This is a genomic window from Bradyrhizobium rifense, from assembly GCF_008123425.1.
Taxonomy (GTDB): domain Bacteria; phylum Pseudomonadota; class Alphaproteobacteria; order Rhizobiales; family Xanthobacteraceae; genus Bradyrhizobium; species Bradyrhizobium rifense.
Window position 1 is genome coordinate 1 of sequence record NZ_VSSS01000053.1, and the last position, 55,079, is coordinate 55,079.

A 55,079-nucleotide genomic window follows, 5' to 3' on the forward strand; every position below is an offset into this window, starting at 1 on the left:
AGATGTGTATAAGAGACAGGTCATGGAGACTCTTGCGGGAGATTCCAAGCTCGCGGGCTACAGGGAGGACGCCTTCGCCCCGCTCAACCCGCTTGATCGCCTTCAATTTGTAAGCCGTCGGAAACTGACGCTTCTTTGCTCGTCCTGCCACAGGTCATCCTCGGAATGCCTGTCACTGTAATTATCGTGTCTCACTTCAGGGGTGCAGTCCAGCACTGTCACCGTAATACCGACCTGTGGCGACGTTGCAGGAGATCATTGCGGGGAAGCAGGTCTAGGTCGCACCGTCATTCCGGGGCGTCGCGAAGCGACGAGCCCGGAATCCATTCATCCACCGACGCTGTGCTTGATGGATTCCGGGCTCGCGCTACGCGCGCCCCAGAATGACGGGGAAAGAGGTCCCAGCCCCCTGAGTTCGAAAGCGCCTTCGCGCAACCCTGCGGTACCGCATCGTGACAACCTCACTGTCACCGAAAATATCGTGTCTCACTTAAGGGGTGCAGTCCAGTGCACTAATTTCCAGGGCCAGCGCAGTTGATACCATTTGGTGCACTGTCACCGTAATTCGGTGATCAGTCGGATGACGGCCGCGACTACGGAGAACGGGGTAGAGAAGCGATGGGTTTCGCAAAGGCTCAACCCATCCTACGAGCTACCAGCTAAACGTCGCTACGCGCTTTCCTGACTAGCGATAACAACGATTTCATATGGGCTCCGCAAAATCCCCCTAAGGCCAATGGGCCGATCACCCTAATATCCCAAAATTCTCGCCCACCCGACGAAGCTTGGAAAGCGAGCCAATAGAGCGCAAGCGGGAAGAGCGCACTCAAGGTCACTCGAATGACATATCTCTTTATCCAAAGGAAAAGGACCGCGGAGACAACACTGAAGCAAAAATTTTCCATTACGACGACGACGGACATATTGGTTTCCCCTTATCGAGCACTTTTAATGCACCCAGAATTCCGGTGACGCTGTCACCGCAATCCCCGGATCAGTCATTCGCGCCGACATCCGTAAAAAGGAACCCTGCCGGCGTCTTGGTGAAGACGAAGATGAGGTCGCCGCAGAAGACGAAGTAATTATCATTATTTTCTTGGTCGCGATCGTAGACGGCCTTGCCGCGCTGGATACACGCGCGATTTTTCGCCGTGAACGAGGTCGGATAGGTCTTGGCGCGGAATTGCGCGGCGTCGCGAATTGCTTTGTCGTTCATGAACGGCAATCGCGTCATGCTGGCGACGGCGGCGGAATCGTTTGTCCTCAGCACCGCGCGAAACTTCTCGATGAAGCCATCGAACTCCTTCTGCAAGGCGGGAGAAGCGACAGCTTGCTTCGGCGCCTGGGCGACGGCTGGAGCAAGGTTCACGAGAGCGGTTACGAGCATAATTCTCGGCAAAAATCTCACGGGTCGGCTCCGTCCATCGACCAATCAAGGTCTTTCGACCGAAAGGTTTCCATGGTGATCTGTTGCGTCAAGGACTTTCTGGCTCGCCGGCGCCGCGTTAACCCCAATGGTGACAGTTGCACCAAATTCCAAAGCCCAAGCATCATCGTTTAGTGCGCTGTCACCGTAATCGGTTCAAGTGGGAGCAGGACTCGCCGAGAGAACCCCTCACCCAAATGAGCCCGTGTTGGCCAGCGGAGTTGCCCTCTCCCGCAAGGGGCGAGGGCACAACAATCAGCAGCGCGATGATAGCGGAGCTACACCTGCCTCCCCGCAATAATCTCCTGCAACGTCGCCACGTGCCGCGCGAAAGCGCCGCGGCCCGCCGCTGTTGCGGTTACCGTGGTCTGCGGCTTCTTGCCGACGAAGGCCTTGTCGACCGAGACGTAGCCGGCCTTGGCCAGGGTCTCGATATGCGCGCCGAGATTGCCGTCGGTGGCGCCGGTCAATTTCTTCAGCCTGGAGAATTCCAGGCCTGCGGCCCCCGGCAGCGAATTCAGCGCGGCCATGATCTTGAGCCGCAGCGGCTGGTGGATGATGTCGTCGAGCTCCGCCATCGACTAGCTCCGCCGCATCCAGAGGCCGCCGACGATCAGGCCGCCGCCGTTGACGACCGCCATCCACGGCAGAAAGGTGTCGCCGGTCACGAAGAAATAGCCGACCAGCGTGAGCACGGTGATCGCCGCCGCGATCACGATGAAGGCGCGGCCGAACCACAGGCCCGCAAGCGCGTAGAACAGCATGAAATAGATCGTCCAGAACGCGCCCTGCTGGCGCGGCGTGAAATGGCCGAGCACCAGCGAACAGAAGAACCCGAACGCGATGAACATCAGGAAGGCGATCAGCATGCGGGCGTCGAAGCTGCGAACGCCGCTCGAGGATCGATTGGACCCGCTGATCGCGAAGGAGCCGGCGATGCCGAGGATGTAAACCGCGATCCAGAAATAGTAGCCCTGGTGCGGCCAGAGCCAGGTGGCGAAGTTGGCGGCGAACACCAGTCCACCCCACAGGATCATCATCTGGCTGGCAAGGTCGTAGACCCGCGATTGCCGGACGCGATGGACCATGTCGTCGATATCGGCGAGCGCCTCGGCTGCCTGCTTGCTGTCGATCATGTCGGCCTCCATCAACCCGGCATCGGCGCAGCATCGCGCGGGCGGTCGCCGGCAAGACGTCGCTTACGCGCAACACCAATGGTGCGCATGGCCGTGTAGCCGATCAGGAACATCAAGACCTTGCTGACGATGCCATAGACCGACATGGTCATCGACCAGGTCCCGACGTCGACATTGAGCGCCACGATCACGTTCAGTGCCGCGGAGAAGAACATCAGGCCCGACCAGGCATAGCCGACAATGACGGCGATATCCGGCACCAGCTCGATCGCAATCGGCGGCAGATAGCGATTCATCCACCCCCGCTTCAGCATCACAACGCCGACGATGATGTAGATGACGCTCGGCTTGATCATCATGAATCGCGGATCGTTGGTGAGCAGCGTGACGGTGCCGGCGCCGAGCACCAGAAACAGGCTCATCCATTGCATGGTGTCGATTGGCTTGCGGCGCGCGAATTGCCAGCCGATCTGGGCCATGCCCAACACCATGCCGAGCACGACCGACAGGGTCACGTTGTGGGTCAGCAGGTAAAGTACAAGAAAGAACAGCGTCGCCGCCATGTCGAGAAGCAGCAGTTTTCCGGCTTCGAACAGGTTCTTCATGGCTGTCTCCACGGCTTGCCAGCAACAGCAGGGCAATCGCACATGACGACATGGCTACGCCCGAGCAAGCGCCTCGTCCTTCGAGACGACCGCTTCGCGGTCTCCTCAGGATGAGGCTCAGCTATAGCAGCACCCGGTGAAGCGACTGCCGCAAACTCCGCCCTCATCCTGAGGGCCCGCCGCAGGCGGGCGTCTCGAAGGATGGCCGCGGGTAAGCCGCTCCCATATGCGATTGCCCTGCCACCAACGGGTTGCATCATGATTGCCCGCTCCCGCGCGTGGCCACGTCCTCGGCGATTGCGTTGACCGCCTTCGGATTGGTAACCATGCCCATGTGGTTGACGCCCTCGATCACCTTGACGTCGACGGACGGTTTGATGGCCTGCACGGTCTCGGCGTATTTGTCGGAGATCATCATCTCGTCCTCGGCACCGCCGAAGATCGTCATCGGATGCGTCACCGCCGGCAGATCGAGGCGATAGCCGTGCGTGGCGAAGTTGCGCATCAGGCGGTCGGAATAGGTCGGGGTCAGAATCCGTTCCGAATTCGCAGGCACCGCGAAGGCGAGCACCGGCAGCTGCGCGCAGCAGTCGATGCCGAGCTTGCGAAGTGCTGCGAGCCCAAGGAAGCGCGGAATGTCGGCATTGGCCCAGCCGCCGGAGTGCGGCTTGTTGGTCGGCGCGTCATAGCCGAGATAGGGCGCGACCAGCACGGTACGGACGAACAGATCCTGCATGATCGGCGTGGCGGCGACGCGGAGCGAGAAGCCGCCGCCCGCGGAATGGCCGACCAGAGTGAGCGGCAGGTCCGGTGCGCTCTTGCGGACATGGGCGACGAAGTCGACCAGATCATCCTCGAGCTGGCCGACATAGCCGATGTCGCCGCGGGTGCCTGAAGCCCCGTGGCCACGCGCGTCCAACGCCCAGGTCTCGACGCCGTGTGCGGCAATCGCCGCGGTCAGGGCGTGATTGACCGTGCCGGAGGAGCCGGACGAGCCGTGGATGAAGATCGCACCGCGATCAGTGGCTGTCCCTTTCGGCGCGTAGTGCCGGAAGCCGAGCCAGGTGCCGTCGCGGGCCTGAAAACGCTCCAGCGGCGGCAAATTGGACCAGTCGATGCCCCTGGCGGACTCCGAGACAGAGCGCATCTCCGCGGGCCGCTCCAACGGCGTCGCGATCAAGGCGGTGAAGATCAGCGCCACTGCGCCGAGCGCGCAGAGACCCCATTTCAGCAAGCCCAGGGCACCTCGCAGCAACCGGATCGCCATGGCCGAACTCCCTGACTAGAACATCAATAGAGAACTCTATATAACAGAGTACTCTTGCGATCAAGAGCCGGATTCGCGCTTGCCGGCGAAAATCCTTAACGTCGAGATCGACCCCAAAATGCCGAATCGTTTGCCGATGCCGCCTGCGGAACCCCTGCTCAATACGCCCGAATTCACCGTTTCCGAGCTCTCGCAGTCCCTGAAGCGGACCGTAGAGGACACCTATGGCCATGTCCGGGTCCGGGGCGAGATCTCCGGGTTCCGCGGCGCTCATTCGTCCGGCCATTGCTATTTCGCGCTCAAGGACGAGAGCGCCAAGATCGAGGCGGTGATCTGGAAGGGCGTGCACGGCCGGATGCGCTTCAAGCCGCAGGAGGGGCTCGAGGTCATCGCCACCGGCAAGCTCACGACCTATCCGGGCTCCTCCAAATATCAGATCGTCATCGAGGCGCTGGAGCCGGCCGGCATCGGCGCGCTGATGGCGCTGATGGAAGAGCGCAAGAAGAAGCTCGCCGCCGAGGGCCTGTTCGACGAATCGCGAAAACAACTGCTGCCGTGGCTGCCGGAGGTGATCGGCGTGGTGACCTCGCCGACCGGCGCGGTGATCCGCGACATCCTGCACCGGCTCGAGGACCGCTTCCCCCGTCACGTGCTGGTATGGCCGGTGAAAGTTCAGGGCGAAGGCTCGGCCGAGCAGGTCGCAGCCGCGATCCGCGGCTTCAACGCGCTGCCGGAGGGCGGCAAGATTCCGCGGCCCGATGTTCTCATCGTCGCGCGCGGCGGTGGCTCGCTGGAGGATCTCTGGTCGTTCAACGAGGAGATCGTGGTTCGCGCAGCGGCCGAGAGCATGATCCCGCTGATCTCCGCGGTCGGCCACGAGACCGACATCACGCTGATCGATTTCGTCGCCGACAAGCGCGCGCCGACGCCGACGGCCGCGGCCGAAATGGCCGTGCCGGTGCGCAGCGACTTGTTCGTCGAGGTCGCCGATCTCGCGCGGCGCACGCGCGCCTATTGGCAGCGTGCCCATGAGAGCCGGCGCAACGAATTGCGTGCCGCTGCGCGCGCGCTGCCTGCTGCGGGCGATCTGCTCGCGATTCCGCGGCAGCGGCTGGATTCAGCCGGCGCATCGCTGCCGCGCGGATTGAAGGCCAACACGCATGCGCATTTCCGCAGGTTTACGGCGGCGAGCGCAAAGCTGACGCTGCGGGTGCTGCACGGCCAGATTTCGCAGGCCGATCACCGGCTCACCGTGTGCGGCGAACGGCTCGGCCTGTCCGCGCGCTCGCTGCTGCGGCGGCGGCGCGATCGCTTTGCCGGACTCGAAGTGCGCCTGCGCGCCTCAAAACTCTCCAACGCGCAGGCCCAGCGCAACGCGATTGCCCGCCAGCGCGAGCGCACGCACCGCCTCGCCGAGCGCGCCAACCGCGCGCTTGTCACCTTGCTGCAGCGGTTCGATGCCCGCGTCGAGAACAGCGGCAAGCTGCTCTCCGCCCTGTCCTATCGCGGCGTGCTCGCCCGCGGCTTTGCGCTGGTGCGTGATGAGGCCGGGCACCCGCTGCATTCGGCCGACAGCGTCGGGCCGAATGCGCGGATCGCGATCGAGTTCGCGGATGGACGCGTGGGCGCGACGGCGGATACCGATCGGCCGGCGCCTGTGGCCAAACGCGCGCCTGCGCAGCCGAGGGCGGCCGCGCAAGACGCCAAGCCTGCGCCGAAGCGCGTGGGCAAGCCGGTGGATCAGGGCAGTTTGTTCTAGAGGCAGCCGAGCTCTCTCATCCCGTCATTTCGAGCGCAGCGAAGCAATCCAGAGTCCCTCCGCGGAAAGATTCTGGATTGCTTCGCTGCGCTCGCAATGACGGCGTGGAGGCGGTGCGTAGTCCCACCCACCTACTGGCAGGATAATCCCGCGTCCATCGTGGTCCAGAAGCCGCAATGGTCCGGCGAGAGCTGCGGTGCGCCGGCGTGGGCTTCGAACAGCAAGACCGCGACGGTGAAGACGACCAGTGCGAACGAGAAGATGACGAAGCGATTGCGCATGAGAGATGCGTTTAGCCGACATCATGGTCGAACTATGGCACCGACATCGGCTGAAACCGGTGTGATGCGCGAGCCGTAGTTTTTCGGTCGGCCATTATCCGTGCAGGGCGGTGGTCGATGCGGGGCTGTCCGCCTCACCTTGTTCCTCGGGCGGCCCCGCTTTGAGACGTGTAGCCCGGATGGAGCGAAGCGTAATCCGGGATCGTGCCACGCGTTGAGACCTTCCCGGATTTCGCTGCGCTCCATCCGGGCTACGACACCGTCATTATCGCGCCAGCCACTCCGCGACTTCCTTCTGCGACGCCGCGCGCGCTTCCGAATCGGTGCCGAGATGGCCGTGCTCGGGCACGGCGGCATCGGTGCTGCTGGCAGCCGCGTGCAGCGGCGTGTTGGCGCGGTCGAAATCGTGATAGGCGCCGGGATAGACCACGATGCGCGCGAGCGCGCTGCGGCCGTGCGCGCCATCCACCATCTGGCGGCAGGCCGGCGGCGACGAGACGTCGTCATTGGCACCGATCAGCACCAGCGTCGGCACCCGCGTGCTCCAGCCGAGACCGGCGGAGATGCGGCAATCCGGATAGAACGCGATCGCGGCGCGGAAATCCGGTCCCGCATCGCGCGCCACGCTCTGCGGACGCACCGCCCAGAGCAGCGCGCTGGCGCCGTTGGCCCAGCCGATCAGGCTGACACGGTCGCGCGCGACCCAGCTCTGCTTCATCAGCCAGGCGCGCGATGCTGCGATGTCGGTGACGCGCTCGCGCCGCGCCTTGACGTGCATCTCCTTGACGCGGCATTGCGGCCCGAGCTCGCGCGAGCCGTAGCTGTCCGGCAGCAGCACCGCATTGCCGGCCTTGAGCAGACGCTCGGCCCAGTCGCGATAGCGCGGCTGCACGGAATCGGAATGGCTGCCGAGGCCGCCGCAGCCGTGCAGCGCGATCACGGTCGGAAACGGCCCCTCGCCCTCGGGCTTGAACAGTTGCGCATGCAGGACGCCGGAGGACAGCGGAATCTCGACCTGCGCAGGTGCAGGCGCCGGCGCGGCATGCGCGGCCGACATCAACAGCGTCAGGAACAGGGCGGTCAGTCGAAGGCGCATCGAACTCTGTCGCAGGAGGTGCCGCACGGGCTCAAGCACTATCATGCGCAAACGGCGGCAAAACATCACAAACCGGTGGGTTTAACGGGCGGACAAGCCACCCTATCTATGCTAAATCCAGTCCAACACATCGTGCCCTGCAAGGTTCTCCAAACAGGGCCCTTCCACGGAGACTTTCGACCGTGCTGAACAAGTTCGGCCCCTCGGGCCATGGCGAAGCGCAGGTGCAATATCTCGACGGCGATTTCCGCGTGATCTCGCCGGGGACTTTCGTGCGCTGCGCCATCACCGACACGCGGATCCCGCTCGACGAACTGAAATACTGGAGCGTGGATCTGCAGGAAGCCTACGCCACGCCCACGGCCGTGCTGCAGCGGCATTTTCCCAACGCGCCGAAGCCGCAACCGTGAGGCCTCGCCCGCGCGGCTATTCCTGCTCGGGACCATCCGTGCCCACGCAAGTCTTGATCGCACTCTTGCGCGCTTCGCCGACCACCTTCTGATCGATCGCCTGCTTAAGGCAATCGAGCCGCGCCTGCGCCATGCAGAGCTGCATCTGGTCGCGCTTGTCCTGCCCCTTCAGATTCTGCGTCGTGCCGAGACACGTCACGCGCTTGGTCGCGGGAACCGGCACCGTGGCGGTCGGAGCCGGCGTCGTTTGTGCAAACACAGGCGCAACAATCAGACACACAAGGGTGGTGGCTAGGGCCGCGAAGGGCAGTTTCATCGCATTCTCCAGGATCGTCTGAGATCGATAGAGGTATTGCGATGAATGTCGGCTGAATGGCGAGATGCAGGTGGGCAAAGCGCAGCGTGCCCACCACCTCACTCCGGACGCGAACATGGATGGTGGGCACGCTGCGCTTTGCCCACCCTACGAGATCGTCGTTTGCGGAGATTTCAGCGGCTTGAAAAACGCCGCTCGCGGGCCTTGTAGAGATGATCGCTGATCAGTTGCTTGAGCTTAACCGGATCGCCGAACTCGAGCTGCACCGCGAACGGCACGATGCCGTCGGGCACGCCGTCGCGGCCGCGCAGGCGTGCGAGATCTTTTTCCGTCGTTACCAGGATGAGCTGCTCGCGCCGGGCATCGGCTGCGAGCGCCAAGAGCTCGTCTCGCGAAAACATGTGGTGATCGGCGAAGGGGCGCGTGCGCGCGACCTCGATGCCGCAGGCTGCCAAGCTGCGGAAGAAGCGCTCGGGATCGCCGATGCCGGCGAAGGCGAAAACGGGCTTGCCGAAGAGTTGCGCGACCGCGGCCGCGTCCGGCTTCAGGCGCGCGCGCAGCACCGGCTTGCCGCGCGCGGAAATCTCCGCCGCGACATCGTCCGCGGCATGGCCGTCGCCGATCAGCACCAGTGCGTCGGTGCGCGAAAGCTGCCCCTTCAGCGGCGCGCGCAGGGGACCTGCCGGAAACACCTTGCCGTTGCCGAGGCCACGCTCGCTGTCGATCACGATCAGCGAGGCGTCCTTCAACAGAACCGGGTTCTGGAAACCGTCGTCCATCAGGATCACGGTGGCGCCTTGCGACTTCGCCAGCGCCACGCCGTCGAGGCGGTCGCGTGCGACGGCGACGGGGACGTCGCGTACCATCATCAGCGGCTCGTCGCCGATATCGGCGGCGGTGTGACGTTCGCGATCGACCATGACCGGGCCGTGCAAGCGTCCGCCATAGCCGCGGCTGAGCACCACCGGTGTCTCGCCGAGCTCGCGCAGCAGCTTCGTCAGCGCCAATACGGTCGGCGTCTTGCCGGCGCCGCCGACATGGTAATTGCCGACGCAGAGCACGGGGATGCCGGCGTCAAACCCCTTGCGCGCCATGCGGCGTGCGGTGATGGCGCCATAGAGCGCGCCCAATGGGCTGAGGAGATGCGACTTCGGGGAACGCGGCCGGTACCAGAAGGCCGGCTCACGCATTGGCGGCTCCCATCTCGATCCGCAACTGCATCAGATACGGCTCGAGCGCCGTCATGGTGCGATCGAGCGCGCCGCCGAGTTCCTCGACCACGCCTGTGCCTGCGCGATGCATCCTGTCGCGCACGGTCGGCTCAGCCAGCAACAGGCCGAGCTGCTTGACCAGCGCCTCCTGTGTGTCGGCCTGGCGTGCACCGCCGCGTTCGTCGAGCGCCGCATAGACGTCGGCGAAATTGAAGACGTTCGGGCCATGGACGATCGCAGCGCCGAGCTTGATCGCCTCGATCGGATTCTGGCCGCCATGGCGGATCAGCGATCCGCCCATGAACACGATTGGCGAAAGACGATAGAACAGGCCGAGCTCACCCATGGTGTCGGCGACATAAACGTCGGTGGTGGCCGAGAGCTGCTCGTCGCGCGAGCGCAAGGCCGGCTTCAGGCCCGACGCCGTGATCAGGCCTGCGATCGACGAGCCGCGATCGGGATGCCGCGGCACGATCACGGTCAGAAGCTGCGGGAAGAAGCCGACGAGGTTGCGATGCGCAGCGACCAGCATTTCGTCCTCGCCCGGATGGGTCGAGGCCGCGACGATGATCGGCCGCCCGCGCGTCATCGCCATCAGCCGTTCGAGCTTTGCGGGATCGGCCGGCGGCGCCGGCACGTCGAGCTTGAGATTGCCCGTGGTGACGACGTCGCGGCTGCCGAGCGCGGAGAAGCGTTCGGCGTCGGTCTTCGATTGCGCCAGGCAGATGTCGAAGCGCGACAGCAGCGCCGAGATAGTGCCGTGCATCCGCCGCCAGCGCGGGAACGAGCGCGGCGACATCCGCCCGTTGATCAGCACCATCGGCACCCGGCGCGCAGCGCCGGCCAGAATCAGGTTGGGCCAGAGATCTGATTCGATGAACAGCGCCAGCGACGGCTTCCAATGGTCGAGGAAGCGCGCGACATAGCGTGGGGAATCATACGGCACGTATTGATGGATGACGTCGGGCGGAAAGCGCTTTGCGACGACCGCGGCCGAGGTGACCGTGCCCGAGGTGAGCAGGATGCGCAAATTGAGGTCGCGCAAGCGCTCGATCAGGGCGGCCGCGGCCAACACCTCGCCGACGCTGGCGCCGTGGATCCAGACCAGCGGGCCGTGCGGGCGGACGTCCTGGGACAGCCCCCGCCGTTCGCCGACGCGCTCCGGGTCTTCCTTGCCCTGCTTCAGCCGCCGCTTGATCAGCGCAGGCGCCAGCGGCAGCAGGCCCGTGGCCAGGCGCTGATACATCCGCAGTGTCATCGGCAGGGACTTGGGCAGCGCATGGGGCAGCGAACTAGCCATCTGCAGGCCCCGGGCGGCCGAGTTGCGCATAGGCGCGACGGGTGGCTTCGTTCAGCGTGTCTTCCAGTTCCTGCCGCAGCGTTTCCATGGTGGCGGCATCGGCATCCGGCGGCACGTGGATTTCCTTGATGCCGACCAGAGCGCCCCGCCCGAACGGCAGGTTGATGGTGGTGCGGTCCCAGTTCTTGAGCCGGATGAAGCGGCTGGTCGCCATTGCGAAAGGCATGATCGGCCGCCCCGATTCCCGTGCCAGCATGATGATGCCGAGGCCGGCCACGCGCGAGCGCTTGGGGACATCGGCGGTCAGCGCGACATTACAGCCGTCCTGCAGCGTGTACACCATTTCCCTGAAGGCGCCGACGCCGCCTTTGCGGTGGAACGCGCCGCCGTGATCCCCGGAACCCCGGATCAGGCCGATGCCGAGCCGCTCGACGGCGATCGCATTGAACTCGCCGTCGCGATGCCGGGAGATCAGGACCTTGGCCCGGTAGGACTCCTTGGTCTTGATGAACGGGGTGAGGAAATGCTGGCCGTGCCAGAATGCGAAGATCGCCGGGATCTGCGGCTCGACGATGTCATAGACGTCGGCCGGATCGAACGTGAATGTGTTGGTCCGCCAGACCAGACGCAGATATTCGGCCGCCAGGACCCCGACGGCACGCTGAAACCAGCTGCTTCGCAGCGTATTGCGAAGCAGTTTTTTCAACGCGCCTTCGTTTCTTGGGTAGGGTCGAGCAGCCGGTGGAGATGGACGATGAAATAGCGCATCTGCGCATTGTCGACCGTGCTCTGCGCCTTGGCGCGCCAGGCGACGTGGGCGGATGCGTAGTTCGGATAGAGGCCGACGACCTCGACGTCATCCAGGTTCTTGAAGGTGTTGTGCTCGAGATCGAGCAGCTCACCACCGATGACGAGATGGAGCAGTTGTTGCGGGGCACTATCTGACATGGGTTCTCCTAACGGGCTGCCCGGCAAAGCAGTGTTCGAAAAGCATAACGGACGTGCTCAGGGCAAGGGACGATTTCGAAAATGCGCGACAATGCTCGCATGACGATCGCGTCCCGCTGCCACCAGCACCCCGTGCGTCACTTCCCGACGATTATAGAGGATGGGATCTCCGGAGAGGTCGCTCATCCTACCATCCGCTTCCTGCACGATCAAATCGGCCGCCGCAAGGTCCCAATCATGACTATTGCCGCCCGCAAAAGCCGCATCCAGCCCGCCATTGGCGACCCGGCAGAGCCGAAGCGCCAGCGAACCGATTCGCGGATGCAGCTTGATGTCGCCGCCGCCTGTCTTGAGTCGCTCGACCATCGGCTTCGGGCCGGCGACCCGGGCGAAGTCGAGCGCGGTCCCGCCCGTCGCCCGGACCGGCTTGCCGTTGAGCGTTGTGCCCTGGCCGCGGACGGCGAAAAAGAACTCGTCGCTAACAGGCGCGAACACCGCGGCCAGCACCGGTGACGCGCCCTCGACCAGCGCGACGCTGACGCACCATTCGTCATGGCCGTTGAGGTAATTGCGGGTGCCGTCGATGGGATCGACGATCCAGGTCAGACGCCGCGACAGCCGCGTGGCATCGTCGGCGCTCTCCTCCGACAGCCAGCCATAGTCCGGCGTGGCGCCGCGCAGGCGCGCTTCCAAGAGGTCGTTGACGGCGATGTCGGCTTCCGAGACCGGCGAGGATGCGCCCTTGGTCCACTTCTTCAGTTCGGTGCGGAACATCGACTGCGCGAGGCTCCCCGCTTCCCGCACCGTGTCTTGCAGCAGCGCCGCGTCGCGCGTCAGAAAGTTTGCGTCGAGACTGTCAGCGTCCGCCAAGCGTCAGTCCTTCGATGCGCACCGTCGGCGCATTGATGCCGTAGCGGAACTCGAGATTGTTGGCCGGCTGCATCGACTTGAATATCTCGAACAGATGGCCCGCGATCGTCACCTCGCTGACGGGATAGGTGAGCTCGCCGTTCTCGATCCAGAAGCCGGAGGCACCGCGGCTGTAGTCGCCGGTGACGCCGTTGACGCCGGAGCCGATCAGGTCGGTGATGTAGAAGCCCTGCTTGATGTCGGCGATCAGCTCAGCGGGCGTCGGCGTGCCGGGTTCAAGATGCAGATTGTAAGGCCCAGGCGACGGCGAGGACGACACGCCGCGATGGGCGTGGCCGGTGGTGGTGAGCCCGAGCTCGCGCGCGGTGGCGCAGTCGAGCAGCCAGGTCGTCAGCACGCCCTCGTCGATCAGCGCGGTCTTCTTCACAGCGACGCCCTCGGCGTCAAACGTCTGCGAGCGCAGGCCGCGCTTGCGCAGGGGATCGTCGATGATGCGGATGTTTTTCGAGAACAGCTGCTGGCCGAGCTTGTCCTTGAGGAAGCTGGTCTTGCGCGCGATCGAGGCGCCGTTGATAGCGCCGACGACGTGACCCACCAGCGAGCCCGCGACGCGCGGATCGAACACGACCGGCACCTTGCAGGTCTCGACCTTGCGCGGATTGTAGCGCGCCACGGTGCGCTCGCCGGCGGAGCGGCCGACCACCTCAGGCGACAACAGATCGGCACCATGCGGCGCCGAGGTGAAGTCGTAGTCGCGCTCCATGGAGGTCCCTTCGCCGACGATCGCGGTCGCCGAGATGCCCTGGCTCGAGCGCAGGTAAGAGCCGTGGAAGCCGGTCGAGGTGACGAGCACCATGCCGCCCATGCCGGCAGAGGCCGAGGCGCCGCCGGATTTAGACACGCCCTTCACGGCAAGCGCGGCGGCTTCGGCCTCCAACGCTCGGCGTTCGAGCTCTGATGTCGCAGGCACATCGGGATCGAGCAGGTCGAGATCGGGAAAGTCGCGCGCGAGCAGCGCGGGATCGGCGAGCCCGACATATTTGTCTGACGGCGCGACCCTGGCCATCGCGACCGCGCGTTCCGCAAGCTTGGTCACGGCATCGCCGCTGGCGTCATTGGTCGAAACGACGGCCTGGCGCTGGCCGACCAGAACGCGCAAGCCGACATCGTCGCCCTCGGACCGCTCGGATTCCTCGACGCGGCCGTCGCGCACCTCGACGCCTTGCGAGATGCCGCGCACCGCGACCGCATCGGCCGCATCCGCGCCGGCGCGCTTCGCCGCCTCGACCAGACGCTGCGCGAGATCGGACAGCGCGGACTGATCGAACAGGTCGCGATTGGACTTTGAAGAGCCCTGGGGCGAAAGCGTCGAGCTTGGTGAAGGGTTCACAAACGAAATCCTGTTGGGGCGCGGGAGGTTTCGGGGCGATCGGGGGCCCTGAACACCAGATGTGCCCAAATGGTGCGGACTTCAAGCATTATCAGCCTGCAAAAGGCTCAGATTCGCGAGGCTTGCGCAACGTCTCGTCAATCATCCGCGCCAAGGTCTTGTCAATCATGGCGGGTGGTGACGCTGGATTAACCAGCCTTTTTAAGCGGTTTCGGAAAGCCCCGCGCTAAGGTCCTCGCATCGACCGGGAACATAATCCTGGCGGGGAGAACTAAAGCCGTGAGGCGTCAAACAGCAATCAGCGGGGCCGCTCCCGCAGGGTCGAGCCGTAATCTGCGGCTCGACCCTCTTTCCCTTCCGGTCCGCTTCGATGCGCATGATCCGCGCGCCGACGGCTACACCAGGCAAATCGAGCTTCATCGCGAACGTGTCGTGCTGCGCCGTGCCGTCCGCGGCATGCAGATGGCGATCAACGTCCGTGTCAGTGACTTCACCGGCGTCGCACTGCGCGGCAATGACGAGGCGCAGACCCTCGTCCTGGTGCATCGCGATCCCTCACTCTCCGTTCCGCTGCTGATCAGTGCCGATGGCGACGATCTCGCCGAGGCCTGGGCCGTGTGGAGCGAAATCTTTGCGCTGCCGCAGCTCGACGAAGGTGTCCGCAAGCCCGCACCGCGCCGCCGTCGCCGCAACGCGATCCGCGACCGCCGTCCGAAATTTCTGATGCGCCGCCGCACCGCCATGACGCGCGAGTTGCCGATTCATCGCGAAGAACGCGAGATCATCGCAAGGAACTAAGCGGCACTCACGGTGCCGTAGGGTGCGTTAGCCGCAGGCGTAACCCACCTCTTTGCTTTCCAAGCGGATAGAAGTTGGTGGATTACGCTTCGCTAATCCACCCTACGCATGCGCGTCAGGCCGCGCGCAGCGCCGCGTCAGCCAGCAATCCCGCAAACAGCAGCGCCCCCGCGTACTTGTTCGAGTAGAACAGCCGCTTGCACAAGTCCGGATCCTCGATCCGGAGCCGCATGATCTGCGAAGCCAAATGCGCGGCGAAGGCCGCAAGCCCGATCCAGGCCGGCCAGCGCGCATCGCCTGACGCCAGCGCGACACCGATCAGCATGACCGCAAGACCGTAGAACAGGATCAGCGCCTGGTGCGTATGCGCGCCGAACAGGCGCGCGGTGGACTTGATGCCGATCAGCGCGTCATCCTCGGCGTCCTGATGCGCATAGATGGTGTCATAGCCGATCACCCAGGAAATCGCGCCGGCGTAGAGCACCAGTGCGGTGATGTCGATGCGCCCGAAGGTGACGGCGAAGCCCATCAGCGCGCCCCAGGAGAAGGCGAGCCCGAGCACGATTTGCGGCCACCAGGTGATGCGCTTCATGAAGGGATAGATCGCAACGATCAGAAGCGAGGCGATGCCGGTCAGGACCGCGAAGCGGTTGAACTGCAGCAGCACCACGAGCCCGATCAGGGCCTGCGCGACCATGAAGGCCAGCGCCTGCTTCGTTGTTACCTGCCCCGACGGCAGCGGCCGCGAGCGGGTGCGCTCGACCTTGTCGTCGAGGTCGCGGTCGGTGATGTCGTTCCAGGTGCAGCCGGCGCCGCGCATCACGAAGGCGCCGATGAAGAACAGCACGATGACAAGCGGCAGGCGATGGACATCATGCGCCATGCCGCTCGCGAGCGCGGCCGACCACCAGCACGGCATCAAGAGCAGCCAGGAGCCGATCGGACGATCGAAGCGGGACAAGCGCAGATAGGGCCGCGCCCATTGCGGCGCGAGCGTATCGACCCAGTTGCCGGTGGAATCGGCAACGCGGGCGGATGTATCGCTCATCGGGTAAGGACGTTGCCGTTGAGCGTGTCGAAGGTGCTGCCGCCCTTCTTGCCGGCATTGGCTTCCGGCGCCGAGCCTGAACCCACCACTTCGCTCAGCGACGGGCCGGCCGGACCGCGCGGCTGGTTCTGCATCTGCTGCGCAACGCTACAGACCTTCGTCGCCATGGCCTCGGTGTTCTTGTGGCTGTCCTTCATCTGGGCGCCGACGTTCGGCGGGATTCCGCATTTGGCGGCGTGAGCCTCGATGTATTTGATCATCTTGGTCTCAGACTGGCTGAAATTACGGATCAGCTTGCAGGCTTCGTCCGGCGGCGCATGACGAGCGCCCGCGGCTTGAATCAGCTTGCCGCGCTTCTCAGCTTCCTCGCGCAGCGGCATGAAGGCCTTCATGCAGTCCTCGCCGGGACCGCCTTGCGTCGGCGGCGCCGCGCTGAATGCGCCGGCACCACCGATCGGGGCCGCGCCGTTGGTCGGGAACGAGGCTTGCGGCGCACCGCCGACGGAGGCGACAGGCGCCGAACCGTTCACGGGCGGAAACGCGGAATCGGGTGCGGACTGGCCCGGCAGCGGAGCCGGGAACCCCTGGGCATAGGCGCCGGCAGCACCCATGGTGAGCATGGCGGCAGTGATCGGAACCATCAAACGACGGATCATCAAGATAGTCTCTCCGGCAGGAGCTTACGGGGTTCGGCGACTTCCCAATTGAAGCGCAACCAGCGTGCTCGCCATTTTACGATTCCCGCCGGCGCTTAACAACCCGTTGAATAGGGCAGGAGCGCGGCGCGCCGACGCACCAATTCGGCAATATTTACCCCTGAATCGGCTGCTTTCGGTTAAGAACGGCGGCAAATTGGACTTTTGATCAATGCCCTCCCACGATTTTCGCGCCCCCCGCCTGTTCGTCGAGCTCCCGCTGGCCCAGGACGCCAGGGTTCCGCTCGACCGTGATCAGAGCAACTACCTCGGCAATGTGCTGCGGTTGGCCGCCGGGGCCGAGGTTTTGGCTTTCAACGGCCGCGACGGCGAATGGCAGGCCGCGATCGAAGGCCGCAAGCGCCCCGACAACCTCGTCATCCTCCAGCAAGTCCGCCCCCAGGACCGGTTGCCCGACCTCGCTTACGTCTTCGCGCCGCTCAAGCATGCCCGGCTCGATTACACGGTCCAGAAGGCCGTGGAGATGGGCGCCGCGATCCTGCAACCGGTCCAGACCCGGTTCACCCAGGCCTCCCGTGTCAACACCGAGCGCATGCGCGCCAATGTCATCGAGGCCGCCGAGCAATGCGGGATCCTGAGCCTCGCCACCGTGGCCGAACCCGCGCCGCTGGAGCGCTACCTCAGCCAGCGCCCCGCCGACCGCCTGCTGGTGTTCTGCGACGAGGCGGCCGAGGTCGAGAATCCCATCCAGAGCCTGCAACAGGTCCGCGCATCCGGGCACGGTATCGACGTCCTGATCGGCCCCGAGGGCGGCTTCGCCGAAGAAGAGCGGGCCCTGCTGCTGCGCCAGCCCAGGATCCTGCGGCTGGCGCTGGGCCCGCGGATCCTGCGGGCCGACACGGCCGCCGTGGCGGCGCTGGCGCTGGTGCAGGCCGTGCTGGGTGATTGGGGCGGCACACGCGATTAGGTCGCGATCTCCCGTCTAGAGCCTTTCCCGTTCCGATGGGATCGAAACGGGGCTCTAGATTCTTTGTTTTGACGCGTTTTCTTGACGCGAACCGGTACCCACTTCGCTCGACAACGCTCTAGCTGTGCTCCCGCACAGATCGATGCAGGGTCTCGGACGGCAACTCGCCGAACGCTGCCCTGTAACTCGCCGCGAACTCGCTCAAATGCCAGAAGCCGTGGGCGATGGCGCAGGCCTTCACACTGCGCCGTCCCGGGCCGGTGCGCAGCTGCCGGCGCACCGACCAGAGACGCAGGACCCGGCTATAGCGATGCGGGCTCATGCCGCAGATGGCCTGCGTCGCACTCTGGAGGGTCCGAACCGACACGCCGACCCGCTCGGCCATTTCGGTCGTCTTGAGCCAGATCGTCAGGTCGTGCCGGATCAATTTCTCCATGTCGGCGACGATCCGCAGATAGCTCTCCGTCGTGGCGTGCACAGACCTGCTGTCCACGCTGGTCCGGATGGCGCCGTCGATCGCGCTGAGCAGGGACTGTTCGACAGCCGCTCGCGAGGTCGGCTCGTTCAGGAAGTCCGGATCATTGGCGGCGGTTTCAAGCGTTGCCGAGATCAGGCCGCGCAGGGAGGCGAGGACGTCCGATGCCGGGCTCAGCAAATGATAGCCATCCAGTCGAGACCAGGGCTCGCACGCGGGCGGCGTGAAGTAGACGACACCGATCAGACGTCCGACCGGCTCATAGACCAGGCAATCGGACGCGCCCTTCAAAATGACGATCGAACTGCCGATTGACTGCCCGTTGATGCGGGTCGAGGTCACATGATCCATCGGCACCACCACGGCGGCGGCATGCGCCAGCTGATAACCGCGAATGATCCGCGGGAACGTCCTCACCAGCGACAGGCTCAGGGTCGGCAGGCTGAGCCGCGCGCGCATGATCGCAGTCGACCCGGCAGCCAACGGCATGCTGGACGCACCGGCATATCTCTCACTGTCGCCGAAATGATCGATGTCATACGACTGCAGCTCGAGCGCCGAGGATGGCTTGAGCCCCTGGAACGACAACAGGCGCTCCGCAGCGCTTATTTGAACTCCATCGCGAGCAATGTTGAGATGGCTTTGATCCATGTCCTGCCGCTTACTTCGCCTTCTTCGTCGCCACGACGACCTTGGCGGCACTCAGATCATCCGGCCCGTTGATGCCGGCGCGCTTGAGATCGCGAAGCAGCTTCGTCAGCAGCAGCACGTTGGTCATCTGTAGCTCGTGGTTGTTGCCAAACTTGAATGCGTTCTGCTCGGTCACGATCAGCCCGGCCTTGGTCTCAGCGAGAATCTTCCGCCTCTTCAATCCCGCCACGCGACGGCGAACCGTCTCCAGCGGCAGGCTGAGGAAGCGAGAGAGTGCCGCGCCGGACACGCCCTGCTTGATCGTATCCGGCTCGACCGTGTGAATGCTGGAAAACTCCTCATCCAGCGACGGATCGTTCATCACATTGATGACGTTGGCATTAAGAATCGCGTGAACGATCAGAAGGTCCATCGGATCGAATTCGTCGTAGTTCCGGAACATCTCGCTGATCGAAAACAGCATATAGGCCAGCGTGTGTCGCGAGACCGTCCGGATGATATCAGAAGCATTGTGCATGAATCCAGAAACCAACATTCATTTTGTAAACGAAGGCAGCAGCGAGCGTCTCATCCGCCATACCCAAAATGAGTATGCGACGACTTGTCAGCCGCACTCAATCTCTCATTGTGATCGCAGGGGGACAGGCGGGTCGAGTCGCGAACGCGGGATAGCTCGGCGACTGGTCACCAGGCGGAGCTTCGGCAGGTCTGCCAAATCGGTGGCGGCCGAAACGCTCATGCACAACGACCGCATCTGTTTTTGAATATGCCTGCTCCATTCAGCCGGCGATCGCGCAGGACACCATGGCCCTGGACGACAATGCTGTATCGGACATGCTGCGGCGCGAGGAATTGTGGCTTATCAAATCATTCCTCAGCATCACGGACCCAAGCAAAAGGCAGAGAGTTCTGAAACTGGCGGAGCAGCTCGCGGAAGACGCCGCATCCGATCCAGCGGGACTTGCCTTCGCCTCGATCCAGGCATCACCGGCGGAAGCGCCCAAAGGCGCCCCTGCTCGAACTGAATGAATGCGGCAGGCCAGGGTTTTGCTCTAGGTATTTTATTACCTATTACCTGCTATTGCCTAGCCTGGCGATGCAGTCGGTGGCAGATCCAGGCCGGATCGTCCGGACGTCTCCAAAGTCGTTAAGCGATTGATCCTTTGGAGGTCGAAACCGTTTTCCGGCCATGCTAAGGGCTGCGCCAATTCCTGTGCCTCCCCTTTGGCCTCCCCTTGCCTGCCCGGTTCCACCGGGACGATGGACCCCGAGATGACCGCGACTGCCACCTCGAATGCTGCCGGCTCCGCCGCCTGGGCGGATACGCTGCTGTTGTCGTTTGCGCAGGCCGGCTACGTCAGGGCCGAGCCCGGCATCCTGCAACCGGCCGAGCCATTCCTCGACCTGTCCGGCGAGGACATCCGCAAAAGCCTCTATCTGACGACGGACCTGTCCGGCGAAGAGCTCTGCCTGCGCCCCGACCTGACGATCCCCGTGGCGCGCGACTATCTCGCCTCCAGCCGCGCCGGCCAGCCGGCCGGGTTCAGCTATCTCGGTCCCGTGTTCCGCTACCGCAGCGGACAGGCCAGTGAATTCCTCCAGGCCGGGATCGAGTCGTTCGGGCGCCAGGATCGCGCTGCCGCGGATGCCGAGACGCTGGCGCTGGCGTTGGAGGCGACCGCCGCTTTCGGCGTGCGCGACGTCGAAATCCGCACCGGCGACGTCGCGCTGTTCAACGCATTGCTCGACGCACTCGACCTCTATCCGGTCTGGCGCCGCCGCCTGGTCAAGGACTTCCATCGCAAGATCAGCCTGGAGCAGGATCTGGAAGGGCTGGCCCGCACCACCGCAACCACGCGCAGCGAATATGAAGGCGTGCTGGCCGCGCTCGCGGGCTCCGATCGCAAGGCGGCGCTGGCCTTCGTCACCGATCTGATGTCGATCGCCGGCACCACCAATGTCGGTGGCCGCACCACGGCCGAGATCGCCGACCGCTTCCTCGAGCAGTCGACGCTGAAGGGCGGCGCGCTGCCGCGCGAGGCGATCACGGTGCTGAAGCGCTTCCTGTCGATCTCAGGCAATCCGGACGATGCAATTGCCGCGCTGCGCGCGCTGACCGCTGACGCAATGCTCGACCTTGCCGGCGCAATCGACCAGTTCGAGAGCCGGATCGGCTTCATGGCGGCGCGCGGCATCGACGTGAAGACCACGCGCTTCTCGACCGCGTTCGGGCGTGGCCTCGATTACTACACCGGCTTCGAATTCGAGCTGCATCACAAGGGCAACGGCGCCGAGCCGCTGGTTGCCGGCGGCCGCTATGATGGACTGATGACCCAGCTCGGATCGCCGGCGCCGATCCCGGCCGTCGGCTTCTCGGTCTGGGTGGACGCGCTGACCAGGATCGGCCGCAAGGTGGGAGCTTAAGTCATGAGCGCGCCATTCGTTCTGGCCGTTCCCTCCAAGGGTCGCCTCCAGGAAAACACCGAGGCCTTCTTCGCCCGTGCCGGGCTCAAACTGTCGAAGGCCGGCGGCGCCCGCGACTATCGCGGCACGCTTGCAGGCCTCGACAATGTCGAGGTCGCCTATCTCTCGGCCAGCGAGATCGCATCGCAGCTCGCCCGCGGCTTCGCGCATCTCGGCGTTACCGGCGAAGACCTGGTGCGCGAGAATATCGCCGACGCCGACAAGCAGGTGTCGCTGATCGACGGGCTCGGCTTCGGCTATGCCGACGTCGTGGTCGCGGTGCCGCAGGCCTGGATCGACGTCCGCACCATGGCGGATCTCGACGACGTCACCACCGGCTTCCGCGAGCAGCATCACATGCGGATGCGGGTCGCGACCAAGTTCGTCAACCTCACCCGCGCCTTCTTCCAGAGCCACGGCATCACCGATTACCGCATCGTCGAGAGCGCAGGTGCGACCGAGGGCGCGCCGGCGGCCGGCAGCGCCGAGCTGATTGTCGACATCACCACGACAGGCGCAACGCTCGCCGCCAATGGCTTGCGGGTGCTCGACGACGGCGTGATCCTGCGCAGCCAGGCCAATCTGGTCGCCTCGAGGGAGGCCGACTGGTCTCCGCAGGCCCGCGAGACCGCCCGCGTCATCCTCGACCACATCGCCGCACGGGCCCGGGCCAACAAATACCGCGAGGTCCGGACCCGCTTCCGGCAATGCGACACGGCCCTGCTCACTGAGGCCCACAGCCGGTTCGGCGTCGAGGCTCCGTTCGGCGGGCCGACCTCGTCGGGCATGCTCACGCTGCACTGCCCACCCGGGCAGCTTTATGCGCTTGCGAGCTTCCTGCGCGAACATGGCGCCGAGACCGTCTCGGTGGTCTCGCTCGACTACGTGTTCGACCGGGAGAACCCGCTGTTCGCCAAGCTCGAAGCGTTCCTGCGACGGTGAGCCTCAGGTCCGTTCAGCGTAGCGACAGCAAGCAGCAGCTACCATATGCTGTTGAGATGATTTCGACGCCTCTGGAACCTTGATCGATGATGCTGGGCTCTGACGTTTCCGCCCTGACCACCACCGCAGCGAGTGCCGCCGCGAAGGGGCTGTCGATTGTCGTCCCCGTCTACAACGAGGCGGCCGGCCTCGCCGTCCTGCACCAGCGCATCTGCGATATCGCCAAGACCTTGCGGCAACGCTACCGCCTTGCCTGCGAGGTCGTTTATGTCGACGACGGCAGCGCGGATGCGACGCTGTCGATCGCCCGTTCGCTGCCGGCCGACGCGATCGACGTCCAGGTGGTCTCGCTGTCGCGCAATTTCGGCAAGGAGGCCGCGCTGATGGCCGGCCTCGACCATGCCCGGCTTGGCGCCGTGATGTTCATGGATGGCGACGGCCAGCACCCGCCGGCGCTCGTCGAACAGCTGGTGCGGCACTGGGTCGAGGACGGCTATGACGTCGTCTACACCGCCAAGGCGCATCGTGATAACGAGCCCTTCCTGCGCCGCGTCGCGGGGCGCGGCTTCTACGCGCTGATCAATTGGGGCGCACGTCAGAAGATCCCGGAAGACGCCGGCGACTTCCGCTTGCTGTCGCCGCGCGCGGTCGCGGCGCTCAGGCAGCTGCCGGAGCGCAACCGCTTCTTCAAGGGTCTCGCAAGCTGGATCGGCTTCCGCCAGATCCGCGTCGATTACGAGCCCGCGGCGCGCATCCACGGCGTGACAACCTTCAGTGCCGCGCGTCTGCTGGGTCTGTCGATCGAAGGTGTGACGTCGTTCTCGGTCGCACCGCTGCGCTTCGCCAGCCTGCTCGGCGTGATCCTTGCCGGCGGCGCCTTCCTGTTCGGCCTCTCGATCCTCTGGGAGGTCTGGACCACCGGCAAGCAGGTGCCCGGCTATCCTTCGCTTGTGATCGGCCTGATGACGATCGGCGGCGTGCAGCTCATCATGATCGGCATCGTCGGCGAATATATCGGCAAGATCCTCTCGGAGCTGAAGGCGCGTCCGATCTACTTCGTCGCCGAGCACAGCGAAAAGCATTTTGAAGCCGACACGGCCGGCGACGCATCCAACAGGACCGCAGCCGAATGAGCGCGGCGGCAGCGCCGCGGCCGATCTGGCTCTGCGCCGACGATTACGGCATCAGCCCGGGTGTCAATCGCGCCATCCGCGACCTGATCGAGCGCGGCCGCCTCAACGCGACCTCGGTGATGATGGTGGGCCCCGCGATCGAGCGTGGCGAGGTCGATACGCTCCAGGCCGCAGCGAAGGCGAGCCCGCGCTGCGCGATCGGATTGCACGTGACGCTATCAGCGCCGTTCCGCCCCCTCACCATGCATTTCCGGCCGCTCGACGGCGACATGTTCATGGCCTTTCCAAAACTGTTGCGCGCCGGATTGATGCGGCGGCTCGACCGCGAATTCTTCCGCAACGAGGTGCGCGCGCAGCTCGCCGCTTTCGCGGAAGCCTTCGGTCGCGCGCCCGATTTCGTCGACGGCCATCAGCATGTGCAGCTGTTTCCGCAGGTGCGCGACGGCTTCGTCGATGCCGTCAGCGAAGCGGCGCCACATGCGTGGGTGCGCCAGGGCGGACGCGACCTGCCGCTGGCGCAGCGGCTGGCATCACCAAAGGCAATGGTGCTCGATGTCCTCAGCGCACAATTCCGCCGCCGCGCGGTGCGCGCCGGACTTGCGTTCAATCCCGCCTTTGCCGGCGCCTATGATTTCACGCGCGCGGCCGATTTCGGCGATCTGATGCGGCAGTTCCTGGAAGGTCTCCCCGAGGGCGGCCTCGTGATGTGCCATCCCGGCTTCGTCGACGAGGTTCTCACCGGCCTCGACCCGATGACGGATGTCAGGGAACGCGAGCATGCCTATCTCGCCAGCGACGCCTTCGCGCAGCGTCTCGCGGCCAGCCACGTGACATTGGGATGAAACCGGCGAAAGCCAGGGCCGCGGGCAGTCTGTCGCATACCGAAATTTAATCCGGCCGCCACTGTTGGGGCCACAATGGAACCCTACATCCCGCTTGCGCTTGTTTTCGCGCGAGGGAGACAGACCATGACGCCGCAGGAACGCCAACTCGTCGACGAGCTTTTCGACCGGCTTTCGAAACTGGAAAATGCACCGCGCGATCCCGACGCGATCGCTGCGATTTCGGACGGCTTACGCAAGGCGCCGGGCGCAGTATATGCGCTGGTGCAGACCACGCTGTTGCAGGACGAAGCGCTCAAGCGCGCCCACGAACGCATCACGGACCTGGAAGCGGCCCATGCGCCGGAGCAGCCCCAGTCCGGCGGCTTCCTCGACACCATGCGCGACACCCTGTTCGGCTCGAGCCCGTCGCGCGGCTCGGTTCCGAACGTACCGCCGCGTGACTCCCGGCCGGTCTGGAACAGCGGCCAGGCGATGCAGCAGGCCCAGCCGGGCTACGGCCAGCCGCCGCCTTACGGTCAGGCCTACGGGCAAGGCCAGGGTTATGGTCAAGGCTACGGCGCCCCGCCGCCGGTCGGCGGTGGCGGCGGCTCGTTCCTGGGCACGGCAGCGGCGGCCGCGGCCGGCGTGGTCGGCGGCTCGCTGCTGCTCTCCAGCATCCGCGGCATGATGGGTGGCGGATCGCATCAGGCTTTTGGCGACACCAATGCCTTGGGCGACCGCAGCCCGTGGGCTGGCGACCAGTCCGGCGGCTCGCTCGCCCGCGATGCCGGCCTCAATGACATCGGGTCGAACCGGGATTCGCACCAGGATTCCCGTCAAGGCTTCGCCGACCAGGCGTCGAACGACGACCAGAACAACAACGATCAGAACTACGGTGACGATCACGACGACAATCTGGACACGGCCGATAATAGCGATTTCGGCAACGACGACGGCGGCAGCGACTACGCCTGAGCAAGTCAGATCCGCAAAGCAAAACGGCCGCTCATTGAGCGGCCGTCGTGTTTCAGAGGGTAGTTGAGGTCAGCCGCCCCAGTGCTGGCTCTGGTAGGGATCGCCGCCGTATCCGCCCGATGACGAGTACGGGGCCGCGTAGGGAACATAGGCAAAGCCCTCAGCCGCACGCGGCGTGATTTGGGGGGCGAAACTTTGTGTGGCACGCGCGGCATGCCGCTTATGATTTGCCGTCCCAGCACTGGCCGAGGCGGTTAGGGCGACAAGGATACCCAAGGCCAAGATCGCATGCATCGCAATTGCTCCTGTTGAGTTGCCATGCGTAACTAGGCCTCGGCCCTTGCCGCACCAGTCCGCCACCCCTTCACGATTGCTCACATCCCCGGCATCAAAGCATGCCGCAGGGTCTCACATCACCACGACCTTGGTGCCGACATTGACGCGGCCGTAGAGGTCGATGACGTCCTCGTTGCGCATGCGGATGCAGCCGGAGGAGACGTTGGTGCCGATGGTCCAGGGCTCGTTGGAGCCGTGGATGCGGTAGAGCGTGGAGCCCAGATACATCGCGCGCGCGCCGAGCGGGTTTTCCGGGCCGCCCTCCATGTGTCGCGGCAGATCCGGACGGCGGGCAAGCATTTCCGCAGGCGGCGTCCAATCCGGCCATTCGCGTTTGGCCGTGATCGACTTCACGCCGCTCCAGGTGAAACCCTCGCGTCCGACGCCGATGCCGTAGCGCATCGCCCGGCCGTTGCCCTCGACGAGATAGAGAAACTTGTTGTTGGAATCGACCACGATCGTGCCGGCACTTTCCTTGCCGCTATAGTCAACAGATTGTTTCTCGAATTTCGGATCGAACTGACGCTGCCGCGGATCGATTGACTCCTGCTGGAGACCACTCTGCATCTGCGGTTCGCCCATCGGCGGCAGACGGCGCGGATCGTTGTAGCCGGGCTGCTGCTGATAGATCGACTGCTGCGGCGCATAGGCCGGGCCGCGGCCGGGTCCATCGCCGAACAGGAACTCGATGAAGCCGCCGCCCATGTTGGCATTGGAGGCGACGCGCACCGGCGACGGCGGGACCTGCGGCTGGTAGAGCACCGCGGGCGGATCGTTCGGCACCGTATTGTCGAAGGCGCTGGCGCGATCGGCACCGACAATGAAGGCGCAAGCGCTGCCGAGCAGCGCGACAGACATTTTCTTGAACATCGACGTACTCTGTACTGTTTCGTCTAGTTGCATTCGCCGCCGAACGCGTTGACTGGTCCGCGTCCTCGACGTGGTCAATAAAGAGCAAACTCCGTTTCGTTTGGTAAACGGATCAGGCGTTTCGATTCACCACGTCGCGATCGGTGCGGCAATTTGGCGATCAGCGTTTATTTTCGATGAAGGGCGAAGCCTCATGGTTAATCGCCGGTTTGCATGCCGTCGCGCACGGCCGCACAACAAGTTCCTGCTGTGAACCTCGTGTTAAATCGCTTCTGACTACAAAGACGCGTGAGTGAGGTGGGGGGAGTTCCTGATGGCTATTCACCGCAAACGTTTTCGTGTCGAGGAGGCTATTGTCGGCGAGATGCCCAGCCCCGAAATGATTGAGGAGGCTGCGCCAATGCATAGCGAGATTATGGCGGAGCTGCGCGCGATCCGCGCACAGATGGCAAAGGGCTCGGTACCCTTGACTGGCAGCGCGGCGATGGCGGCGATCGACGCCTCAACGGCGCAGGAGCTTTCCGACGCACGCACGATGCTCGATACCTATCGGGCCCAGATCGAGCAGTGCGAGAAGCTGAAGGTCGAGCTCGACCTCATCCATGACGCCATCGACCGCACCAAGCGCGAGATCGCGACCCTGCACGGCAAGAGCTTCGACGGCGGCGAGATGGCCAAGGTCAATGGCGAGCTCGGCGCGGTGGTCGGCGGTACCGAACAGGCGACCCAGCAGATCCTCGAAGCCGCCGAGTCGATCGACCAAGCAGCATCGGCTCTCGGCAAGGTCGACTCGGTCGACCAGCAGAAGCGCCTCGCCGACGACATCCAGGAACGCGTCATCTCGATCTTCGAGGCCTGCAACTTCCAGGACCTGACCGGCCAGCGCATCAGCAAGGTCATGGGCACGATGAAATTCATCGAGCAGCACATCAATGCGATGATGGAAATCTGGGGTGGCGTCGACGCGATCAAGTCCCACGTGCCGGCCCAGGTCGACACCCGCAGCGAGGACGACAAGCTGCTCAACGGCCCGAAGCTCGCCGGCGACGTCGGCCACGCCTCGCAGGACGACATCGACGCGCTGTTCGACTAAGCGAAGGCGACAGAGAGACAAACAAAACGCCGGCGCGAGCCGGCGTTTTTTATTGTCTTCGCGGTTAGGCCGGAAGCCGGATCACGCCCTCGGCGCGCAGCGGACGTAGACCATGTTGCCGTAGCGGGTGGCGGCGTCCTTGTCGACGAAGCGGGTGATCATGACGCGGCCGTCGAAGGAGACGATCTCGCGGTCCTGCTCGCCCGGCGTCGGGCCGGAGGGGCCGATATAATTCTTGCCGCCCGGCGAGCCCTTCAGCCGCAGTTCCTGCGGCGTGGCCTGGTCGGCGAGATGCATGACCACGCCGCCGGAGGTGCCGGCGCCGATCACGTAGGGATTTTTGCACTGGGCCCGCGCGGCCGCCTCGGTGCGGGCGCGGTCGGCCGGGTTCTGGAACGAGGCAAGGCCCCAGCGGCCGACGATCTCGTCGGCGCGGATCGAGGCCGGCATTTCCGGCGCGACGCCGGGCTCCGTCTCGACCGCCGGCTGGGACGAGGAGAAGGACGGCAGGCTCATGCCGCCGCCGCAGGCGCCGAGCAGCAACGCCAGGCAAGAGGCGGCCGCCAGATTGGCAACCGTGCGCGCGTGAGCTGAACTGATCATGGCATTCCCCCGAACAAGACCATGGCCGCATCCCTCCCGCAGCCAAGCGCAAAACCGCAGCCGTAGCAATGACGTCCTAATATACGCCCGCGCCGGAATCGAGTTTCCGTAAACACCATCCTATATCCGCCTCACCAATCGCTTAACCACCTTTGCTTGACAGGATCGCAGCCAGGCCATATTCCCACGCGCACTATTAGCACTCGGAAAGACCGATTGCTAAGCGCGCCGTTCGATCCTCGGGCAGAGGATGGACGGCAGCGCTGCCCCCACCCACTTCCGCTGCTTTCGGAAAAGCGAGCCTCCAAAGGGAAACGTCATGGCTAAGTCCAAATTTCGTCCGCTGCATGACCGTGTCGTGGTCAAACGTATCGACGCCGAGGCAAAGACCAAGGGCGGCATCATCATCCCCGACACCGCCAAGGAAAAGCCGTCCCAGGGCGAAATCGTCGCCGTCGGCCCCGGCGGCCGCGACGAGGCTGGCAAGCTGATCCCGATCGACCTCAAGGTCGGCGACCGCGTGCTGTTCGGCAAGTGGTCGGGCACCGAGGTCAAGATCGACAACGAAGATCTCCTGATCATGAAGGAGTCGGACATCATGGGCGTAATGGCCTAAGGCCAGACGCCTGAACGGCCGCTGAATGCCATGCCCGGATCAAGTGATCCGGGCATCCATCGTTCCGCCGCACAGCATCAAACAAGACACATCACGACATACAGGGATTCCAGACAATGGCTGCCAAGGACGTCAAGTTCTCCGGAGACGCGCGCGATCGCATGCTGCGCGGCGTCGACATTCTCGCCAACGCCGTCAAGGTGACGCTCGGCCCGAAGGGCCGCAACGTCGTCATCGAGAAGTCGTTCGGCGCGCCCCGCATCACCAAGGACGGCGTCACCGTCGCCAAGGAGATCGAGCTCGAGGACAAGTTCGAGAACATGGGCGCCCAGATGGTGCGTGAGGTCGCCTCCAAGACCAACGACCTAGCCGGCGACGGCACCACCACCGCGACCGTGCTGGCCCAGGCCATCGTGCGCGAAGGCGCCAAGGCGGTTGCCGCCGGCATGAACCCGATGGACCTCAAGCGCGGCATCGACATCGCGGTTGCCGCCGTCGTCAAGGACATCGAGAAGCGCGCCAAGCCGGTTGCCGCCTCCTCCGAGGTCGCCCAGGTCGGCACCATCTCGGCCAACGGCGACGCCGCCATCGGCAAGATGATCGCCCAGGCGATGCAGAAGGTCGGCAACGAGGGTGTCATCACCGTCGAGGAGAACAAGTCGCTCGACACCGAAGTCGACATCGTCGAGGGCATGAAGTTCGACCGCGGCTATCTGTCGCCCTACTTCGTCACCAACCCCGAGAAGATGACCGCCGAGCTCGAGGACGCCTACATCCTCCTGCACGAGAAGAAGCTCTCCGGCCTGCAGGCCATGCTGCCGGTGCTGGAAGCCGTGGTGCAGTCGGGCAAGCCGCTCGTCATCATCGCCGAGGACGTCGAGGGCGAGGCGCTGGCGACCCTGGTCGTCAACCGCCTGCGTGGCGGCCTCAAGGTCGCCGCCGTCAAGGCGCCGGGCTTCGGTGATCGCCGCAAGGCCATGCTGGAAGACCTCGCAATCCTGACCGGCGGTCAGCTGATCTCCGAAGACCTCGGCATGAAGCTCGAGAACGTCACGGTGAAGATGCTGGGACGTGCGGGCAAAGTGGTGATCGATAAGGAGAACACCACGATCGTCAAGGGCGCCGGCAAGAAGCCGGAGATCGAGGCCCGCGTCGGCCAGATCAAGGCCCAGATCGAGGAGACCACCTCGGACTACGACCGTGAGAAGCTCCAGGAGCGTCTCGCCAAGCTGGCCGGCGGCGTCGCGGTGATCCGCGTCGGCGGCGCGACCGAGATCGAGGTCAAGGAGAAGAAGGACCGCGTCGAGGACGCGCTCAACGCCACCCGCGCCGCGGTGCAGGAAGGCATCGTCCCCGGCGGCGGCGTCACGCTGTTGCGCGCCAAGAAGGCGGTCGGGCGTCTCACCAACGCCAATGCCGACGTGCAGGCCGGCATCAACATCGTGCTGAAGGCGCTGGAAGCTCCGATCCGCCAGATCTCGGAGAATGCCGGCGTGGAGGGCTCGATCGTTGTCGGCAAGATCCTCGAGAACAAGTCCGAGACCTTCGGTTTCGACGCCCAGACCGAGGAATATGTCGACATGATCGAGAAGGGCATCATCGATCCCGCCAAGGTGGTGCGCACCGCGCTGCAGGACGCCTCCTCCGTGGCCGGCCTGCTGGTGACCACCGAGGCGATGGTCGCTGAAGCTCCGAAGAAGGAAGCCCCGCCCGCACCGGCCGGCGGCGGCATGGGCGGCTTCTAAGCCCATCCTCATCTGACAGTGTTGCGAAGGCCGCCTCCGGGCGGCCTTCTTTTTTGCCGACACTGGCCTGCGCTTCAACCGGCGGCCAAAACCCACTACGGTGGCGCCCGATTCTAGTCGTTCGAGGATTTCGTCGATGCGCGCGCTTCTGGTTTGTTCGACAGCCCTTTTGGCCGCCCTGCTTGCAGTATCGCCTGAGGTCGCCTCAGCCCAGATGAAGCTGTCGCCGAAGGCCACAGCGCCGGGCGGCATGGAGACGCGCTATTTCACCTCGATCGACGGCCTGATGGACGGCAATGCCGACGTGATCCTGAAGGAGACGCGGCAGGGCAAAACGGTCACCGCGGCGATGCTCGACGTCTGCTACCCCGTCGCCAAGAACTCCGACCGCAAGGACCGCTTCGTCGTCAATCTCCAGATCGCGGGCCAGACGCTGACCGGCACGACGCAAAGCCTCGGCGCGAAGGCGCCGGTCACCGTCAAGCTCACGCGCAAACCGACCGGCGACACCTTCGAGTTCCGCGGACAGATCGGCATCGGCCAGACCGTGACCGAAGTGACCTCGCCCGACAATGCCGATCTCAGCGAGAAGGAATTTCTGGACAACCAGACCACCGACGACGGCATCACGCCGCAGCCGAAGGATTTTACCGAAGTCTCGCCGGAAGCGATCGCGGTCAAGGTCAAGCTGGATAACGCGACCGACTTCCTGAAGAGCCTCAAGGGCCAGGACGTCGAGGTGACGCTGGCAAGTCTCTCCGTCGGCTGCGACGCGCTGCGCGCCGGCGAGCAGACCATCAACATGTCGGTCGACCCGGAGCGCTCGGCCGCGCTGCTCGCGAAATTCAAGGCGATGCCGGGTGTCACCGCTGCCGGCTGGACCGCTGGACTCGCCGAGATGGACCGTACCGTCCGCATCCCCGCCGCCGACTGGCGCGACGGCGACAAGATCAACCGCGACAAGCTCGCCACTGCAATTGCCGGCGTGCTGAGCAAGACGCTCGCGGCCAAGCCGGCCTCGCAGGGCTTCGACGCCGCCACCGGCAAGCTCAAGCTCGTCTTCAAGCGGCCGAACCAGGATTTCCCGGCGCTCGAGCTCACCGACACGATCGAGGTCTCGGGCCTCGTCTCCGCCGACAAGCCGGGGACGACCGACAAGCTGATTGTCTGGATCGGCAGTCCCTCGACCACGACCGCCGACGAGAGCAGCGGCGCGAAGCTCAACGTGTCGGATGAGGCGACGGCCGATGAAGAAGGCGACCAACCCGACGACAACGGCTCGATCGAGGCGCTAGCCAAGGAGCTGAAGGGCCAGCGCTGGGACGCCGACAAGTCGGTGTGGAAGTGACGTAACCGTCAATTCCCGTTGGCGCGAAAACGCAGCGGCTTCGGGCCGATCAGTGTGAGCACGTCGCCCTGGCGCTTCCAGGTCTCGACGGCGGCGAGCGCGGCGACGAGATCGTCATCGGCCTGGGCCCTGGCCGGCGGGCAGGAACGATCCTGGATTGCGCCGGGAACGAAAATCACGGTGTTGCCGGCCACCGAGAACTGTCCTTTGCCGCCCTTGCACCAAAGCTCGAGCACGACCTCGCCATTGTCACCGATCTCGAGGTTCGGAATGCGTTTCGAGCCGGGCTGGGGCACGGCCTCCAGCGTCATCTCGGTACCGAAGGGGAAGCCCTCTTCCGCACGCGCCACGGCGGACATCACGAGCAACGCAGCCGCCGCGCACACCATCTGCTTCAACGATACCATGAGACCTCTCGACCGACCGATTTGCGGGGTCTTTTATAAGACGGCAAAGCCTTTGAGAAGGTTCGCCGATTCAAGGCACAAAAATCCCCGCGGGACGATCCCGCGGGGATTTGGATCGAAACGGACGGTGCCTGTTACTTCAGGACCATCTCCGTGAACGGATAGACATAGGCCTGCAGCGTCACGAACAAGCCGACCAGGCAGGCCAGCACGATCGAGTGCCAGAACACGAAGCGCAGGATCGTACCCTCGTGGCCGTACCAGTTGGTCGCGGTGGAGGCCACCACGATCGATTGTGCGTCGATCATCTTGCCCATCACGCCGCCGGACGAGTTCGCCGCCGCCATCAGGATCGGCGACAGGCCGAGCTGCTGGGAGGTGATCTTCTGGAGGTTGCCGAACAGGATGTTCGACGACGTATCCGATCCGGTCAGTGCCACGCCCAACCAGCCGAGCAGCGTGCCGAAGAAAGGATAGAGCACGCCGGTTGCGGCAAAGGCGAGACCCAGCGTCGCGTCGACGCCGGAAAGGCGCGTCAGCGTGCCGATCGCGAGCATCGCCGAGATCGTGATCAGCGAGATCGCGCAGAGCCGGATGGTGCGGCCATATTCAACCAGCAGCCTGCCGGGACCGACGCCCATCAGGAAGCCGGAGATGATCGCCGCAATCAGCATGCCGCTGCCGGTGAAGGACAGATAGGTGAAGGCGAACACCGCGCCTTCCTTGGTCGGCCCTGGCGCGACCGGCGGCATCTTGTTGATCATCTGGTGCAGCTCGGGGACGGCGTAGTTCCAGGTGAAGATCCCGTTCGCCCAGGTCTTGAAGGCACCGTTGCCCCAGATCAGCATCACGACGCAAACGATGATCCACGGCAACAACGCGCTGAACAGTTCGCTTTGCGTCAGCGGCGTCTTATCCAGCGGCTTTGCGGTCGCCATCGTCGCCGCCGATTCATCACGCCCGCGCAGCGCCGGCGACAGCCAGAGCTGCTTCGGCTGCCAGACCTTCAGGAACAGGATCAGAGCGCCCATCGAGATCAGCGACGCGCCGATGTCGACGATCCAGGGATTGACGTAATTCGAGATCACGAATTGCGGGACCGCGAACGTCACGCCGGTAACGAGGATCGCCGGCCAGACATCTTTCATGCCCTTCCAGCCGGCGAACGCCCACACCACCCAGAACGGCACGATCAGAGAGAACAGCGGCAATTGCCGTCCGACCATCGCGCCGAGGATGTAGGGATCGAGCCCGGTGACGGAGGCAAGGCCCTGGATCGGCGTGCCCAGCGCGCCGAAGGCGACAGGCGCGGTGTTGGCGATCAGCGACAGGCCGGAGGCTGCGAGCGGCGAGAAGCCGAGGCCGATCAGCACGGCGCCGGTGATCGCCACCGGAGTGCCGAAGCCCGAGGCGCCCTCGAAGAAGGCGCCGAACGAAAACGCGATCAGCAGCAATTGCAGCCGCCGGTCCTCGGTGACACCGCCGACCGCACGCTTCAAGAGTTCGAACCGCCCGGTCGTCACCGTCACCTGGTAGAGGAAGATGACGTTGAGAACGATCCAGCCGATCGGGAAGAAGCCGGTCACGATGCCGAGGATCGAGGCGCGGATCGACATGTTCACCGGCATGGTGAAAACGAAAATCGTGATCAGGTTGGTCACGATCACGGCGATGACGGCTGCGATGTGAGCCTGAACGCGCCCGCTCGCGATCAGGACCAGCAGCGTAACGACGGGTATCGCCGCAGCGATCGTCGACAGCACAGGGCTGTGCAGCGGATCATAGATTTGATTCCACATGGTCTTCCTCCCCCACGCGTTTATGCGGTAGGCCAGCCGGCGTGGACGGCGAACCTGCTTGACGTTGGAAGCGACAACCCCCGAGTTGGACGCGAATTGCTCGCGAGAGCCGCGGTTCCCGCCTGCTCACAAGCTCGCGAAAATCTGGAGGCCCCCACCCCACGCCGTTGTGCCCATGCTAGGGTTGCAAGCTGCGGCTAGCCAACGCAAATTGCAGAACTTGCGACTTTAGTCTAAGCGCGCACCCGTTTTCTGCCATGGCCTCAGCCGGTTGGCTCCGGGGCCGCTGTGCATATCCCTCAGGAGATCCCACTCTGTGAAGAACATCAGCGCCACGCTCGCGACCGTCTGGCGAATCGCCGGCCCGTATTTCCGATCGGAGGACAAATGGGCCGGCCGCGGCCTGCTCGGTGTCGTCGTCGCAATGGAGCTGGCGCTCGTCGCGATCAATGTGCTGCTCAATCAGTGGCAGAACCGGTTCTACAGCGCACTCCAGGCCTACGATCTGAATGAGTTCGTCATGCAGGTCTGGATCTTCCTCGGCCTTGCCTTCACCTACGTCGCGCTGGCCGTTTACAAGCTCTACCTGAACCAGTGGCTGCAGATCCGCTGGCGGCGATGGATGACGCAACACTATCTCGGCGAATGGCTCGACGGCGCCACGCATTACCGCATGCAGCTGAAGGGCGATGCCGCCGATAACCCGGACCAGCGTCTCACCGAGGACGTCACGAACTTCGTCGAGCAAACGCTCGTCCTCGGTCTCGGCCTGCTGTCGTCCATCGTGACGCTGGCGTCGTTCATCATCATCCTCTGGGGTCTGTCCAACAGGGCGCCCCTGCACATTTACGGCACCGATATCGTCATCCCGGGTTTCCTGGTCTGGTGCGCGCTGGCCTACGCGCTCCTGGGTACGGCCCTGACGCACTGGATCGGCGCGCCGCTCATCAATCTTTACTTCGAGAAGCAGCGCTACGAGGCCGACTTCCGCTTCAACCTGATCCGCGTGCGCGAAAATGCCGAGCAGATTGCACTCTTGAAAGGAGAGAGCGCGGAGCGAGGTCATCTCCTTCATCGCTTCGGCTACGTCATCGGCAACTGGTATGCGATCATGAGCCGGACCAAGCGCCTCACCGCCTTCACGGCGAGCTACGGTCAGGCTGCGACGATCTTTCCCTATGTGGTGGTCGCGCCCGCCTACTTCGCCAAGAGCATCCAGCTCGGCGACATGATGCAGACCGGCTCGGCCTTTGGCCAGGTGCAGGATGCACTGTCGTTCTTCGTCACGGCCTATCGAACGATCGCGGAATGGCGCGCGATCGTCGCGCGTCTCGACGGCTTCGAGATGTCGGTCGAGACCGCGGCAAACCTGCCGGCGCATGAGGCCACGATCGAGCTTAAGGCGGCCGACGGCAGCCGCACTATCGGCCTCGATAAGCTCTGCGTGTATCTCCCCAACGGCACGCCGCTGGTCGCAGCCGACGGCTTCGCCATCCAGGCGCCGGAGCGCGTGCTTGTGGCCGGGCCGTCGGGCTCCGGCAAGTCGACGCTATTCCGGGCAATCGCCGGCATCTGGCCGTTCGGCACCGGCACCATCGCCATCCCCGCGCAGGCGAAGCTGATGATGCTGCCGCAACGCCCCTATTTCCCGGTCGGCGCGCTGGGTGACGCTGTGATTTATCCGGCAGCGCCCGGCGCCTTCCAGACAACCCAAATCCGGGACGCGGTGATCGCGGTGGGCCTGCCAGACCTCGCCGAACGGCTGGGCGAGGATGGCCACTGGAACCGGATGCTGTCGCTCGGCGAGCAGCAACGCCTCGGGCTCGCCCGCGCGCTGCTGCATGGGCCGGACTATCTCTTCCTCGACGAGGCCACCGCCTCGCTCGACGAGCCGTCCGAGGCGCGGCTGTACCGGCTGCTGGCGGAGAAGCTGCCGCAGGCCACCATCGTCTCGATCGGCCATCGCGCGACGCTCGACGCCTTCCACACCCGCAAGGTGACAATGGTGAAGGACGGCGCGATCCATGTGCTGGGCAATGGCGGCGCACCCGCCGAGCCAGAGCCGAGCGCGGCGCGCTGAGGCGACACGGCGCCCGTTCGTTGAGGCCATCCTTCGAGACGCCCGCCAAAGGCGGGCGTCTCGAACCATGAAGGCCGAGCGCGCGCCAAGCACCTACGCCAAAACAAAAGGGCGGCAGATTGCTCTGCCGCCCTCGTTAAGTCGTCTCGGGACAAAACTTACTTCAGGTTGCTCATCGCCGTCAGGTCGAAGGAGAGCTTGGCGATACCGGCCGAGCCGCACCAGTTCGAGCCGGCGCCGCCCGGGTTGATCGCGGTCACGCTGGTGGTGCCGGTGGCGTTGAAGGCGCTGGTGAAAGCGTTGCAATCACCCTTGTTCAGGTCGGTGCCGGAGTAACGCAGGTCCAGCGTGAACACCTTGTAGGTGAAGCCGACGCCGAGGTTCCAGGTGTTGTAGCTCTTGTAGGGAATGCCGTTGGCATAGATCGTTCCGGGGATGCCGTAGAAGGCGTCCGAAGTGCCGAGCCACTGCCGGCCGAACTCACCCGACACGTACATGCCGACGCCCGAGGCACCGAACGTCGTGCTCGGCGCGGTCCACTTCGCAGTCACCGAAGCGTAGTCGCCCCAGGCGCCCGAGTTCAGGAAGTTCGGCGAGTAGTACTCGTTCACGCCGACCGACCAGTTGTCGTTGATGGTGTAGTTCACCTTGCCGTAGACTTCGAAGAAGCTGACGTTCTTCTTCATGACGTTGCCGTCGGCGAGGAAGATCGTGGTGGTGCTGACCGGGCAAACGCCGCCGCCAGGAACGAGCGCGCCAGCGGGCGTGATGACACCAACGTTGTCGGCGCAGCTTCCGCCCGGATACAGATAACCCCAGACACCGACGTCGAAGGCGAACGCGCCGAAGGTCGGGCGGATACCGCCGTAGACGTCGACTTCAGCCGCAGCGCGGTTGGCGAAGGAGATGCTCTCCGCGGACACGCCGGCGTACAGCTGCAGGTCCTTGGTGACGTTGTAGCGCGGCTCGAAATAGGCGGCGACCGAAGGCTGGTGGTTCGACTGGGTGACACCGCGGAAGATGTAGTCGCTCATGACCGCACCGCCGAAGGCGATATCCCAGGGGTCAAAGGCGGGCGGCGGCGGAGCCTTCAGTGCCTTCACATGCAGATCTGCCGCGAAAGCCGAACCCGTCGTCACCATTGCCAGCGCCGTTGCCAACAAAGCCACTTTCTTCATTTCGATCCCCATCACCAGTTCTAGACCCCGGTCGAGTTCCGGAAGCCCCCCGGGACACCCGACCTGATTGCAAATTCCGTTACCACCGCAATCTGGATTGAGGGATGTGAACCGTGAAGCAAAAAACACGGGCATCTGCCGACTTTTTAGGCGTTCTGACGATTCCACGAAAGGTTGTCGGACTGTGTTGCTTCTCGATCACATTATTTTCACTCCAAAATGCACAGAGCCGTCCGGGATACTACGTAGGTCCGCCACGCCGTGGCACGCGTGCTACGAATCAGGTGACTCAAAAAAGGGCAGCCTCCGGCAGCCGGAGCGGCGATGCAAAAAGGCCGCAGCGTCACCGCTGCGGCCTTCCTGCTATCGATCGTGGTCGGCGGGACGGACGGGACCTTTGGCCTGAGCCTGGCTCTAACCTTGGGCCCGACCCTTTGGACCTACCCTGCCCTTCGAACCTAGCCCTGCCCTTCGGCCGGCGTCGGTTCCGCAGAAGACGAAGGCATCGCCCAGCTCGTCTCGGCGGCAGGCTCGGGGGCCGGTGCTGCCACTGGAGCTGCGGGCTTCGGCGCGGGAGCTGCCTTCGCCTTCTTCGGTGCTGCTGGCTTGGCTGCTGGCTTGGCCGCCTTCTTCGGTGCCGCCTTCTTCACGGCCTTCTTGGCCGCAGCCTTCTTGGCCGCCTTCTTCGGCGCAGCCTTCTTGGCCGATTTCTTCGCGGCCTTCTTGGCGGACTTCTTCGCCGCCTTCTTCTTCGTCGCCTTCTTCGCCGCTACAACCTTCTTGGCCTTTTTGGCCTTCTTGCTTTTTTTCTTACTCGCTTTCGCCATCGTGGTCCTCCTGTTGCCGCCGAACAATGGTCGATCGGGCTTCTTCGGCCGTCACCCCGGGACGAAAGCTCAGCGCGACAAATTCAATGCCGGCCGCGCCCCGCCCGTAGCCCAATCGAGAAGCTCAATCGTGTGTACGACCGGAACTGACGTGCCACTGGCAATCTGCACCATGCAGCCGATATTGCCCGCGGCAATCATGTCCGGCTTGACGCTCGCGATGTTGGCGATCTTGCGATCGCGCAACCGGCCCGCAAGCTCAGGCTGGAGAATGTTGTAGGTCCCCGCCGAACCGCAACACAAATGGCTCTCCGGCACATCTTTCACCACGAATCCATTCTTGGAAAGCAATTCTTTCGGAAGGCCCGTGATTTTCTGCCCGTGCTGCAACGAACACGCTGAGTGATAGGCGACGACGATGTTGTCCTGTCGCGCGGTGGGTTCGAGTCCAAGGCCGGCGATGTACTCAGTGATGTCCTTCGCAAGTGCGGACACCTTCGCCGCATCGGCTGCGAACGCGCCGTCCTCGCGCAGCAGATAGCCGTAGTCCTTGATCACCGTGCCGCAGCCGGACGCCGTCACCAGGATGGCGTCGAGCCCCTCGCCGGCCGCTTCCCTCTGCCACGCCGTGATGTTGGCGCGGGCCCGGCCCAGCGCGTCATCGTCGAGACCGAGGTGATGGGTGAGCGCGCCGCAGCATTGCTCGTCCCTGACCAGAACGACCTCGATGCCGTGACGGGTCAGCAGGCTGATAGCGGCCTGATTGATGCGCGGCGCCAGCACCTGCTGGGCGCAGCCCTGGAGCAGCGCGACCCGACCGCGCTTCTTGCCAAGCGCTGCGAACACGCTGCCCGGAAGCGCGCCCGGGGCCGGCAGCCGGCCTGGGGCCAGCGCCAGCATCGCCTTGAGGCGCTGGATCAGGCCGGGCGTGGCCGAGGGCCGCGGGGTCGGCAGGAAGACGGCAAAGGGCCGGGCCAGCTGTGCCAGCCGCATGCTGATGCGAAACCGCCGCGGATCGGGCAGGACGAAGGCCAGCACCTGGCGCAACAGCCGCTCGGCGAGCGGCCGCTGATAGCGCTGCTCGATCCTGACACGGGCCTGATCGACGAGGTGCATGTAGTTCACCCCGGAGGGGCAGGTCGTCGTGCAGGCCAGGCACGACAGGCAGCGGTCGACATGCTTGACCACCTCGGCCGTCGGGGCCTGGTCCTTCTCCAGCATCTCCTTGATCAGATAGATGCGGCCGCGCGGGCTATCGAGCTCGTCGCCGAGCAGCACATAGGTCGGGCAGGTCGCAGTGCAAAAGCCGCAATGAACGCAGGCGCGCAGGATCTTGTCGGCTTCCGCGATGTCGGGGTCGGCGAGCTGCGCGAGTGAGAATTCGGTCTTCATGCCGCAGTGCCCCGCGTCAGCCGTCCCCGGTTCAAAATGGACATCGGATCGAAACCGACGCGGACCCGTTCGCTCAGGGCGGCGACACCCGGGGCTTGCGGATGGAACACGTCGACGCTGCGCCTGACGTCCTCGGCGGCCCGGATCAGCGTGGCGTGCCCGCCGAACGCATTGGTCCGCTGGCGCACGGCCGGGGCATGCGCGTCGGCCTTCGGCGGCAGCGCCGCCCAGATCAGCCCGCCGCCCCAATCGTAGATGACGTCGCCCCCGGTCTCGCGCGCCAATTGCGTGCCGAGCGCCGCGCCCGAAGCTGGCGGACAGACGATCCGCCACACCGGCCAGGCGCCAACCGCGCCGCTGGCCGCGAACGGCAGCACGTCGCGGATGGTGGCCCACAGCGCAGACGACGCGGCGTCCTCGATCAGGGTCGCGGTTCCGAACGGCGCCAGCAATTCACGGAGCGAGCCGGCGCGATGGGCGGCGGAGGCCGTGATGCCCTCGAGCCGCAGCACCGTCAGCGCCTCGCCCTGGCCGGCGATATCGCCAAGCCCATCGGTCCTGGCGCGGAAGGTCGATTTCGGCAGATGCGCGGCGGCGGAGACGTCGAAGGGCGAGCCGAGCGCCGCGGTCATCGCCTTGTTGGCGGCGGCCTCGTCGAGCCCGCGCAGCAGCAGCGTCCGCTCGGCTTCGGGCTTCGGCATCACCTTCAGCGTCACCTCAGTCATCACCGACAGCGTGCCCCAGGAGCCCGAAAGCAGCTTGCAGAGGTCGTAACCCGTGACGTTCTTCACCACCTTGCCGCCGGTCTTGAAGCTGTCGCCGAAACCGGAGACGGCATGTGCGCCCAGAAGATGGTCACGTGCCCCGCCCGCCTTGATCCGCCGTGGGCCTGCCAGCCCGGCGGCGATCATGCCGCCGATGGTCCCGAGCGCGGGCGTACCGAGCAGCGGCGCGGTATTCATCGGCTCGAAGGCGAATTGCTGGTTCTTGGCATCGATCAGCGACAGCACGTCGGCCAGCGGCGCGCCGGCCTGGAGCGTCACGATCAATTCATTGGGCTCGTAAGAGATGACCGCGTTCAGCGCGGAGACGTCGAGCACGGCGTTGGTCGCCATCGCGTGCCCGATGCTGCGCTTGCTGCCGTGACCGATGATCTCGAGCGGCTGCTCATTGGCAATCGCCGCGCGCACCACCTCTTCGACGTCTTTGGCGTCTCTGACCCTGAGCGTATCCACGCGTCTAGCGGGTAACGATATTTGGTCCCAAAATCAAATGCGGACACCAAATAGGGAACGAAATGCGTCAAGCCCCGCATCGGTGATCTCGACTGAGCGCCCCTGCGGCCGGCGGCGGATCCAGTCCCGCTGGAACGCCAGCTCGGCGAGCGCCGCCCCTGCCCGCCCGGCCAGATGCGGCCGGCGTTCGCTCCAGTCGAGACAGGGCCGGCACAGCACCCGCCGGTGCCGCGCCGACGGGTGGAGATCGAGACCGAAACTGCCGAGGAACGCCGTGCCCGCTTCCGTCAGCTCGCCAACCTCCTGGTCGAGAACCAGATAGTCGCGCTCCCGCAGCGCGTCAGCGAGGGCGACACCGAGCTCGCCCGCGAGGTGATCGTAGCAGGTCCGGGCTCGCCGCATCGCGGCATCGATCCGCGCCGGCGGCCGCGAACTTGGCGGACCGGTCACGGCAACCGTCATCATGCCCTCCAGGATCTGCGCGACCAGCGGTGTGGCCAACCGGTACAACCGACGCGGTCCCCGTCGCTCGACTTTCAGAAGCGCGTGCTGCACCAGCCGGCCGAGATGCCAGCTCGCCGTCTGCGGCGTGACGCCGGCAACCAGCGCCAGCTCGCCCGCGGTCTGCGCACGTCCGTCCATCAGTCGCGACAGGATCAGGGCCCGGCCGGGATCGGCGATCAGGGCCGCCAGGTCGGCGAGCTCGCGTGCGATGGTCGGCATGGCCGGCTCCGGCATGTGACGAAAACCCATCCTGCTTGTCGCACAGGACATCGCCGCAACGTTTCGATCACGATCGAAATGTTCACGACATCGACACTTCGACCGCCGGCGAACCCAACAGGCAGGCCATCGCGACATGGTCGCAGCGATCGCGATCGAGACGAACCAATGGAGGCACAGATGGAGCGATCGACACATCCGCGGCCAGCGCCGCGCCCACGTGAAGCGTTCAGCCGCAGGTCGGTGATCGCCGTCCTGGCGATCTATCTCTCGCCATGGACGGCGGCGTCATCTCAGGCACAGGAGCAAGGAGCAAAGACAATGAACCACTATGCAACACAGAAATCGATCAGCGATGCCGTCGACGGCGGCGGCCTGCTCGTGGTCGCGCAATGGGAGGCCAAGCCCGGCGAGGCCGACAGGATCGCCGGCATCCTCGACCGTTTCCTGCCGGAGGCGCAGCGCGAGGACGGCGTCAAGCTGTTCCTGATCTCGCGGGCTACGGACAATCCGGCGCAGTTTCTGTTCTACGAACTGTTCCGCGACGAAGCCGCGTTCAAGGCGCACCAGGAGAGCGCGCATTTCAAGACCTACATCGCCGGCGAAGCGCTGCCGCTGCTGGCGAAGCGTGAGCGCGCGCAGTACGCGATGCTGTAGGAACGAGCTTGCACGCCGCGGTTCGGACCGGACCGCGGCGTCGCGCGACTAGATGATCGCGCGCAGCGGCGATTTGCGCAAGATCAACGCAGAGACGGCGAGGCTGCCGATCGCGGCCAGCATGGTCAGCAGCAGCGCCTTCGTGAGTGCGAACAGCGGCAGCGCGTGCAGGAGCAGGGCGAAGCCGATCAGGATCGGCGGATGGATCAGGTAAACGCCGAAGGCGTTGTCCGAGAGCCATTTGGCGACCGGCCCCTGCGTATCGAAATAGCGGCGGTAGACGGCCAGTATCAAGAGGCCCATGCCGACGCAGACCAGCGCCTCCCACAGGCACTTCCCGGCGCTGACGAAGTTGAATCCGCCCGCATAGAGCGCCGTGTCGCCGTGCAGTCCGCCACCGAACAGCACGAGCGCTGCGAACAACGGCGCCGAGAGGGATAACGCGAGCAGTCCCCAGCGGATGCAGGAACGTTCCGCAACCCCAAGCATCCAATTGCCGCGATAACCGAAGCTGCCAGCCGCAAACATGAGAATGTATTGCGGGAGATCGCCGGGATGAACGTTGAGCACGGACCCATCGGCATGGATCGCGATGCGAACGGCAAAAGTGGTTGCCGCCATCGCCGCAACAAACAGGATAATCCCGGTGCCGTGCAGCTTGAGCTGCGGTTCGTACCATCCGGTGCGGCGGATCAGACCATACAGCAGCGAGACCAGCAGCAGCACCGCGCAAAACCACATCGGCCCCGTCTCGGAAAGCCATTCGCCGTCTTTCAGATGAGTCAGCCATTGATTGCCGAAACCGCCCTTGCCCCAGGTCCAGGACAGAAAATACTGCGTCAACGGGCCGATCACCAACATGTAGAGCAAGGTCGGCAGACCGAGCCTGATCAGCCGATCACGCGCAAATCTGGAAAACCCTTTCCGATCGAACGCACCGGCGGCGAAATAACCGGCGATGAAGAACAGCGCGGCCATGAAGAAGGCCTGCAGGAAGCTCTGATAGATGCCGAAGAACAGCGCCGTACCGAAGCCAGTCTCCTGCCGGTCGACATAGTACCAATTGCCGAACGGGCTGTAGGTGTCCGCCGCGTGCATGCTCAGCACGAGAACGATCATCGACCAGCGGATGTTGTCGACGAACAGCAGGCGCGACTGCGCCGCCGGCGTGGCCGACGTTTCGTTCGTGGCATTGACCGACACGTCCGCCATGCCCCAGATATCCGGCCGTCAAAACCGCGGGATGTCCGGAAACGCTACCTTGCCCGCATGGACATGCATGCGGCCGAGCTCGGCGCAGCGATGCAGCGTCGGAAACACTTTTCCGGGATTGAGCAGGCCCTGCGCGTCGAAGGCGCATTTCAGCCGCTGCTGCTGGTTGAGATCGATCTCGGTGAACATCTCGGGCATCAGATCGCGCTTCTCGATGCCGACGCCATGCTCGCCGGTGAGCACGCCGCCGAACTCGACACAGGCGCGCAGGATGTCGGCGCCGAAGGCTTCGGCGCGCTCGATCTCGCCGGGCTTGTTGGCATCGTAGAGGATCAGCGGATGCAGATTGCCGTCGCCAGCGTGGAACACGTTGGCGCAACCGAGCTGGTATTTTTCCGAGAGCTCGCGGATTCGGGCGAGCGCCTTCGGCAGCGCGCCGCGCGGGATGGTGCCGTCCATGCAGAGATAGTCGGGCGAGATGCGACCGACCGCCGGGAATGCGGCCTTGCGGCCAGCCCAGAACAGATTGCGCTCGGCCTCCGAGGTCGAGATCTGGCAAGTGGTCGAACCGCAAGCATTTGCAATTGTCTCGACGCGCGTGATCAGCTCGTCGACCTCGATCTTGGGACCGTCGAGCTCGATGATGAGCAGCGCTTCGACATCGAGCGGATAGCCGGCATGAACGAAGGCCTCGGCGGCGTGGATCGCGGGCTTGTCCATCATCTCCATGCCGCCGGGAATGATGCCGGCGCCGATAATGCGCGCCACGCATTCGCCGGCCGCCTCGACCTGCGCAAAGCCGACCATCAGCGCGCGCGCCGTCTCCGGCTTCTGCAGGATGCGCACGGTGATCTCGGTGATGACGCCGAGCAGACCTTCCGATCCTGTGATCACGCCCATCAGATCATAGCCGGAATTCTCCGCCGACTTGCCGCCGATGCGCAAAATCTCGCCGCTCATCAGGACAATCTCGCAAGCGAGCACGTTGTTGGTGGTCATGCCGTATTTGAGGCAATGCACGCCGCCGGAATTTTCCGCGACATTGCCGCCGATCGAGCAGGCGATCTGCGAGGACGGATCGGGCGCGTAATAGAAGCCGGCATGCGCGACCGCCTGGCTGATCGCGAGATTGGTGACACCGGGCTCGGTGACGACGACGCGATTGTCAAAATCGATGTCGCGGATGCGCTTGAACTTGCCGAGGCCCAGCAGCACGCCGTCCTCCAGCGGCAGCGCGCCGCCGGATAGCGAGGTGCCGGAGCCGCGCGGCACCACCTTGATGCCGTGGGCGGCACAATATTTCAGGACGAGCGAGACCTGCTCAGTGGTGTCGGGCAGCACCACGACCATTGGCGGTTGCCGATAGGCGGTCAGTCCATCGGACTCATAGGCCCGCATCTCGGCAGGCGTATCGATCACGCCCTCGCCGGGCACGATTGCGCGCAATGCAGCAACGATCTCCGCGCGGCGCGCGAGCACCGCCTGGTCGCTCGCAGGCATCATGATGGCCATGATTTATCCTTCCGGCTCACGCCGCGTGATCGATTTGTCGCGACAAATCAACCACGTCCGCGGCCGTTTGGGTAGGCCATCCCCGAGTCGGAGCAACGATCTTCCGGCGAGTTCGCTCTGGGACAAGTAGGAAATCGTGAAACCTGTCATGGTTTCGTGGCTTGTCCAAGCCGAGCGGGCCGTGCCAAAACCGGCAGGGTTCGACGATCGCCGACCGAATAAGACCCACTGGGAAAGAGACGAAGAGCACCCTATGAAAAAACTGACTTTTGGCGCGCTGATGATCCTCACCGTCACTGCCACGGCTACCAGCGCGATGGCGCAGGATGCCGCGGCCGGCAAATCGTCGTTCAACAAATGCCTGGCCTGCCACGCCATCGGCGAAGGCGCCAAGAACAAGGTCGGCCCCGAGCTCAACGGCCTCGACGGCCGCAAGTCGGGCACCGCGCCCGACTACAATTACTCGGATGCGAACAAGAATTCCGGCATCACCTGGAACGAGGCGCTGTTCAAGGAATACATCAAGGATCCGAAGGCCAAGATCCCCGGCACCAAGATGGCGTTCGCCGGCATCAAGAACGAGACCGAGATCAACAATCTCTGGACCTACGTATCGCAGTTCGACAAGGACGGGAAGATCAAGCAGTAAGCGGACGAATGGTGGCCGCCGGGCTCCGATTTACTTTAATCGGCGGCCGCCTGCGCCGGGGCTATTTGACCGATCATCGTCTCGATCGCCGTCTTCACGAGATCCGGCACCGCGTTCTGCACCATGTGGCCGAGATCGGGCAGCACGATCAGCTTTGCGTTCGGCACCGTCGCTGCGAACGGGCGCGCATGGATGTCGGTCTTCACCGTCTTGTCGGGCTCGCCGGCGATGATCGTGACCGGCAGCTTAATCTCGTCGTAGCGCGCGACCTGTGCGGCCACCGACGCCTTCAGCGTCACCAGATCATAGGCATTGGCGATGAATTCGCGCGGACGTAGCAACAGCGGCGTCGCGGACTCCCTCACGAACCCGTCCGGCATCGTCTGCGGCAGGAAGACGTTGCGCGCGCCGGACTCGGCGACGAAATAGCCCAGTGGCAACGTGACGGTATAGGCGAGCAGCGGGCCGATCACCGGCGTTGCGATGATCTCGTTGTAGCGGCCGACGCCGCCGCGCCAGGGATGGGTCACCGGCGCCAGCATCACGAGGCCGGCGACGCGGCTCGCATGATCGAGCGCCAGCCGCGCGCCAAGCGCGCCGCTCCAGGAATGCACGACGAAGACCGCACGATCGACCCCGAGCTTGCCGAGCGCCGCGTCGATCATCCGCGCCTGGATGTCCGGCGTCGAATCCTGCCGTCGCGCGCGCGTGCTCCAGCCGTGGCCGGGACGGTCGATCAGGATGACGCGATGCTGCTTCGCCAGGAGCTCGCCAAGCGGATGCCGCATCACTTCGAGGTTGGAGCTCGCGCCATGCAGCATCACGATCGGCAGGCCGGCATTGCGCGGGCCGATGTCGACGACGTGGAGCACAGCGCCATCGACCTCGATCATCCGGCCCTGCGGCGGATAGGCGCGCTGCACGGCGACAATTCCGGCCTGCGTGACCAGCGCCAGCAGCACCAGCGCCGTCACCGCTGACATCACGATCATGGAGAGAGTCCGGGCAATCCAGGGCACATCGCAGTTACGGGTTAGGCGGGCGGCAGTTTCGCGCAAGGCAGCTCAGCACTTCCACCGGAAACGCCAGCCTGTGGATATGTGCATAACTACTGAGCTAAAAAACTCAATGGAATCAATAGCTATATGCGGCGCCTCACAAGCCCCAGACCAGCTTCATGCAGTCGTCATCGCAGCTTCCTTATAATCGCCACGGTCGGTTCCGTCTCTAGACGCGGGTGGGCGCCGATCCTCCTCGCAGCAACCTCAGGGGATGCAGGAAAGACCGGCAAGATTGTCCTGGTTTGAACCGGAGGATTTTTCGATGAGCTTGAGATCGAACGATACTGCAATCGACGAGATCGTCGCGAGCTGCAACGGCGACCTGCGCGGGGCCGTGCGGGCGTTGCTCCTGATCAACGAGCATCTCGAGACGGAACTCGCAAAGGCCTATGCCGCAGTCGCCGACCATGGTCTTGCGGAACGCGGCGGCAGCGTCCTGCACTAGCCGAACCGGTCTCCGTTAGCCGGATGAGCGCCGTCGTTCCGTCCCGCGTGAACTCGGTCCGCTCAGCCCGCCATCGCAGCAGGTGACGGCAGCTCTCGGCCCGCCAGGAACGTCGTAACCTCGTTCTCGAAGGTCTTGAGGGCCGCACCGATCGCCTGGTGCATATCGAGATATTTGTAGGAGCCGAGGCGGCCGCCGAAGATGACGTTCGGACGCTTCTCCATCATCATGCGGTAACCGGACAGAATGGCCCGGTCGGCGGTGGTGTTGATCGGGTAGTAGGGTTCGTCGTCGCGGCCGGCAAAGCGGGAATATTCGCGATAGATCGTGGTCTTCGGCTCCCGATAGTCGCGCTCGGGATGCAGATGCCTGAATTCGTGGATTCGGGTGAACGGCACGTCCGCATCGGCGTAGTTGATCACCGAAGTGCCCTGGAAGTCGTCGACGTCATGCACCTCGCGAGCGAAGTCGACGGTGCGCCAGCCGAGCTCGCCACAGCGATAGCGGAAGAAGCGGTCGATCGGCCCGGTATAGATCACGAGCTGATCGGGGCGGATCTGGTCGGCGATATCGAAATAATCGACGCCGAGACGGAGCTCGATATTCGGTGACTTGAGCATGCGCTGGAAAATCGCGGTGTAGCCGTCGACCGGCATGCCCTCGTAGCGATCGGCGAAATAGCGGTCGTCGAAATTGAGCCGCACCGGCAGGCGACCGATGATATCGGCCGAGAGCTCGCTCGGCTCGGTCTGCCACTGCTTCTGCGTATAGCCGCGGATGAGAAGGTCGTAGAGGGTACGGCCGACGGAGGCGATCGCCTTGTCCTCCAGGTTCTGGGCGACGCTCGCGCCATGGACGTGTACATGGGCGTGAACATGGTCGTCGGCCTCGGCCGCAATCACGAGCTTCGCCTCTTGCGGCGTCATGGCGCGGCCGAACGCGGCCGAGATGGTCGCGAGATTGATCGGCATGGAGTAGAGCCGCCCGCGCGCCACCGTGAAGACGCGGTGCCGGTAGCTGGTGAATTCGGTGAAGCGCTGCAGATAGCGCCAGACCGTGTCCGAGTTGGTGTGAAAGATATGCGTGCCGTAGCGATGCACCTCGATGCCGCTGTCGGGATCAATCTCCGAATAGGCGTTGCCGCCGATATGAGCGCGCCGGTCGACCACACAGACTTTTCGCCCGAGCTCGTTTGCCACCCGCTCGGCGATGGTCGCGCCGAAGAAGCCAGCGCCCACAACCACGACGTCGAAGCCATCAAGCTGCATGCGTTCCCCACCCTGTCGGCGTCGCAAGCGCACAAATCCGCGGCCGACGAGGCTTCAACGGCGAGGAACGTTGGCTCAGGCGGAATAATTGCGCGCCGCGTCAACAATTCGTGAGCCCGGGACGGGCACCCCGGATCGTTCAAAGGTCAGGGCGCGGCGGCGGTGCGATCGACAAGCCGGGCGACGCCATTGCTCGGAGATCGTCGACCATGGCCTTGATCTGCATCCTGTCAGCGACCAACAGCGCCTATCAATCGGTTCGCGGCATCCTCTTGATGGCGGGGGCCGAGCTCGACCGGCTCGGCCATGAGGTGAAGATCCTCGATCTGGAGGCACCCGATACGCCGGCACGGATGGAAGCCCTGCTGCCGCGGCGCGACGAGATGATGGCACTCGTGATGTCGGGAATCGGCCTCGAGATCTACGCCAAGGAAGGCAAGCTGCTCTGGGACGCGGCGCAGATCCCCGTGTTCAACTGGAACTGTGATCACCCCTCCTATTTCGTGCGCCGCCATCGGCTGGACAGTCCCTACGTCGTCCACGGCTACGTGTTTCCGGATCATGCCGCGTTCAACCGTGACCATCTGCACGCCAATGGCGCGGCGTTCGGGGCTCATATCGGCATTCCCGATCCCGGCCTCTTCGGCGCCCTGCCGGCCGACAAGCGCAACGGCCGGATCGTCTTCGCCAAGTCCGACTGGAATCCGGCCAAACTCGAGCGCTCCTGGCGCAAGGCGTTGCCACCAAAACTGTTCACCATCCTGTTCGATGCGATCGCTGCTGCGCGTGGCAAGACCTGCTCCGCCTTTCCCGAGATCATCTGCAACGTGGCTGCCGAGCATCTCGTCCATCTCACACCCGGCGGTGACGTCTTCAATGCGATCCTGACCCGCCTCGACAATTACACGCGGGCGGTACGCACCCGCGAGGTTGGTGCCGTGCTGTCCAAATACCCGGTGGATTTCATCGGCGGCTGGGAGGATTTTGGCGCGGAGACGCGTCACGCCCGTTTCCTCGGCGCCATGCCGTTCGACACGCTGCGCGAAACGCTCGGAACCTATCTCGGCGCGGCCTCGCTCAATCCCAATGTCGATCTCTCGGTGCATGACCGCGTGTTCTTCGCGCTCGGCGCCTCGACCGTGCCGATCTTCGATGCCAACAGATTTTCGCAGGCGAATTTCCCGCGCCTCTCCCGCTTCGGCTTCGGCCACGACGCCGACAGTATTGCCGCAGCCGTCGAGGCCGTGCTCGATGATCCCCGGGCTGCGCAGGCGGCGACCGCCGCGACGCTCGCCGAGACCTATCCACGCCTCTCCATGCAGCGCTCGGTGCAGGACATTTGCGAGATCACGATGCAGATGGCGGGCAAGCCCGGCGCGAGGTTGATTCCCGCGGCGCCCTCGCCGGCGAGCTATTGGACCAGGGAGCGCCCGACGGCGGCAGCCTGAGCTGGTTCAGCCCGCGCCGTCCTCGGCCTTTTGCTCCTCGGGCGTGAGCGCGGGACAGGCGCGGATGGTCGAGCGTGCAAGCTTGGCATCGTCCTTGGATTTGTAAGGACCGTCGCCGAACCAGATGTCGCCGTCGATGACCGGATTGCTGGTCACGATGTTGCATTTGCCGGTGGCGCGATTGCCGACCACCCAGAACAGTCCGTCGGCGAGGCTCATCGTTCCCGACGCCAACAGCAAGCTGCAAGCAAAGATCAAACGCTTCATGGCTTTTGCTCCTGCCATGCAGGTAGACCTGCGGCGGCGGCGACAATAGTCCTTGCGAGATTGCGCCTCCGATCGTGGTTAATCGCCACGCGCCGCAACCGCTCGAAAGATGATCGAGTTATCGGCTAGATGTCGCGGCCTTCGACCTTCTCGGTCAAAGCCTTCACCTGATCGGGAATCTTCTCGAGGTGCGGATTGACGGCGAGCGCCTTGCGATAGGCCTCGAGCGCGCGCTTCTCGTCGCCGACGTCCTGCATGATCATACCGAGCCCTGCGAGCGCACCGAAATGACGGGGCTCGCGGGTCAGCACCTCGCGGATGTCGGCGAGCGAGCGGGCATAATCGTTCTGCATGTAATAGAGCGTGGCGCGCCGGTTCCAGGCTTCGATGTAGTCGGGCCTGAGCTTGATGACCGAATCCAGCAGCTTGATCGCGACCTCGATCTTCTTCGCATCGACGGCGGCCTTGGCCCGCGCCATCAACAACGCTGCGGTGTCGCTCGGGGTCTGGAGCCAGATCGCCCAGATCCGCGCCTCGACATGCTTGGCGCTGTCTTCGTCAGGAGCGGCCTTCAGCGCGCCGAACAGGAAATCGAGGTTCTTGGTGCGCTCGACCTTGGGCAGCTTGGCTGGCGCCTCCGGCAGCTTCTTCTGCTGCTTCGCCGGCGGGGCCGGATCATCCTGCGCCAGCGCCGGCGAGAGGCTGGCGCCTCCGAGAACCAGGGCCAGACACAGCGTACGCGCGAAAGGGAATCTCACTGCCATCATCAAAGTCTAAACGCGTAAAGCCGCCCTTGCAAAGCAGGGCGGCGTCAAACTCGTGTGAGACCGTGGTCTTGCGGGGCGCGCTCGGCGTCCGGCAGGGCAGAGATCAGCCCTGGCGAGCCTTGAAGCGGCGCTGCACCTTGTTGATCACATAGACCCGGCCCTTGCGGCGGACCAGGCGGTTGGCGCGATGGCGACCGCGCAGCGACTTCAACGAGTTACGGACCTTCATGGCAGAATCCTGAACGTTCGAAAGGCCGTGTTCGGCACTACCGTTTCGGCACGCGCGAATGTGGCAAAATGAGATCTTTCCCGCTGGCGGACCGACCGCCCGGGACGGGGCGGTTCTTAAGGCATGGCGGGAGGTCATGTCAATGTTAACCGCCCGGTTCCGAACCGGCAAATTCGTGAAAACAACCCCATGCACAGTAGAAACGGCCGGATCGGCCCGATCTGTCCACGCCCTCAGCGAAGGTTCGCTTGCCAAATTCGTTATATCATATAATCAATTTGGCAACCCGTCGGGAGGACACCAATGCCAAAGCTGAAGCTGCCGAACATCGACGATGTCGTCGCCATCGACATCCACACCCATGCCGAAGAACCCTGCGGCACCCATCCCGACGACGGCTATGACGATTTCCAGGCGCAGATGGCCGACTACTTCAAGTCGCCGCACAAGCATCCGCCGACCGTGCCGGAGACCGCGGCCTACTATCGCTCCAAGAACATCGCCGCCGTGATCTTCCCGGTCGATGCCGAGCGCGAGACCGGCTTCCGCCGCTACAAGAATGAAGAGATGCTGGAGATCGCCTCCGACCATCTCGACGTCCTCATCCCCTTCGTCTCGATCGACCCGCACAAGGGCAAGCTCGGCGTACGGGAGGCGCGCAAGCTGATCGAGGAATACGGGGTGCGCGGCTTCAAATTCCATCCGACCATGCAGGGCTTCTACGCCAACGACCGCATGGCCTATCCGCTCTACGAAGAGATCAACAATGGCGGCGCGATCGCGCTGTTCCACACCGGACAGACCGGCGTCGGCTCGGGCATGCCGGGCGGCATGGGCATGCGGCTGAAATATTCCAACCCGATGTACATGGACGACGTCGCGGCTGACTTCCCCGACCTCAAGATCATCCTCGCCCACCCCTCCTTCCCCTGGCAGGAAGAGGCGCTGTCGGTCGCGACCCACAAGCCGAACGTCTACATCGATCTGTCCGGCTGGTCGCCGAAATATTTCCCGCCGATCCTGGTGCGCTACATCAACTCGATCCTGCAGGACAAGATGCTGTTCGGCTCGGACTGGCCGGTGATCACGCCGGACCGCTGGCTGTCGGATTTTGCCAAGATCGAGATCCGCGACGAGATCCGGCCGAAGGTGCTGAAGGCCAACGCGCGCAAGCTGCTCGGGATCTAGTCGCGTCCTCGCGACGTCCGCCCACAGCCAAGGGCGGACGTTGGCGCGTCAGCGCGATCAGTTCACGCTTGCCAGATAGCCGGCCAGGATCGTCCGGCTCTGGCTGAGTGTCTCGATGCGTTCGTCGATCAGGCCGACCTGCTGGGCCAATATTCTTCGCAACTCGTTGCACGGCGTGAAGGCTGGATCGTTGTTCCGCACGCACGGAAGCAATTGCTGGATCGTCTCGAGCGTCATCCCGGCTGAGCCAAGCATTTTGATCCGCCGAACCGTCTCCTCTTCCGCCGGGCCATAGTCGCGATAACCGGAGCCGGTCCGCTGCGGCGCCAGCAGTCCTTCGCCTTCGTAATAACGCAGCATCCGGACGCTGACTCCCGTCCTCCGGGAGAGTTCGCCAATTTTCATCTGAAAACCCCTTGACCCTGACAGCGCTGTCAGACCCTACAGACTGCGCTCATCCAAGTCATGCCGCTTGTGAAGGGTGCAACGATGAAAGCCTACCATTTGAATGGCCATGCCGGTCGCGACCGCCTTGTGCGCGTCGATCTCGGCAAACCTGAGCCCGCTGACGGAGAAGTTCGCATCCGTGTCGAAGCGGCCAGTCTCAACTACCGCGACCTCCTCATCCTCGACCGGGCGGGCCAAGGCGGGCTCGACGGCCGCGTGCCGCTCAGCGACGGCGCAGGCGTCATTGACGCTATCGGCGCCGACGTCCTGCAATGGCAGGTGGGCGACCGCGTTGCCGCGTCGTTCTTTCGCGATTGGGTCTCCGGGCCTTTCAAGGCCAGCTACGTTGCGTCATCTCTCGGCGGCGACAAGACGGACGGCATGCTGGCAGAGTATGTCGTGCTGCCGGCAACCGCGCTCGTCGCCGTGCCGGCACATCTGTCCGCGGTCGAAGCAGCGACCTTGCCTTGTGCCGGCGTCACGGCCTGGCACGGCCTGATCGCACGCGGCGGAATGGGCCAGGGCGACACGCTGCTCGTCCACGGAACGGGTGGCGTCGCGCTGTTCGGACTTCAATTCGCAGCGGCGCTGGGAGCGCGCGCGATTGTGATCTCCTCCTCGGACGAAAAGCTTGCCCGTGCCAAGGCGCTGGGCGGTTCGATTCTCATCAACTACCGCGACACGCCCGACTGGGATGTCGCCCTGATGAAGGCGACGGATGGCGCAGGCGCCAGTCATATCCTCGAACTCGGCGGTCCCGGTACCTATGACCGATCGCTGCGATCGGTCGCTTCAGGCGGCAAGATCATTCAAATCGGTGTCTTGACCGGGTTCGGCCCAAAGCCCGACCTCGCGCGCCTCCAGTGGGAGAATGCCGACATCATCGGTGTCACCGTCGGATCGGTCGCACATTTCGCCGCGATGAATCGCTTCCTGACCGACCATGCCATTCACCCCATTGTCGATCGGGTCTACGGCTTCGACGAGGTCCCCGAAGCCTATGCTCACCTGCGGAGCGGCTCACATTTCGGCAAGGTCGTCGTGAAGCTGTAGTTCGCCACCCGCGGAATGCGCCTATGCGCGTTTCCTTCTTAGATCGATGTAAGGCCAACGCGCGCGAGATTCTGGGGATCTAGTCTAAAGCGTGATGAGATCTTCATCCGAGGTCTGTTGCGGCCCCCGATAGCAGCGCGTTTGGCGAAGCTCGCCCTGAGCCCGGCTTGGTCCGAACATGGCCATTGCTTCCGTAAAACTTTATTGAATGGTGCCGGGCTTGGCTAACGCCTCGCGCTTAGCGTGCATCTCATGAAGATGCCCGAATGTTCATGTCATACAAAGTCGTTGCCACTCTGCACTGGTGCTCGTCGGTGGAGACGATGCGGCAAGATGGCAGCATAGCGTCGTCATAGAAATTTAGCTTCCTACTTTCAGAATCAACACGTGAGACGCCTTGTGACCGGAACTATTACAACATTCGTCAAAGCTGTTGTTGGCCCGTTGTCCCAGAAAAGGACCTGCCTTTTCGGCTTGCTTGCGACGTGCCTGGGCGTGCTGGCGACGCCGGCTTCCGCCGATAACGACTGGATCATCGCCCGGATGAGCAGTTCCATCCGCACAGAGGCGACCTGGGATCAAGTCAGGTCGCAGATGCTAATCGCGTTTTTTCAGAGCAACCCAGATGAACGTGGCGTCAGCGCGCAGGGGATCGAAGATCTACGCAGAATCTCGGTGGCCCAGCGGCGATCGCAGGCCGTCGCGCAGATCCTGACCTACGACCTTGATGGCGACGGCTCCGTCACAACGGAGGAAATTACCGCAGCGATGAAGCCGCGTGCGCGTCAGATGATCCATGTCAACGGTGTACAGCTCGAACCGACACCTCAGCAGGTTCGTACGCAGCTCGACAAGCTCGTCTACGATCTACTCAAACCGGATACCGACCATGACGGCGTCATCAGTACCGCCGAAATCCAGCAAGAGGGAGCCAGACAAGCGACGCAAGCGAGCATCGCCTGGCAGCAAAGCGCCACCCAACTTGTTCCGATGACGCTCGACGCGAATGGGGACGGGGTCGTCTCTCTCGCGGAGTACGAGGCAACCGTTCGCGAGCAGTTCGATTCGGCGGACCAGGACCGCGATGGTCGCGTCTCCGCCAGTGAGGCCCTGGAATTCGGCAAGCGGCTAAACGAAGCCCGGCAGGCGATACAGCGCGCGCGTGAAGCCGAGATTCGCAAGCAGCGGCTTGAAGCGGCAGTGGCTGGATGCAATGTGCCCAACCCACCGCGCGACGCGCGCCTGGTGGTTGTCGGTGCCAGAGAAGGCAGAGCGCTATCGAACGCCTGGGTTGGGAGCCAGGACCGGGTGACTTCAGTAGTGACCGTCGAAGTTACTCCGGGGCCTGAGCCGCTTTACCTGGCCTTGGCGAGCGATGGGGCGACCATCTGGGATGTCATAGGTGCGACCGAACGCATTATCGGTGTCGTTGCTCATGCGGACACCGCCGCCGAAAAAGCCGGAGACGCCGGCCGCAGTCCCGCAGGCGGTGCTATTGGGCCTCAACCCCGTGGCAGGCCTCTTGTCGGCGTGATGGGGATGCCGCGCGACAAGATACGGTTCACCGCCTACACGGGATGCCTGATCCCACCCACGGAGACGACCTTGAAGGACGGCAGCGCGCAGGAAACAGCTACGCTGTTGTTCGGACGGCCCGCGGATGAGATTGGCGGAAAG

Annotated in this window: 58 protein-coding genes (1 of these 58 running past the window's edge); 22 read left to right on the top strand and 36 right to left on the bottom strand. The window is 64.2% G+C overall.

All coding sequences use genetic code 11. From position 1 onward, the window contains the following. The 6 genes from FXB40_RS32525 to FXB40_RS32550 form a co-directional block, all read right to left on the bottom strand. Positions 1-151: transposase (locus FXB40_RS32525; protein ID WP_148776256.1), on the bottom strand; the 151-nt coding region annotated here is incomplete at its 3' end. 843 nt (positions 152-994) lie between these two features. Next, positions 995-1,387, bottom strand: coding sequence for a hypothetical protein (locus FXB40_RS32530; protein ID WP_246208104.1), 393 nt, complete (start codon positions 1,385-1,387; stop codon positions 995-997). Positions 1,388-1,704: 317 nt separating this feature from the next. After that, positions 1,705-2,004 (bottom strand): winged helix-turn-helix domain-containing protein, encoded by a 300-nt coding sequence (locus tag FXB40_RS32535; RefSeq protein ID WP_148776258.1) that lies wholly within the window; start codon positions 2,002-2,004, stop codon positions 1,705-1,707. Between the two features lie 3 nt (positions 2,005-2,007). Then, entirely contained in the window at positions 2,008-2,562 is a 555-nt protein-coding gene (locus FXB40_RS32540) for an Asp23/Gls24 family envelope stress response protein (RefSeq protein WP_148776260.1), read from the bottom strand. Positions 2,563-2,573: 11 nt separating this feature from the next. After that, positions 2,574-3,167, bottom strand: a complete 594-nt coding sequence (locus tag FXB40_RS32545; RefSeq protein ID WP_148776262.1) for an inner membrane-spanning protein YciB — start codon at positions 3,165-3,167, stop codon at positions 2,574-2,576. A gap of 256 nt (positions 3,168-3,423) precedes the next feature. After that, complete coding sequence (locus FXB40_RS32550; RefSeq protein ID WP_187437301.1) at positions 3,424-4,434, bottom strand: alpha/beta hydrolase; 1,011 nt, start codon at positions 4,432-4,434, stop codon at positions 3,424-3,426. A gap of 118 nt (positions 4,435-4,552) precedes the next feature. Here FXB40_RS32550 and xseA point away from each other — a divergent pair, with 118 nt between their 5' ends. After that, the gene (gene xseA / locus FXB40_RS32555) at positions 4,553-6,193 is read left to right on the top strand and encodes an exodeoxyribonuclease VII large subunit (protein ID WP_148776264.1); all 1,641 of its coding nucleotides are present in this window, start codon (positions 4,553-4,555) and stop codon (positions 6,191-6,193) included. Between the two features lie 131 nt (positions 6,194-6,324). Here xseA and FXB40_RS48265 read toward each other — a convergent pair whose 3' ends face one another. Together FXB40_RS48265 and FXB40_RS32560 are read right to left on the bottom strand one after the other, a co-directional pair. Continuing rightward, positions 6,325-6,474: a hypothetical protein gene (locus FXB40_RS48265; RefSeq protein WP_187437302.1), complete on the bottom strand. Its 150-nt coding sequence runs from the start codon at positions 6,472-6,474 to the stop codon at positions 6,325-6,327. A 265-nt stretch (positions 6,475-6,739) separates the two neighbouring features. Continuing rightward, positions 6,740-7,570 (bottom strand): dienelactone hydrolase family protein, encoded by an 831-nt coding sequence (locus FXB40_RS32560; RefSeq protein ID WP_187437303.1) that lies wholly within the window; start codon positions 7,568-7,570, stop codon positions 6,740-6,742. 182 nt (positions 7,571-7,752) lie between these two features. On the opposite strand from FXB40_RS32560, the gene FXB40_RS32565 reads away from it, so the two are divergent. Next, positions 7,753-7,980 carry a DUF2093 domain-containing protein gene (locus FXB40_RS32565; protein ID WP_148776267.1) on the top strand — a complete coding sequence of 76 codons (228 nt, stop codon included), beginning with the start codon at positions 7,753-7,755 and terminating at the stop codon, positions 7,978-7,980. Positions 7,981-7,996: 16 nt separating this feature from the next. Here FXB40_RS32565 and FXB40_RS32570 read toward each other — a convergent pair whose 3' ends face one another. The 7 genes from FXB40_RS32570 to FXB40_RS32600 form a co-directional block, all read right to left on the bottom strand. Next, positions 7,997-8,296, bottom strand: a complete 300-nt coding sequence (locus tag FXB40_RS32570) for a hypothetical protein (protein WP_148776269.1) — start codon at positions 8,294-8,296, stop codon at positions 7,997-7,999. Positions 8,297-8,469: 173 nt separating this feature from the next. Further along, on the bottom strand, positions 8,470-9,486 hold the full coding sequence (lpxK, locus tag FXB40_RS32575) for a tetraacyldisaccharide 4'-kinase (RefSeq protein ID WP_148776271.1): 1,017 nt from the start codon (positions 9,484-9,486) through the stop codon (positions 8,470-8,472). Next, complete coding sequence (locus tag FXB40_RS32580) at positions 9,479-10,837, bottom strand: 3-deoxy-D-manno-octulosonic acid transferase (protein ID WP_148776273.1); 1,359 nt, start codon at positions 10,835-10,837, stop codon at positions 9,479-9,481. Before FXB40_RS32580 ends, lpxK begins: the two co-directional genes overlap by 8 nt. Next, positions 10,800-11,513 carry a lysophospholipid acyltransferase family protein gene (locus FXB40_RS32585; protein WP_148776275.1) on the bottom strand — a complete coding sequence of 238 codons (714 nt, stop codon included), beginning with the start codon at positions 11,511-11,513 and terminating at the stop codon, positions 10,800-10,802. The genes FXB40_RS32580 and FXB40_RS32585 overlap by 38 nt, the downstream gene beginning before the upstream one ends. Further along, entirely contained in the window at positions 11,510-11,755 is a 246-nt protein-coding gene (locus tag FXB40_RS32590) for a DUF4170 domain-containing protein (protein WP_148776277.1), read from the bottom strand. The genes FXB40_RS32585 and FXB40_RS32590 overlap by 4 nt, the downstream gene beginning before the upstream one ends. 57 nt (positions 11,756-11,812) lie before the next feature. Further along, a complete protein-coding gene (locus FXB40_RS32595; protein WP_148776279.1) occupies positions 11,813-12,625 on the bottom strand; it encodes an inositol monophosphatase family protein in 813 nt (270 codons plus the stop codon). Then, positions 12,612-14,015, bottom strand: a complete 1,404-nt coding sequence (locus tag FXB40_RS32600) for a TldD/PmbA family protein (protein WP_148776283.1) — start codon at positions 14,013-14,015, stop codon at positions 12,612-12,614. The genes FXB40_RS32595 and FXB40_RS32600 overlap by 14 nt, the downstream gene beginning before the upstream one ends. Positions 14,016-14,294: 279 nt before the next feature. Between FXB40_RS32600 and FXB40_RS32605 the strand changes: the two genes are divergently transcribed. Then, on the top strand, positions 14,295-14,813 hold the full coding sequence (locus FXB40_RS32605; RefSeq protein WP_148776285.1) for a DUF6101 family protein: 519 nt from the start codon (positions 14,295-14,297) through the stop codon (positions 14,811-14,813). A 115-nt stretch (positions 14,814-14,928) separates the two neighbouring features. On the opposite strand, the gene ubiA is transcribed toward FXB40_RS32605, so the two are convergent. After that, a complete protein-coding gene (gene ubiA / locus FXB40_RS32610; protein ID WP_148776287.1) occupies positions 14,929-15,861 on the bottom strand; it encodes a 4-hydroxybenzoate octaprenyltransferase in 933 nt (310 codons plus the stop codon). Continuing rightward, positions 15,858-16,517: a hypothetical protein gene (locus FXB40_RS32615; protein WP_148776289.1), complete on the bottom strand. Its 660-nt coding sequence runs from the start codon at positions 16,515-16,517 to the stop codon at positions 15,858-15,860. The genes ubiA and FXB40_RS32615 overlap by 4 nt, the downstream gene beginning before the upstream one ends. 211 nt (positions 16,518-16,728) lie before the next feature. Here FXB40_RS32615 and FXB40_RS32620 point away from each other — a divergent pair, with 211 nt between their 5' ends. Further along, on the top strand, positions 16,729-17,484 hold the full coding sequence (locus FXB40_RS32620; RefSeq protein ID WP_148776291.1) for a 16S rRNA (uracil(1498)-N(3))-methyltransferase: 756 nt from the start codon (positions 16,729-16,731) through the stop codon (positions 17,482-17,484). A gap of 118 nt (positions 17,485-17,602) precedes the next feature. Here the strand turns inward: FXB40_RS32620 and FXB40_RS32625 are convergent, their stop codons facing one another. Both FXB40_RS32625 and FXB40_RS32630 read right to left on the bottom strand, forming a co-directional pair. After that, complete coding sequence (locus FXB40_RS32625) at positions 17,603-18,547, bottom strand: helix-turn-helix domain-containing protein (protein WP_246208107.1); 945 nt, start codon at positions 18,545-18,547, stop codon at positions 17,603-17,605. Positions 18,548-18,620: 73 nt separating this feature from the next. Continuing rightward, positions 18,621-19,127 (bottom strand): hypothetical protein, encoded by a 507-nt coding sequence (locus FXB40_RS32630; protein ID WP_148776295.1) that lies wholly within the window; start codon positions 19,125-19,127, stop codon positions 18,621-18,623. Positions 19,128-19,414: 287 nt separating this feature from the next. On the opposite strand from FXB40_RS32630, the gene FXB40_RS32635 reads away from it, so the two are divergent. From FXB40_RS32635 to FXB40_RS32660, 6 genes are all read left to right on the top strand, one after another. Next, a complete protein-coding gene (locus tag FXB40_RS32635; protein WP_148776297.1) occupies positions 19,415-19,639 on the top strand; it encodes a hypothetical protein in 225 nt (74 codons plus the stop codon). Between the two features lie 243 nt (positions 19,640-19,882). Next, on the top strand, positions 19,883-21,034 hold the full coding sequence (locus tag FXB40_RS32640; protein ID WP_148776299.1) for an ATP phosphoribosyltransferase regulatory subunit: 1,152 nt from the start codon (positions 19,883-19,885) through the stop codon (positions 21,032-21,034). A 3-nt stretch (positions 21,035-21,037) separates the two neighbouring features. Next, on the top strand, positions 21,038-22,015 hold the full coding sequence (gene hisG, locus FXB40_RS32645; RefSeq protein WP_148776301.1) for an ATP phosphoribosyltransferase: 978 nt from the start codon (positions 21,038-21,040) through the stop codon (positions 22,013-22,015). An 86-nt stretch (positions 22,016-22,101) separates the two neighbouring features. Then, positions 22,102-23,148 (top strand): glycosyltransferase family 2 protein, encoded by a 1,047-nt coding sequence (locus FXB40_RS32650; RefSeq protein WP_148776303.1) that lies wholly within the window; start codon positions 22,102-22,104, stop codon positions 23,146-23,148. Beyond that, a complete protein-coding gene (locus FXB40_RS32655; protein WP_148776305.1) occupies positions 23,145-23,990 on the top strand; it encodes a ChbG/HpnK family deacetylase in 846 nt (281 codons plus the stop codon). Before FXB40_RS32650 ends, FXB40_RS32655 begins: the two co-directional genes overlap by 4 nt. Positions 23,991-24,116: 126 nt before the next feature. Beyond that, positions 24,117-24,947: a DUF2076 domain-containing protein gene (locus tag FXB40_RS32660; protein ID WP_148776307.1), complete on the top strand. Its 831-nt coding sequence runs from the start codon at positions 24,117-24,119 to the stop codon at positions 24,945-24,947. Between the two features lie 408 nt (positions 24,948-25,355). On the opposite strand, the gene FXB40_RS32665 is transcribed toward FXB40_RS32660, so the two are convergent. Then, a complete protein-coding gene (locus tag FXB40_RS32665) occupies positions 25,356-26,153 on the bottom strand; it encodes a L,D-transpeptidase family protein (RefSeq protein WP_148776309.1) in 798 nt (265 codons plus the stop codon). 313 nt (positions 26,154-26,466) lie between these two features. On the opposite strand from FXB40_RS32665, the gene FXB40_RS32670 reads away from it, so the two are divergent. Further along, positions 26,467-27,246 (top strand): protein phosphatase CheZ, encoded by a 780-nt coding sequence (locus FXB40_RS32670; protein ID WP_187437304.1) that lies wholly within the window; start codon positions 26,467-26,469, stop codon positions 27,244-27,246. An 81-nt stretch (positions 27,247-27,327) separates the two neighbouring features. On the opposite strand, the gene FXB40_RS32675 is transcribed toward FXB40_RS32670, so the two are convergent. Continuing rightward, entirely contained in the window at positions 27,328-27,849 is a 522-nt protein-coding gene (locus FXB40_RS32675) for a hypothetical protein (RefSeq protein ID WP_187437305.1), read from the bottom strand. A gap of 319 nt (positions 27,850-28,168) precedes the next feature. On the opposite strand from FXB40_RS32675, the gene FXB40_RS32680 reads away from it, so the two are divergent. The 3 genes from FXB40_RS32680 to FXB40_RS32690 all read left to right on the top strand — a co-directional run bounded on the left by FXB40_RS32680 (position 28,169) and on the right by FXB40_RS32690 (position 31,558). Continuing rightward, complete coding sequence (locus tag FXB40_RS32680; protein ID WP_045003881.1) at positions 28,169-28,465, top strand: co-chaperone GroES; 297 nt, start codon at positions 28,169-28,171, stop codon at positions 28,463-28,465. A 116-nt stretch (positions 28,466-28,581) separates the two neighbouring features. Continuing rightward, complete coding sequence (groL, locus tag FXB40_RS32685) at positions 28,582-30,210, top strand: chaperonin GroEL (RefSeq protein WP_148776315.1); 1,629 nt, start codon at positions 28,582-28,584, stop codon at positions 30,208-30,210. A 136-nt stretch (positions 30,211-30,346) separates the two neighbouring features. After that, positions 30,347-31,558, top strand: coding sequence for a hypothetical protein (locus FXB40_RS32690; RefSeq protein WP_148776317.1), 1,212 nt, complete (start codon positions 30,347-30,349; stop codon positions 31,556-31,558). Positions 31,559-31,566: 8 nt separating this feature from the next. Here the strand turns inward: FXB40_RS32690 and FXB40_RS32695 are convergent, their stop codons facing one another. Then, positions 31,567-31,965: an META domain-containing protein gene (locus tag FXB40_RS32695; RefSeq protein ID WP_148776319.1), complete on the bottom strand. Its 399-nt coding sequence runs from the start codon at positions 31,963-31,965 to the stop codon at positions 31,567-31,569. Between the two features lie 134 nt (positions 31,966-32,099). After that, a complete protein-coding gene (locus FXB40_RS32700; protein ID WP_148776321.1) occupies positions 32,100-33,764 on the bottom strand; it encodes an L-lactate permease in 1,665 nt (554 codons plus the stop codon). A 316-nt stretch (positions 33,765-34,080) separates the two neighbouring features. Here FXB40_RS32700 and FXB40_RS32705 point away from each other — a divergent pair, with 316 nt between their 5' ends. Next, on the top strand, positions 34,081-35,844 hold the full coding sequence (locus FXB40_RS32705; protein ID WP_148776323.1) for an ABC transporter ATP-binding protein/permease: 1,764 nt from the start codon (positions 34,081-34,083) through the stop codon (positions 35,842-35,844). A gap of 158 nt (positions 35,845-36,002) precedes the next feature. Here FXB40_RS32705 and FXB40_RS32710 read toward each other — a convergent pair whose 3' ends face one another. The 5 genes from FXB40_RS32710 to FXB40_RS32730 all read right to left on the bottom strand — a co-directional run bounded on the left by FXB40_RS32710 (position 36,003) and on the right by FXB40_RS32730 (position 41,229). Then, on the bottom strand, positions 36,003-37,022 hold the full coding sequence (locus FXB40_RS32710; protein ID WP_187437306.1) for a TorF family putative porin: 1,020 nt from the start codon (positions 37,020-37,022) through the stop codon (positions 36,003-36,005). Between the two features lie 458 nt (positions 37,023-37,480). Further along, positions 37,481-37,849, bottom strand: a complete 369-nt coding sequence (locus tag FXB40_RS32715) for a histone (protein ID WP_148776326.1) — start codon at positions 37,847-37,849, stop codon at positions 37,481-37,483. A 69-nt stretch (positions 37,850-37,918) separates the two neighbouring features. Continuing rightward, positions 37,919-39,241: a glycolate oxidase subunit GlcF gene (glcF, locus tag FXB40_RS32720; protein ID WP_148776328.1), complete on the bottom strand. Its 1,323-nt coding sequence runs from the start codon at positions 39,239-39,241 to the stop codon at positions 37,919-37,921. Then, positions 39,238-40,476: an FAD-binding protein gene (locus FXB40_RS32725; RefSeq protein ID WP_148776330.1), complete on the bottom strand. Its 1,239-nt coding sequence runs from the start codon at positions 40,474-40,476 to the stop codon at positions 39,238-39,240. Before FXB40_RS32725 ends, glcF begins: the two co-directional genes overlap by 4 nt. A gap of 33 nt (positions 40,477-40,509) precedes the next feature. Continuing rightward, a complete protein-coding gene (locus FXB40_RS32730; protein WP_148776331.1) occupies positions 40,510-41,229 on the bottom strand; it encodes an ArsR/SmtB family transcription factor in 720 nt (239 codons plus the stop codon). Between the two features lie 291 nt (positions 41,230-41,520). On the opposite strand from FXB40_RS32730, the gene FXB40_RS32735 reads away from it, so the two are divergent. Next, positions 41,521-41,856: a putative quinol monooxygenase gene (locus FXB40_RS32735; protein WP_187437307.1), complete on the top strand. Its 336-nt coding sequence runs from the start codon at positions 41,521-41,523 to the stop codon at positions 41,854-41,856. A gap of 48 nt (positions 41,857-41,904) precedes the next feature. On the opposite strand, the gene FXB40_RS32740 is transcribed toward FXB40_RS32735, so the two are convergent. Together FXB40_RS32740 and FXB40_RS32745 are read right to left on the bottom strand one after the other, a co-directional pair. Then, positions 41,905-43,068, bottom strand: coding sequence for an acyltransferase family protein (locus tag FXB40_RS32740; RefSeq protein ID WP_148776335.1), 1,164 nt, complete (start codon positions 43,066-43,068; stop codon positions 41,905-41,907). Between the two features lie 18 nt (positions 43,069-43,086). After that, on the bottom strand, positions 43,087-44,580 hold the full coding sequence (locus FXB40_RS32745; protein ID WP_148776337.1) for an FAD-linked oxidase C-terminal domain-containing protein: 1,494 nt from the start codon (positions 44,578-44,580) through the stop codon (positions 43,087-43,089). A gap of 253 nt (positions 44,581-44,833) precedes the next feature. Between FXB40_RS32745 and cycA the strand changes: the two genes are divergently transcribed. Then, on the top strand, positions 44,834-45,229 hold the full coding sequence (gene cycA, locus FXB40_RS32750; RefSeq protein ID WP_148776339.1) for a cytochrome c-550 CycA: 396 nt from the start codon (positions 44,834-44,836) through the stop codon (positions 45,227-45,229). Positions 45,230-45,264: 35 nt separating this feature from the next. Here cycA and FXB40_RS32755 read toward each other — a convergent pair whose 3' ends face one another. Continuing rightward, positions 45,265-46,221 (bottom strand): alpha/beta fold hydrolase, encoded by a 957-nt coding sequence (locus FXB40_RS32755; protein ID WP_187437308.1) that lies wholly within the window; start codon positions 46,219-46,221, stop codon positions 45,265-45,267. 331 nt (positions 46,222-46,552) lie between these two features. Between FXB40_RS32755 and FXB40_RS32760 the strand changes: the two genes are divergently transcribed. Beyond that, on the top strand, positions 46,553-46,735 hold the full coding sequence (locus tag FXB40_RS32760) for a hypothetical protein (protein ID WP_148776343.1): 183 nt from the start codon (positions 46,553-46,555) through the stop codon (positions 46,733-46,735). A gap of 62 nt (positions 46,736-46,797) precedes the next feature. On the opposite strand, the gene glf is transcribed toward FXB40_RS32760, so the two are convergent. Continuing rightward, positions 46,798-48,003, bottom strand: coding sequence for a UDP-galactopyranose mutase (gene glf, locus FXB40_RS32765; protein WP_148776345.1), 1,206 nt, complete (start codon positions 48,001-48,003; stop codon positions 46,798-46,800). 209 nt (positions 48,004-48,212) lie between these two features. Here glf and FXB40_RS32770 point away from each other — a divergent pair, with 209 nt between their 5' ends. Then, on the top strand, positions 48,213-49,451 hold the full coding sequence (locus tag FXB40_RS32770; RefSeq protein ID WP_148776347.1) for a hypothetical protein: 1,239 nt from the start codon (positions 48,213-48,215) through the stop codon (positions 49,449-49,451). 6 nt (positions 49,452-49,457) lie between these two features. On the opposite strand, the gene FXB40_RS32775 is transcribed toward FXB40_RS32770, so the two are convergent. From FXB40_RS32775 to ykgO, 3 genes are all read right to left on the bottom strand, one after another. Then, positions 49,458-49,718, bottom strand: coding sequence for a hypothetical protein (locus FXB40_RS32775; protein WP_148776348.1), 261 nt, complete (start codon positions 49,716-49,718; stop codon positions 49,458-49,460). Between the two features lie 125 nt (positions 49,719-49,843). Next, complete coding sequence (locus FXB40_RS32780; RefSeq protein WP_148776350.1) at positions 49,844-50,482, bottom strand: tetratricopeptide repeat protein; 639 nt, start codon at positions 50,480-50,482, stop codon at positions 49,844-49,846. A 106-nt stretch (positions 50,483-50,588) separates the two neighbouring features. Next, positions 50,589-50,714 (bottom strand): type B 50S ribosomal protein L36, encoded by a 126-nt coding sequence (gene ykgO / locus FXB40_RS32785; protein ID WP_006611362.1) that lies wholly within the window; start codon positions 50,712-50,714, stop codon positions 50,589-50,591. Positions 50,715-51,017: 303 nt separating this feature from the next. Here ykgO and FXB40_RS32790 point away from each other — a divergent pair, with 303 nt between their 5' ends. After that, entirely contained in the window at positions 51,018-51,902 is an 885-nt protein-coding gene (locus FXB40_RS32790; RefSeq protein ID WP_027565452.1) for an amidohydrolase family protein, read from the top strand. 57 nt (positions 51,903-51,959) lie between these two features. On the opposite strand, the gene FXB40_RS32795 is transcribed toward FXB40_RS32790, so the two are convergent. Then, a complete protein-coding gene (locus FXB40_RS32795; RefSeq protein WP_148776352.1) occupies positions 51,960-52,307 on the bottom strand; it encodes a MerR family transcriptional regulator in 348 nt (115 codons plus the stop codon). An 84-nt stretch (positions 52,308-52,391) separates the two neighbouring features. Here FXB40_RS32795 and FXB40_RS32800 point away from each other — a divergent pair, with 84 nt between their 5' ends. Together FXB40_RS32800 and FXB40_RS32805 are read left to right on the top strand one after the other, a co-directional pair. Beyond that, a complete protein-coding gene (locus tag FXB40_RS32800) occupies positions 52,392-53,402 on the top strand; it encodes a zinc-dependent alcohol dehydrogenase family protein (protein WP_148776354.1) in 1,011 nt (336 codons plus the stop codon). Between the two features lie 399 nt (positions 53,403-53,801). Next, positions 53,802-55,079: the 5' portion of a hypothetical protein gene (locus tag FXB40_RS32805; RefSeq protein WP_148776356.1), read on the top strand. Its footprint extends 474 nt past the window's final position; only the first 1,278 of its 1,752 coding nucleotides appear in the window; the start codon lies at positions 53,802-53,804; its stop codon lies beyond the right edge, outside the window.

What these genes read in the sequence shown, in the direction of transcription:
- FXB40_RS32530 (WP_246208104.1), bottom strand. Translation starts at nt 1,387, where the DNA reads ATGCTCGTAACCGCTCTCGTGAACCTTGCTCCAGCCGTCGCCCAGGCG.
- FXB40_RS32535 (WP_148776258.1), bottom strand. Translation starts at nt 2,004, where the DNA reads ATGGCGGAGCTCGACGACATCATCCACCAGCCGCTGCGGCTCAAGATC.
- FXB40_RS32540 (WP_148776260.1), bottom strand. Translation starts at nt 2,562, where the DNA reads ATGATCGACAGCAAGCAGGCAGCCGAGGCGCTCGCCGATATCGACGAC.
- FXB40_RS32545 (WP_148776262.1), bottom strand. Translation starts at nt 3,167, where the DNA reads ATGAAGAACCTGTTCGAAGCCGGAAAACTGCTGCTTCTCGACATGGCG.
- FXB40_RS32550 (WP_187437301.1), bottom strand. Translation starts at nt 4,434, where the DNA reads ATGGCGATCCGGTTGCTGCGAGGTGCCCTGGGCTTGCTGAAATGGGGT.
- xseA (WP_148776264.1), top strand. Translation starts at nt 4,553, where the DNA reads ATGCCGAATCGTTTGCCGATGCCGCCTGCGGAACCCCTGCTCAATACG.
- FXB40_RS48265 (WP_187437302.1), bottom strand. Translation starts at nt 6,474, where the DNA reads ATGCGCAATCGCTTCGTCATCTTCTCGTTCGCACTGGTCGTCTTCACC.
- FXB40_RS32560 (WP_187437303.1), bottom strand. Translation starts at nt 7,570, where the DNA reads ATGCGCCTTCGACTGACCGCCCTGTTCCTGACGCTGTTGATGTCGGCC.
- FXB40_RS32570 (WP_148776269.1), bottom strand. Translation starts at nt 8,296, where the DNA reads ATGAAACTGCCCTTCGCGGCCCTAGCCACCACCCTTGTGTGTCTGATT.
- lpxK (WP_148776271.1), bottom strand. Translation starts at nt 9,486, where the DNA reads ATGCGTGAGCCGGCCTTCTGGTACCGGCCGCGTTCCCCGAAGTCGCAT.
- FXB40_RS32580 (WP_148776273.1), bottom strand. Translation starts at nt 10,837, where the DNA reads ATGCGCAACTCGGCCGCCCGGGGCCTGCAGATGGCTAGTTCGCTGCCC.
- FXB40_RS32590 (WP_148776277.1), bottom strand. Translation starts at nt 11,755, where the DNA reads ATGTCAGATAGTGCCCCGCAACAACTGCTCCATCTCGTCATCGGTGGT.
- ubiA (WP_148776287.1), bottom strand. Translation starts at nt 15,861, where the DNA reads ATGAGCGATACATCCGCCCGCGTTGCCGATTCCACCGGCAACTGGGTC.
- FXB40_RS32615 (WP_148776289.1), bottom strand. Translation starts at nt 16,517, where the DNA reads ATGATCCGTCGTTTGATGGTTCCGATCACTGCCGCCATGCTCACCATG.
- FXB40_RS32620 (WP_148776291.1), top strand. Translation starts at nt 16,729, where the DNA reads ATGCCCTCCCACGATTTTCGCGCCCCCCGCCTGTTCGTCGAGCTCCCG.
- FXB40_RS32630 (WP_148776295.1), bottom strand. Translation starts at nt 19,127, where the DNA reads ATGCACAATGCTTCTGATATCATCCGGACGGTCTCGCGACACACGCTG.
- FXB40_RS32635 (WP_148776297.1), top strand. Translation starts at nt 19,415, where the DNA reads ATGGCCCTGGACGACAATGCTGTATCGGACATGCTGCGGCGCGAGGAA.
- FXB40_RS32640 (WP_148776299.1), top strand. Translation starts at nt 19,883, where the DNA reads ATGACCGCGACTGCCACCTCGAATGCTGCCGGCTCCGCCGCCTGGGCG.
- hisG (WP_148776301.1), top strand. Translation starts at nt 21,038, where the DNA reads ATGAGCGCGCCATTCGTTCTGGCCGTTCCCTCCAAGGGTCGCCTCCAG.
- FXB40_RS32650 (WP_148776303.1), top strand. Translation starts at nt 22,102, where the DNA reads ATGATGCTGGGCTCTGACGTTTCCGCCCTGACCACCACCGCAGCGAGT.
- FXB40_RS32655 (WP_148776305.1), top strand. Translation starts at nt 23,145, where the DNA reads ATGAGCGCGGCGGCAGCGCCGCGGCCGATCTGGCTCTGCGCCGACGAT.
- FXB40_RS32660 (WP_148776307.1), top strand. Translation starts at nt 24,117, where the DNA reads ATGACGCCGCAGGAACGCCAACTCGTCGACGAGCTTTTCGACCGGCTT.
- FXB40_RS32665 (WP_148776309.1), bottom strand. Translation starts at nt 26,153, where the DNA reads ATGTTCAAGAAAATGTCTGTCGCGCTGCTCGGCAGCGCTTGCGCCTTC.
- FXB40_RS32670 (WP_187437304.1), top strand. Translation starts at nt 26,467, where the DNA reads ATGGCTATTCACCGCAAACGTTTTCGTGTCGAGGAGGCTATTGTCGGC.
- FXB40_RS32675 (WP_187437305.1), bottom strand. Translation starts at nt 27,849, where the DNA reads ATGATCAGTTCAGCTCACGCGCGCACGGTTGCCAATCTGGCGGCCGCC.
- FXB40_RS32680 (WP_045003881.1), top strand. Translation starts at nt 28,169, where the DNA reads ATGGCTAAGTCCAAATTTCGTCCGCTGCATGACCGTGTCGTGGTCAAA.
- groL (WP_148776315.1), top strand. Translation starts at nt 28,582, where the DNA reads ATGGCTGCCAAGGACGTCAAGTTCTCCGGAGACGCGCGCGATCGCATG.
- FXB40_RS32690 (WP_148776317.1), top strand. Translation starts at nt 30,347, where the DNA reads ATGCGCGCGCTTCTGGTTTGTTCGACAGCCCTTTTGGCCGCCCTGCTT.
- FXB40_RS32695 (WP_148776319.1), bottom strand. Translation starts at nt 31,965, where the DNA reads ATGGTATCGTTGAAGCAGATGGTGTGCGCGGCGGCTGCGTTGCTCGTG.
- FXB40_RS32700 (WP_148776321.1), bottom strand. Translation starts at nt 33,764, where the DNA reads ATGTGGAATCAAATCTATGATCCGCTGCACAGCCCTGTGCTGTCGACG.
- FXB40_RS32710 (WP_187437306.1), bottom strand. Translation starts at nt 37,022, where the DNA reads ATGAAGAAAGTGGCTTTGTTGGCAACGGCGCTGGCAATGGTGACGACG.
- FXB40_RS32715 (WP_148776326.1), bottom strand. Translation starts at nt 37,849, where the DNA reads ATGGCGAAAGCGAGTAAGAAAAAAAGCAAGAAGGCCAAAAAGGCCAAG.
- glcF (WP_148776328.1), bottom strand. Translation starts at nt 39,241, where the DNA reads ATGAAGACCGAATTCTCACTCGCGCAGCTCGCCGACCCCGACATCGCG.
- FXB40_RS32730 (WP_148776331.1), bottom strand. Translation starts at nt 41,229, where the DNA reads ATGGGTTTTCGTCACATGCCGGAGCCGGCCATGCCGACCATCGCACGC.
- FXB40_RS32735 (WP_187437307.1), top strand. Translation starts at nt 41,521, where the DNA reads ATGAACCACTATGCAACACAGAAATCGATCAGCGATGCCGTCGACGGC.
- FXB40_RS32740 (WP_148776335.1), bottom strand. Translation starts at nt 43,068, where the DNA reads ATGGCGGACGTGTCGGTCAATGCCACGAACGAAACGTCGGCCACGCCG.
- FXB40_RS32745 (WP_148776337.1), bottom strand. Translation starts at nt 44,580, where the DNA reads ATGGCCATCATGATGCCTGCGAGCGACCAGGCGGTGCTCGCGCGCCGC.
- cycA (WP_148776339.1), top strand. Translation starts at nt 44,834, where the DNA reads ATGAAAAAACTGACTTTTGGCGCGCTGATGATCCTCACCGTCACTGCC.
- FXB40_RS32755 (WP_187437308.1), bottom strand. Translation starts at nt 46,221, where the DNA reads ATGATCGTGATGTCAGCGGTGACGGCGCTGGTGCTGCTGGCGCTGGTC.
- FXB40_RS32760 (WP_148776343.1), top strand. Translation starts at nt 46,553, where the DNA reads ATGAGCTTGAGATCGAACGATACTGCAATCGACGAGATCGTCGCGAGC.
- glf (WP_148776345.1), bottom strand. Translation starts at nt 48,003, where the DNA reads ATGCAGCTTGATGGCTTCGACGTCGTGGTTGTGGGCGCTGGCTTCTTC.
- FXB40_RS32770 (WP_148776347.1), top strand. Translation starts at nt 48,213, where the DNA reads ATGGCCTTGATCTGCATCCTGTCAGCGACCAACAGCGCCTATCAATCG.
- FXB40_RS32775 (WP_148776348.1), bottom strand. Translation starts at nt 49,718, where the DNA reads ATGAAGCGTTTGATCTTTGCTTGCAGCTTGCTGTTGGCGTCGGGAACG.
- FXB40_RS32780 (WP_148776350.1), bottom strand. Translation starts at nt 50,482, where the DNA reads ATGGCAGTGAGATTCCCTTTCGCGCGTACGCTGTGTCTGGCCCTGGTT.
- ykgO (WP_006611362.1), bottom strand. Translation starts at nt 50,714, where the DNA reads ATGAAGGTCCGTAACTCGTTGAAGTCGCTGCGCGGTCGCCATCGCGCC.
- FXB40_RS32790 (WP_027565452.1), top strand. Translation starts at nt 51,018, where the DNA reads ATGCCAAAGCTGAAGCTGCCGAACATCGACGATGTCGTCGCCATCGAC.
- FXB40_RS32795 (WP_148776352.1), bottom strand. Translation starts at nt 52,307, where the DNA reads ATGAAAATTGGCGAACTCTCCCGGAGGACGGGAGTCAGCGTCCGGATG.
- FXB40_RS32800 (WP_148776354.1), top strand. Translation starts at nt 52,392, where the DNA reads ATGAAAGCCTACCATTTGAATGGCCATGCCGGTCGCGACCGCCTTGTG.